The organism is Streptomyces morookaense (genome assembly GCF_013030945.1).
Lineage (GTDB): Bacteria > Actinomycetota > Actinomycetes > Streptomycetales > Streptomycetaceae > Streptomyces > Streptomyces morookaensis.
The window spans coordinates 1-56,356 of record NZ_JABBXF010000049.1 but is presented as its reverse complement, the minus strand read 5'-3'; the positions used below and the strand labels follow the sequence as shown (position 1 = coordinate 56,356).

General features: G+C 71.1%; 52 protein-coding genes and 3 pseudogenes (1 of these 55 cut by a window edge). 25 read left to right on the top strand and 30 right to left on the bottom strand.

Features of this window, described 5'->3' with window-relative positions; all coding sequences use genetic code 11:
• The 4 genes from HG542_RS21685 to HG542_RS21670 form a co-directional block, all read left to right on the top strand.
• Positions 1-410: the 3' portion of an SDR family NAD(P)-dependent oxidoreductase gene (locus tag HG542_RS21685; RefSeq protein ID WP_171083975.1), read on the top strand. 376 nt of this gene lie to the left of the window's left edge; only the last 410 of its 786 coding nucleotides appear in the window; its start codon lies beyond the left edge, outside the window; it ends in the stop codon at positions 408-410.
• 198 nt (positions 411-608) lie between these two features.
• Entirely contained in the window at positions 609-1,757 is a 1,149-nt protein-coding gene (locus HG542_RS21680) for an alpha/beta hydrolase family protein (RefSeq protein WP_171083973.1), read from the top strand.
• 184 nt (positions 1,758-1,941) lie between these two features.
• Positions 1,942-2,349 carry a YciI family protein gene (locus HG542_RS21675; RefSeq protein ID WP_171083971.1) on the top strand — a complete coding sequence of 136 codons (408 nt, stop codon included), beginning with the start codon at positions 1,942-1,944 and terminating at the stop codon, positions 2,347-2,349.
• Positions 2,350-2,357: 8 nt separating this feature from the next.
• Entirely contained in the window at positions 2,358-3,494 is a 1,137-nt protein-coding gene (locus HG542_RS21670) for an RNA polymerase sigma factor (RefSeq protein ID WP_171083969.1), read from the top strand.
• Positions 3,495-3,625: 131 nt separating this feature from the next.
• Here the strand turns inward: HG542_RS21670 and HG542_RS21665 are convergent, their stop codons facing one another.
• On the bottom strand, positions 3,626-4,096 hold the full coding sequence (locus HG542_RS21665) for a spore-associated protein A (RefSeq protein ID WP_176606814.1): 471 nt from the start codon (positions 4,094-4,096) through the stop codon (positions 3,626-3,628).
• 263 nt (positions 4,097-4,359) lie between these two features.
• On the opposite strand from HG542_RS21665, the gene HG542_RS21660 reads away from it, so the two are divergent.
• Positions 4,360-4,815 (top strand): hypothetical protein, encoded by a 456-nt coding sequence (locus HG542_RS21660; protein ID WP_171083967.1) that lies wholly within the window; start codon positions 4,360-4,362, stop codon positions 4,813-4,815.
• Between the two features lie 100 nt (positions 4,816-4,915).
• On the opposite strand, the gene HG542_RS35975 is transcribed toward HG542_RS21660, so the two are convergent.
• Genes HG542_RS35975 through hppD form a run of 5 tightly spaced genes read right to left on the bottom strand, consistent with a single transcriptional unit; the run spans position 4,916 to position 10,357 of the window.
• A complete protein-coding gene (locus HG542_RS35975) occupies positions 4,916-5,824 on the bottom strand; it encodes a DMT family transporter (RefSeq protein WP_171083965.1) in 909 nt (302 codons plus the stop codon).
• Positions 5,821-7,140 (bottom strand): aminotransferase-like domain-containing protein, encoded by a 1,320-nt coding sequence (locus tag HG542_RS21650; RefSeq protein ID WP_373313185.1) that lies wholly within the window; start codon positions 7,138-7,140, stop codon positions 5,821-5,823. The genes HG542_RS35975 and HG542_RS21650 overlap by 4 nt, the downstream gene beginning before the upstream one ends.
• Positions 7,137-8,072: a phytanoyl-CoA dioxygenase family protein gene (locus tag HG542_RS21645; protein ID WP_171083963.1), complete on the bottom strand. Its 936-nt coding sequence runs from the start codon at positions 8,070-8,072 to the stop codon at positions 7,137-7,139. The genes HG542_RS21650 and HG542_RS21645 overlap by 4 nt, the downstream gene beginning before the upstream one ends.
• 12 nt (positions 8,073-8,084) lie before the next feature.
• A complete protein-coding gene (locus tag HG542_RS21640; RefSeq protein ID WP_171083961.1) occupies positions 8,085-9,215 on the bottom strand; it encodes an alpha-hydroxy acid oxidase in 1,131 nt (376 codons plus the stop codon).
• On the bottom strand, positions 9,212-10,357 hold the full coding sequence (hppD, locus tag HG542_RS21635) for a 4-hydroxyphenylpyruvate dioxygenase (RefSeq protein ID WP_171083960.1): 1,146 nt from the start codon (positions 10,355-10,357) through the stop codon (positions 9,212-9,214). The genes HG542_RS21640 and hppD overlap by 4 nt, the downstream gene beginning before the upstream one ends.
• A gap of 767 nt (positions 10,358-11,124) precedes the next feature.
• On the opposite strand from hppD, the gene HG542_RS21630 reads away from it, so the two are divergent.
• Positions 11,125-12,042: an SMI1/KNR4 family protein gene (locus HG542_RS21630; RefSeq protein ID WP_229922788.1), complete on the top strand. Its 918-nt coding sequence runs from the start codon at positions 11,125-11,127 to the stop codon at positions 12,040-12,042.
• A 73-nt stretch (positions 12,043-12,115) separates the two neighbouring features.
• Here the strand turns inward: HG542_RS21630 and HG542_RS21625 are convergent, their stop codons facing one another.
• The 4 genes from HG542_RS21625 to HG542_RS21610 form a co-directional block, all read right to left on the bottom strand.
• Complete coding sequence (locus HG542_RS21625) at positions 12,116-13,918, bottom strand: hypothetical protein (RefSeq protein ID WP_171083957.1); 1,803 nt, start codon at positions 13,916-13,918, stop codon at positions 12,116-12,118.
• Between the two features lie 497 nt (positions 13,919-14,415).
• Entirely contained in the window at positions 14,416-16,116 is a 1,701-nt protein-coding gene (locus HG542_RS21620; protein WP_171083955.1) for an ABC-F family ATP-binding cassette domain-containing protein, read from the bottom strand.
• Positions 16,117-16,301: 185 nt separating this feature from the next.
• A complete protein-coding gene (locus HG542_RS21615) occupies positions 16,302-16,709 on the bottom strand; it encodes a hypothetical protein (RefSeq protein WP_171083953.1) in 408 nt (135 codons plus the stop codon).
• Positions 16,678-16,890: a helix-turn-helix transcriptional regulator gene (locus HG542_RS21610; RefSeq protein WP_171083951.1), complete on the bottom strand. Its 213-nt coding sequence runs from the start codon at positions 16,888-16,890 to the stop codon at positions 16,678-16,680. Before HG542_RS21610 ends, HG542_RS21615 begins: the two co-directional genes overlap by 32 nt.
• 995 nt (positions 16,891-17,885) lie before the next feature.
• On the opposite strand from HG542_RS21610, the pseudogene HG542_RS36075 reads away from it, so the two are divergent.
• Positions 17,886-18,053: pseudogene (locus tag HG542_RS36075) on the top strand (helix-turn-helix domain-containing protein); the annotation flags it as partial.
• 337 nt (positions 18,054-18,390) lie between these two features.
• On the opposite strand, the gene HG542_RS21600 reads toward HG542_RS36075, so the two are convergent.
• A complete protein-coding gene (locus HG542_RS21600; RefSeq protein WP_229922789.1) occupies positions 18,391-19,149 on the bottom strand; it encodes a DUF4190 domain-containing protein in 759 nt (252 codons plus the stop codon).
• Between the two features lie 451 nt (positions 19,150-19,600).
• Here HG542_RS21600 and HG542_RS21595 point away from each other — a divergent pair, with 451 nt between their 5' ends.
• Entirely contained in the window at positions 19,601-20,557 is a 957-nt protein-coding gene (locus tag HG542_RS21595) for a GlxA family transcriptional regulator (protein ID WP_171083948.1), read from the top strand.
• Between the two features lie 116 nt (positions 20,558-20,673).
• Positions 20,674-21,672, top strand: coding sequence for a type I glyceraldehyde-3-phosphate dehydrogenase (gene gap / locus HG542_RS21590; RefSeq protein ID WP_171083946.1), 999 nt, complete (start codon positions 20,674-20,676; stop codon positions 21,670-21,672).
• A 63-nt stretch (positions 21,673-21,735) separates the two neighbouring features.
• On the opposite strand, the gene HG542_RS21585 is transcribed toward gap, so the two are convergent.
• The gene (locus HG542_RS21585; protein ID WP_171083944.1) at positions 21,736-22,380 is read right to left on the bottom strand and encodes an MBL fold metallo-hydrolase; all 645 of its coding nucleotides are present in this window, start codon (positions 22,378-22,380) and stop codon (positions 21,736-21,738) included.
• Between the two features lie 111 nt (positions 22,381-22,491).
• Here HG542_RS21585 and HG542_RS21580 point away from each other — a divergent pair, with 111 nt between their 5' ends.
• Entirely contained in the window at positions 22,492-22,917 is a 426-nt protein-coding gene (locus HG542_RS21580; RefSeq protein ID WP_171083942.1) for a MarR family winged helix-turn-helix transcriptional regulator, read from the top strand.
• Between the two features lie 77 nt (positions 22,918-22,994).
• Here HG542_RS21580 and HG542_RS21575 read toward each other — a convergent pair whose 3' ends face one another.
• The 3 genes from HG542_RS21575 to HG542_RS21565 all read right to left on the bottom strand — a co-directional run bounded on the left by HG542_RS21575 (position 22,995) and on the right by HG542_RS21565 (position 24,287).
• Entirely contained in the window at positions 22,995-23,138 is a 144-nt protein-coding gene (locus HG542_RS21575; protein WP_171083939.1) for a hypothetical protein, read from the bottom strand.
• A gap of 65 nt (positions 23,139-23,203) precedes the next feature.
• On the bottom strand, positions 23,204-23,737 hold the full coding sequence (locus tag HG542_RS21570) for a hypothetical protein (RefSeq protein WP_171083937.1): 534 nt from the start codon (positions 23,735-23,737) through the stop codon (positions 23,204-23,206).
• 193 nt (positions 23,738-23,930) lie between these two features.
• The gene (locus HG542_RS21565; protein WP_171083936.1) at positions 23,931-24,287 is read right to left on the bottom strand and encodes a DUF6355 family natural product biosynthesis protein; all 357 of its coding nucleotides are present in this window, start codon (positions 24,285-24,287) and stop codon (positions 23,931-23,933) included.
• Positions 24,288-24,499: 212 nt separating this feature from the next.
• Between HG542_RS21565 and HG542_RS21560 the strand changes: the two genes are divergently transcribed.
• Positions 24,500-24,925 carry a pentapeptide repeat-containing protein gene (locus HG542_RS21560; RefSeq protein WP_171083934.1) on the top strand — a complete coding sequence of 142 codons (426 nt, stop codon included), beginning with the start codon at positions 24,500-24,502 and terminating at the stop codon, positions 24,923-24,925.
• Between the two features lie 417 nt (positions 24,926-25,342).
• On the opposite strand, the gene HG542_RS21555 is transcribed toward HG542_RS21560, so the two are convergent.
• Together HG542_RS21555 and HG542_RS21550 are read right to left on the bottom strand one after the other, a co-directional pair.
• Positions 25,343-26,848 carry an MFS transporter gene (locus tag HG542_RS21555; protein WP_171083932.1) on the bottom strand — a complete coding sequence of 502 codons (1,506 nt, stop codon included), beginning with the start codon at positions 26,846-26,848 and terminating at the stop codon, positions 25,343-25,345.
• On the bottom strand, positions 26,845-27,405 hold the full coding sequence (locus HG542_RS21550) for a gamma carbonic anhydrase family protein (RefSeq protein WP_171083930.1): 561 nt from the start codon (positions 27,403-27,405) through the stop codon (positions 26,845-26,847). Before HG542_RS21550 ends, HG542_RS21555 begins: the two co-directional genes overlap by 4 nt.
• Before the next feature lie 235 nt (positions 27,406-27,640).
• On the opposite strand from HG542_RS21550, the gene HG542_RS21545 reads away from it, so the two are divergent.
• Positions 27,641-35,149, top strand: coding sequence for a type I polyketide synthase (locus HG542_RS21545; protein ID WP_171083928.1), 7,509 nt, complete (start codon positions 27,641-27,643; stop codon positions 35,147-35,149).
• 18 nt (positions 35,150-35,167) lie between these two features.
• On the opposite strand, the gene HG542_RS21540 is transcribed toward HG542_RS21545, so the two are convergent.
• The 4 genes from HG542_RS21540 to HG542_RS21525 all read right to left on the bottom strand — a co-directional run bounded on the left by HG542_RS21540 (position 35,168) and on the right by HG542_RS21525 (position 39,641).
• Positions 35,168-36,388: a cytochrome P450 gene (locus HG542_RS21540; protein ID WP_171083926.1), complete on the bottom strand. Its 1,221-nt coding sequence runs from the start codon at positions 36,386-36,388 to the stop codon at positions 35,168-35,170.
• Between the two features lie 110 nt (positions 36,389-36,498).
• Positions 36,499-38,052 carry an RICIN domain-containing protein gene (locus HG542_RS21535; protein ID WP_171083924.1) on the bottom strand — a complete coding sequence of 518 codons (1,554 nt, stop codon included), beginning with the start codon at positions 38,050-38,052 and terminating at the stop codon, positions 36,499-36,501.
• Positions 38,053-38,156: 104 nt separating this feature from the next.
• Positions 38,157-38,693 carry a hypothetical protein gene (locus HG542_RS21530; protein ID WP_171083922.1) on the bottom strand — a complete coding sequence of 179 codons (537 nt, stop codon included), beginning with the start codon at positions 38,691-38,693 and terminating at the stop codon, positions 38,157-38,159.
• A gap of 168 nt (positions 38,694-38,861) precedes the next feature.
• Positions 38,862-39,641: a TioE family transcriptional regulator gene (locus tag HG542_RS21525; RefSeq protein WP_171083920.1), complete on the bottom strand. Its 780-nt coding sequence runs from the start codon at positions 39,639-39,641 to the stop codon at positions 38,862-38,864.
• Between the two features lie 58 nt (positions 39,642-39,699).
• Between HG542_RS21525 and HG542_RS21520 the strand changes: the two genes are divergently transcribed.
• Together HG542_RS21520 and HG542_RS21515 are read left to right on the top strand one after the other, a co-directional pair.
• Positions 39,700-40,935, top strand: coding sequence for an erythromycin esterase family protein (locus tag HG542_RS21520; protein ID WP_229922790.1), 1,236 nt, complete (start codon positions 39,700-39,702; stop codon positions 40,933-40,935).
• Positions 40,936-41,019: 84 nt separating this feature from the next.
• Positions 41,020-41,577 carry an RICIN domain-containing protein gene (locus HG542_RS21515; protein WP_171083916.1) on the top strand — a complete coding sequence of 186 codons (558 nt, stop codon included), beginning with the start codon at positions 41,020-41,022 and terminating at the stop codon, positions 41,575-41,577.
• Between the two features lie 152 nt (positions 41,578-41,729).
• On the opposite strand, the gene HG542_RS21510 is transcribed toward HG542_RS21515, so the two are convergent.
• Both HG542_RS21510 and HG542_RS21505 read right to left on the bottom strand, forming a co-directional pair.
• Positions 41,730-42,326, bottom strand: a complete 597-nt coding sequence (locus tag HG542_RS21510; protein WP_218039067.1) for an alpha/beta hydrolase family protein — start codon at positions 42,324-42,326, stop codon at positions 41,730-41,732.
• A gap of 267 nt (positions 42,327-42,593) precedes the next feature.
• Complete coding sequence (locus HG542_RS21505) at positions 42,594-42,866, bottom strand: hypothetical protein (RefSeq protein WP_229922791.1); 273 nt, start codon at positions 42,864-42,866, stop codon at positions 42,594-42,596.
• Positions 42,867-43,154: 288 nt separating this feature from the next.
• Between HG542_RS21505 and HG542_RS21500 the strand changes: the two genes are divergently transcribed.
• From HG542_RS21500 to HG542_RS21475, 6 genes are all read left to right on the top strand, one after another.
• On the top strand, positions 43,155-43,496 hold the full coding sequence (locus HG542_RS21500; protein ID WP_171084044.1) for an ArsR/SmtB family transcription factor: 342 nt from the start codon (positions 43,155-43,157) through the stop codon (positions 43,494-43,496).
• On the top strand, positions 43,493-45,310 hold the full coding sequence (locus HG542_RS21495) for a SulP family inorganic anion transporter (RefSeq protein WP_171083914.1): 1,818 nt from the start codon (positions 43,493-43,495) through the stop codon (positions 45,308-45,310). Before HG542_RS21500 ends, HG542_RS21495 begins: the two co-directional genes overlap by 4 nt.
• A complete protein-coding gene (locus HG542_RS21490; protein WP_171083912.1) occupies positions 45,310-45,765 on the top strand; it encodes a pyridoxamine 5'-phosphate oxidase family protein in 456 nt (151 codons plus the stop codon). The genes HG542_RS21495 and HG542_RS21490 overlap by 1 nt, the downstream gene beginning before the upstream one ends.
• Before the next feature lie 73 nt (positions 45,766-45,838).
• A complete protein-coding gene (locus tag HG542_RS21485) occupies positions 45,839-46,240 on the top strand; it encodes an STAS domain-containing protein (RefSeq protein WP_171083910.1) in 402 nt (133 codons plus the stop codon).
• A 68-nt stretch (positions 46,241-46,308) separates the two neighbouring features.
• Positions 46,309-46,662 (top strand): zinc ribbon domain-containing protein YjdM, encoded by a 354-nt coding sequence (locus tag HG542_RS21480; protein WP_171083909.1) that lies wholly within the window; start codon positions 46,309-46,311, stop codon positions 46,660-46,662.
• 200 nt (positions 46,663-46,862) lie between these two features.
• Positions 46,863-47,126, top strand: coding sequence for an SHOCT domain-containing protein (locus HG542_RS21475; protein WP_218039066.1), 264 nt, complete (start codon positions 46,863-46,865; stop codon positions 47,124-47,126).
• 110 nt (positions 47,127-47,236) lie between these two features.
• Here HG542_RS21475 and HG542_RS21470 read toward each other — a convergent pair whose 3' ends face one another.
• The gene (locus HG542_RS21470) at positions 47,237-48,172 is read right to left on the bottom strand and encodes a LysR family transcriptional regulator (protein ID WP_171083907.1); all 936 of its coding nucleotides are present in this window, start codon (positions 48,170-48,172) and stop codon (positions 47,237-47,239) included.
• Positions 48,173-48,292: 120 nt separating this feature from the next.
• On the opposite strand from HG542_RS21470, the gene HG542_RS21465 reads away from it, so the two are divergent.
• Together HG542_RS21465 and HG542_RS21460 are read left to right on the top strand one after the other, a co-directional pair.
• Positions 48,293-49,537: an MFS transporter gene (locus tag HG542_RS21465; RefSeq protein ID WP_171083905.1), complete on the top strand. Its 1,245-nt coding sequence runs from the start codon at positions 48,293-48,295 to the stop codon at positions 49,535-49,537.
• 15 nt (positions 49,538-49,552) lie between these two features.
• Positions 49,553-50,161 carry a cysteine hydrolase family protein gene (locus tag HG542_RS21460; protein ID WP_171083903.1) on the top strand — a complete coding sequence of 203 codons (609 nt, stop codon included), beginning with the start codon at positions 49,553-49,555 and terminating at the stop codon, positions 50,159-50,161.
• Positions 50,162-50,213: 52 nt separating this feature from the next.
• On the opposite strand, the gene HG542_RS21455 is transcribed toward HG542_RS21460, so the two are convergent.
• Both HG542_RS21455 and HG542_RS21450 read right to left on the bottom strand, forming a co-directional pair.
• Positions 50,214-50,765, bottom strand: coding sequence for a DoxX family protein (locus HG542_RS21455; protein WP_171083902.1), 552 nt, complete (start codon positions 50,763-50,765; stop codon positions 50,214-50,216).
• A 177-nt stretch (positions 50,766-50,942) separates the two neighbouring features.
• Entirely contained in the window at positions 50,943-51,386 is a 444-nt protein-coding gene (locus tag HG542_RS21450) for a DUF2231 domain-containing protein (protein ID WP_171083900.1), read from the bottom strand.
• 204 nt (positions 51,387-51,590) lie between these two features.
• Between HG542_RS21450 and HG542_RS21445 the strand changes: the two genes are divergently transcribed.
• Positions 51,591-52,325 carry a helix-turn-helix transcriptional regulator gene (locus HG542_RS21445; RefSeq protein ID WP_229922792.1) on the top strand — a complete coding sequence of 245 codons (735 nt, stop codon included), beginning with the start codon at positions 51,591-51,593 and terminating at the stop codon, positions 52,323-52,325.
• Positions 52,326-52,369: 44 nt separating this feature from the next.
• On the opposite strand, the gene HG542_RS36295 is transcribed toward HG542_RS21445, so the two are convergent.
• Positions 52,370-52,771, bottom strand: coding sequence for an ATP-binding cassette domain-containing protein (locus tag HG542_RS36295; protein ID WP_171083896.1), 402 nt, complete (start codon positions 52,769-52,771; stop codon positions 52,370-52,372).
• Here HG542_RS36295 and HG542_RS21435 point away from each other — a divergent pair.
• Together HG542_RS21435 and HG542_RS21430 are read left to right on the top strand one after the other, a co-directional pair.
• The gene (locus HG542_RS21435) at positions 52,770-54,311 is read left to right on the top strand and encodes a M28 family metallopeptidase (RefSeq protein WP_171083894.1); all 1,542 of its coding nucleotides are present in this window, start codon (positions 52,770-52,772) and stop codon (positions 54,309-54,311) included. The two genes, HG542_RS36295 and HG542_RS21435, sit on opposite strands and share 2 nt — an antisense overlap.
• A gap of 104 nt (positions 54,312-54,415) precedes the next feature.
• Positions 54,416-54,970 carry a hypothetical protein gene (locus HG542_RS21430; protein WP_171083891.1) on the top strand — a complete coding sequence of 185 codons (555 nt, stop codon included), beginning with the start codon at positions 54,416-54,418 and terminating at the stop codon, positions 54,968-54,970.
• A 49-nt stretch (positions 54,971-55,019) separates the two neighbouring features.
• Here HG542_RS21430 and HG542_RS21425 read toward each other — a convergent pair whose 3' ends face one another.
• The 3 genes and pseudogenes from HG542_RS21425 to HG542_RS35295 all read right to left on the bottom strand — a co-directional run.
• Positions 55,020-55,739, bottom strand: a complete 720-nt coding sequence (locus HG542_RS21425; protein WP_308111479.1) for a helix-turn-helix transcriptional regulator — start codon at positions 55,737-55,739, stop codon at positions 55,020-55,022.
• A 229-nt stretch (positions 55,740-55,968) separates the two neighbouring features.
• Positions 55,969-56,133 (bottom strand): annotated as a pseudogene (locus HG542_RS21420) (GDP-mannose 4,6-dehydratase); the annotation flags it as partial.
• Positions 56,134-56,250: 117 nt separating this feature from the next.
• Positions 56,251-56,356, bottom strand: a pseudogene (locus HG542_RS35295) (transcriptional regulator); the annotation flags it as partial.

Below are 56,356 nucleotides of genomic sequence, written 5' to 3'. Positions count from 1 at the left end.
TCAATGTCCGTGCCGCGTTCTTCCTCACGCGGACCGTGGCCACGGACATGCGGGCGCGCGGCTGGGGCCGCGTGGTGAACATGGCCTCGCTCGCGGGGCAGATCGCCCGGCCCACCGGCGCCGCCTACGGCGCGTCCAAGGCCGCACTGACCGCTCTGACCCGGGCATTCGCTGCCGAACTCGCGCCGTACGGGGTGACGGTGAACACCGTCGCGCCCGCCATGTTCGACACCCCGATGGTTCGCGGGATCGGCCGGGAGGCCCTCGCGGGTCTCATCGCGCAGGTGCCGGTGGGCCGTATCGCGAGGCCGGAGGAGATTGCCCTTCTGGTGCGTCATCTGGTCGGCCCGGACTCAGGGTTCATCACCGGCGCAACATACGACATCAATGGCGGGGCGCTGATGCGTTGATGCCCTGATGCGCCGATGCGCTGGTGAGGGGGCGGCCTGTTGTTGTGCCGCCCCCGTACCGGCTGTTCCCCGTACACCCGCAGCTCGACAGCAGCCCAACCACCCTGCACGGCGGGCCACTTCTCCTCCCGAGGGCTGACATGCGAGTAGCCCCGGCGGCTGACGCGACCCCCGGGATCACGGCCTAGCGTTCCGTGCATGACAAGATTCCGTCGCACGGCCATGGCCACCGCCGTACTCGCGCTCGTCCTGCCGCTGCCCATCGCCGGGGTGGCATCCGCCGCGCCCCGGCCCGCCCCCGTCGCGGCCACCGCCACGCACCTGGCGCTCCCCCGGCCCACCGGAACGCACGCCGTCGGCCGTGAGGTGCTGCACCTCGTGGACAACAGCCGCCGGGACCCCTGGGTCCCGTCGGCCGGGCCCCGGCAGCTCATGGTGTCGATGTACTACCCCGCCGCACCGCGCACCGGCACACCGGCCCCCTACATGACCACCGAAGAGGCCCGGGGCCTGCTGGAGAAAGTGCCGCAAGTCAAGATCTCACCCGAGGTGTTGAGCGACACCCGCACCTGGGCGCGGAGCGGCGCCCGCCCGGAGCACGGGCGGTTCCCGCTGGTCGTGCTCTCCCCCGGCTTCGGCATGCAGCGCGCCACCCTCACCGGCCTCGCCACGGAACTCACCAGCCACGGGTACGTCGTCGCGCTCGTCGACCACACCTACGAGAACGCCGGCGAGACCTTCCCCGACGGGAAGACCCTGCCCTGCACCCTCTGCGGCCATATGCCGAAGGATCCGGGGGACATCGCCCGCAGCCGGGCGGAGGACGCCTCCTTCGTCCTCGACGAACTGACCCGCCATCACCCGGCCTGGCGGTACGCCCGCCTCGTCGACAAGCAGCGGATCGGCATGGCCGGCCACTCCATAGGCGGCGCGGCCAGTGCCTCCACGATGGCGGCCGACAAGCGGGTGCGCGCCGGGGTCGACCTGGACGGCACCTTCGTCGACCCCGTCCCCGGATCCGGACTCGGCGGGCGGCCGTTCCTCATGGTGGGCCACCCCCTGCCGGGCGGCCACGAGGACGACTCCTGGACGAAGGGATGGTCCCGGCTCGACGGCTGGAAGCGCTGGATCACCGTCGCCGGCACGAACCACATGAGCTTCACCGACCTCGGCGTCCTCGCCGAGCAGGTGGGCATCCCCGGGCCCGGCACCTCCGGCCTGCGCGGCGAGCAGATCACCCGCGCCTATGTGACGGCCTTCTTCGACCAGCATCTGAAGGGCGAGCGGCAACAGCTGCTCGACGGTCCGTCCCCGGCCTACCCGGAGGTGACGTTCCACCGTCCCTGAGCCATGGCAGGCCGGGCCACGGCCGGAAACGGCGTGGCCCGGGCCTCCGCGTCCAGCCTCACCCGCTGGCCCCGCGAGCGCCCCGGAAAAAAATTTGGACGGCGATGTCGAGAACCCGCGTCCGGCTCCGTCCCCGGAGTGCACGCGGCCACAATGGGTCGCACGAGCACCGAGGAGAAACACGATGGCCAAGTACTTGCTGCTGAAGCACTACCGCGGCGCCCCGGCCCCGGTCAACAACGTGCCGATGGACCGGTGGACCCCCGAGGAGATCTCGGCGCATGTGCAGTACATGAACGACTTCGCGGCCCGGCTGGAGAAGACCGGCGAGTTCGTCGACGGTCAGGCCCTCGCGCCGGAGGGGATGTGGGTGCGGTACGACGGTGAGGGGCGCCCGCCGGTCACCGACGGACCGTTCGCCGAGACCAAGGACCTCATCGCCGGCTGGATGATCATCGACGTCGACAGCCACGAACGCGCCGTCCAGCTGGCCGGGGAGCTGTCGGCCGCGCCGGGGGCGGGCGGCAAGCCGATCCACGAGTGGCTGGAGGTGCGCCCGTTCCTGGCCTGCCCGCCCACCATCACGGAATGACGTAACCGGTGGACGAGGTCCTGCTCAGGAGCCTCACGCCGGGCGTGCTCACCGTCCTGGTCCGCCGCGGAGCCGACTTCGCGGCGGCCGAGGACGCCGTGCAGGACGCGCTGGTCGAGGCACTGCGCGTCTGGCCGGCCGACCCTCCGCGGGATGCCAAGGGCTGGCTCGTCACCGTGGCCTGGCGCAAGTTCCTCGACGCGACCCGGGCCGACGCCGCCCGCCGCCGGCGTGAGGACCGCGTCGAGGAGGAGCCGGCGCCCGGGCCGGCGCCCGCGGTGGACGACACGCTCCAGCTCTACTTCCTGTGCGCCCACCCGTCGCTGACCCCGGCATCGGCGGTCGCGCTCACCCTGCGCGCCGTCGGCGGGCTCACCACCCGCCAGATCGCCCAGGCCTACCTGGTACCCGAGGCGACCATGGCGCAACGCATCAGCCGGGCCAAGCGCACCGTCTCCGGCGTGCGCCTCGACCGGCCCGGCGACGTCGCCACCGTGCTGCGCGTCCTCTACCTCGTCTTCAACGAGGGCTACTCCGGCGACGTCGACCTCGCCGCCGAGGCCATCCGGCTCACCCGGCAGCTCGCGGCCGCCGTCGACCATCCCGAGGCGGCGGGCCTGCTCGCCCTCATGCTGCTCCACCACGCCCGGCGCGCCGCCCGGACCGCGCCCGACGGCAGCCTGGTGCCGCTCGCCGAGCAGGACCGCGGACGGTGGGACACGCGCCTGATCGCCGAGGGCGTCGCGATCCTCCAGGCTGCCCTCGCCCGCGACCGGCTGGGCGAGTTCCAGGCCCAGGCCGCCATCGCGGCACTCCACGCCGACGCGCCCACCGCCGAGGAGACCGACTGGGTGCAGATCGTCGAGTGGTACGACGAGCTCACGCGTCTGACCGACAGCCCCGTCGTCCGGCTCAACCGTGCGGTCGCCGTCGGCGAGGCCGACGGACCGCGGGCCGGTCTGGCCGCGCTCGCGGCACTGGACGACTCGCTGCCCCGCCACACCGCGGTGGCGGCCTACCTCCACGAGCGCGACGGCGACCTGGCAACGGCGGCACGGCTGTACGCCGAGGCGGCCCACAAGGCGCCCAACCTCGCCGAACGCGACCATCTGATGCGTCAGGCCGCCCGACTCAACGCACGCTGATGTCGCTGACGGGGCGCGCTCGATCTTCCTGCGGCATCGGGCGCGTAGCCGGGCGGCGGTGAGCGGAGCGACAGGCAGGGCCGTACATCGCGCCGCCCACCGCTCGCTCGCCCCTTCAGTTCACTCCCGGGTCAGCGGGCCCGACCCTCGGTGGCCGCGAAGGCAGCGCAGTTTGTCTTGTAGCGGGCCACGACATAGCCGTCGATCTCGCCGCCCCAGTCGACGCACTTGCCCTTGGCCTCCAGGTAGACCGGTCCGGCGTACGTCGTGAAGAAGCCGTACTGCTCCTGCTTCGACTTCACGTCGTTGTCGCGCTGGATCCAGGAGCCCACCCACAGCCGCTGACCGGCCGGGCTGTTCCGCTTGGTGACCACACAGTTCTTGCCGGTGGCGGCGTTGTAGGCCAGGAACACCGTCCCGCGGCCCGGGATCGGGAGCTCGTTGACCTGCCGGTATCCGCTGCCGCACTCCTTGTTGTACGCGGCAGCGGCCTGGGCCGGGGCGGCGACGGCCGTCCCGCTGCCCGCCACCAGCGTGGTGACGGTCGTGGCGGCGGCGAGCAGCGCAGCTCCCGCAATGCGGGTACGTACAGCACGGTTCACTGTGTCCTCCGTGGAAGTCGCAAGTCGCATGGTGCCGGTTGTCGGATGTGCTCGGGACGGCCGTCTCCGTGCCCGTCCAGACACTCCACACCCCTGAGGGGTTGCACGCCCCCTCAACCCCACCATGCAGAACCGGCCACCACTCGGCGCGGCGGACTCGGTGCGTCCTTTTGGCCTGGAATCGGGCAACGGTCCGGGTGCGTGAATGGTCTGGTCGGGAAGAACCACTCCAGTCCTGCCCGACGTTTGAAGGGACACCGCTCATGTCCTCCAGCCGTCACCTGCCCAGTGTTCTGGTGTCCGCTGCCGCTCTCCTCGCCGCCGCGGCGGCACCCGCCTCCGCTTCCGACGTCTCCCCCTCGCGCACCGCCGAAGAACTTGCCCACCGCAAGGCCCCAGTCCTCGTCGACTGCTTGCGCCACGATCAGATCGCACCGCGCGAGTACATGCTGGCCTGCGCAGACGGCAACAACGGTCTGCGCGGGCTGCGTTGGAAGGAGTGGACCGCCCGCGCCGCCCACGGCACGGGCGAGCAGGTCGCCAACGACTGCGTACCGGACTGCGCCGGCGGCCGCTTCCACACGTTCCGGGTGAAGGTGGAGGTGTACCGGCCGGTGCACCGGGCCGGAAAGGCGCCGTACTTCTCCCGGCTGAAGGTCGTCTACCTCGACGAACGCCCGGCGGGCTCCGGGCCGTCGCAGACCTACTCGCTGAGCTAGCGCGAGGCTCGCCCCGCGCCGGGCCGGCCGCACACGCCGATGCGGCCGGGTCGTCCTGGACGACACACCGACCCGGTGGCCACCACCTCGCAGCGGACGCTCACGTCACGGCAGGTGACCGTTCCGCGCGCCGGCGCAGCAGGGCCGGGCCCGCCAGGGCGACGGCGTTGCCGAGGAGGATGCAGGCGACGCCCAGGACGTCCTGCGTGGTCCAGGTGAAGTCCTCGAAGGCGGTCGACAGCAGCAGTGAGACGACGGGGAAGAGGACGGTGGCGTAGGCCGCCCGTTCGCCGCCGATGCGGCCCAGCAGGGTGAGGTAGGTGCCGAAGCCGACGACGGAGCCGATGACGGCGAGATAGGCCAGGCAGCCGGTGTACTTCCATGTCGGTTCGTACAGGGTGCCGTGGCCGAAGATCGCGGCGAACGGGGCGATGAGCACGGCTCCGTACAGCATCGCCCAGCCGGTGCTCTGGACGACCGGTACGCCGGCTGCCTGGACCTTGCCGGACACGACGTTGCCCAGGCAGAACACGAGGGTTCCGGCGCAGGCCAGCAGGATGCCGAGGCCGTCGCCGGAGGAGGGGTCGAAGGCGGTCAGGGCGGGCCAGAAGACGGTGACGATGCCGGCGAGGCCGAGAGCGCCGCCGACGAGGACCACGGCGGGGACTCTGCGCCGGAAGAAGATCCGGGCGAAGCAGATGTTCACCAGGAGGGACATGGCGAACACCACGGAGACCAGTCCGGTGGCCAGGTGTTGTTCGGCGAAGTAGAAGAGGACGAAGTTCGACGAGAACATCAGGGCGCCCATGAGGGCGAACCGGGCGTGCATGCGCGCGGGGTAGGCGAGCGGCAGTCCGCGTGCCCGGGCGTACACCAGCATGATCGCGGCGGCGAGGGCGAAGCGGTAGAAGACCGAGAGGGTGGGGTGGACGTCGCCCAACTGGCCTTTGATGGCCAGCCAGGTGGAGCCCCAGATGGCCACCGTCACCGCGTAGAGGACGGCGTTCACGGTGCGGTCCGCCTCTCCACCAGTGCCGCCAGTCTGCGGACGCCCTCACGGATGTCGTCGGGTGAGAGGTAACTGCACGACAGGCGCAGCCGGTTGTCGCCGGCGTGGTCGGTGTGGAAGTAGCGCATGGGTGTCCAGATCACGCCGTGCTCGCTCGCGGAGAGGCGCAGCAGTGCGTCGTCCGCGGGGAAGGGCAGGGTGAGGGTGAGGAAGAAGCCGCCGTCGGGGGTGTTCCAGTGGATGCCGGTGCGGTCGCGGACGGCCGGGGGGAAGTGCTCGTCCAGGGAGGCGAGGAGGACGTCGAGGTTGGTGCGGTAGAAGTCGACGGCCTGTTTGTTGGCCTCGCGCAGGCGGCAGTCGTGGGTGAGGAGCATGCCGCCGATGAGGGCCTGGCTGAGGGTCGGGGTGTTGACCGTCACCATGCTCTTGATTTTGGACAGTTCGTCGGCGAGGAGGGTGCGGCGTCCGTCGGGGCCGGTGACGGTCTGGTCGGCGATGACATAGCCGACGCGGGCGCCGGGGAAGCAGGTCTTGGCGAACGAGCCGAGGTGGATGACGCGGCCGCGGGTGTCGAGTGCCTTGAGGGTGGGGCGGATGGTGCCGGTGCGGGTGAAGAACCCGTAGGGGTTGTCCTCGAGGACGAGCAGGTCCTCGTCCTCGGCGATGCGGAGGAGTTCGTGGCGGCGTTCCAATGGGAGGCTGGCGCCCGAGGGGTTGGAGAAGTCGGGGATGGTGTACAGCGCGCGGGGACGTTTGCCGGCTGCCCGTACGGCGCGTACGGCGGCGAGCAGTGCGTCGGGGCTGATGCCGTTCCCGTCCTCGGCGACGGGTACGGTCTCGATGCCCAGCAGCCGGGCGGCGCCCGCGATGCCGACGTAGACGGGGTCGGTGACCAGCAGGACGTCGGAGGGGCCGGCGAAGAGGGCGCGCAGGGTGATGAGCATGGCCTCCTGGCAGCCGACGGTGACGACCACGGCGGCCGGGTCGGTCTCGATGTTCTCGTCGTTGCGCAGGGTGCGGGCGATCAGTTCGTGGATCTGGCCGTTGGTGCGGCCGTACTGGAAGAGGCTGGTGCGCACCTGGTCGGGGGTGCGGCCCAGGTCCTCGGTGAGGTGGCGGGTCCAGGCGTCGAGGTAGGCGGCGATGCTGCCGGTTTCGAAGAAGCCCTCGTAGGGGCGTCCGGGGCCGAAGGAGATGGCGTCGGGGTGGCGCAGGGTGATCTCGTTGAGGAAGTTCATGACCTCCATCAGCGGATCGGCGAGCGAGCCGTGGAGTTCGTCGAGGGGCAGATCGAGGGGCAGGGCGGGAGGTGTCACAGCCGGCCTTCCCACAGGACCGGGCAGAACTGCGGGTCGGTGTAGTCGGGGTGGCCGTCGGCGTCCGGGCGGACGAGCACGTCGTTGTTGTAGACGACGTTGCTGCCGTCGGCCAGCGGGAAGGGGCGCCAGGCGTTGTCCCGGTCCTGGAGGTGGAGGCTGATGGCGCGGCGCGGGCGGCCGCTGGTGTTGAGTCCGCTGCCGTGGTAGGTGCGGCAGTGGTGGAAGCTGATGTGTCCCTTGGGGATGACGACGGGGACCTTGCGCACCTCGGTGCCGTTGAAGGCGGCGTTCTCCTGCAGCATGTCCTCGAGTTCGAGGCGGTCGCGGTCGGCGAAGTGCCGGGTGGTGGAGTCCTTGGCGCCGGTCTCCTTCCAGGTGTGGCTGCCGTCGACCATGCTGATGGTGCCCATCTCCTCGTCACAGTCGTGGAAGGGGATGAAGGCGGTGAGCATGTTGTCGGAGGTGCAGGTCTGCCAGTAGTGGCGGTCGAAGTGCCAGGGCACGATGTTGCGTTCGTCGGCGGTGCCGGACGGCTTGTAGATCAGCGTGCTGTTCCACAGGCGGATCTGGTCGGTGCGGGCGATCAGTGCGGCCGTCGCCGCGATGACCGGCTTGGACAGGATGCGCCGGATCGTGGCGTCCTCGTAGAAGATGTAGTCGTTGTGCCGGTGCACGTCGCCCTTCTCCGGCGTCCAGTAGGCGAGCCGCGGCGGGCGGGTGGGCAGGGTGCGGTCGCGGTGGCCGGCGTAGAACCGCTCGCTGGCCTCGACGAGTTCGTCGACCTCGGCGTCGGTGAGGAGTTTCCGGGTGAGGAACCAGCCGTGCTCCTGGTAGAAGTCCACGTCCTCGGCGGTGGGCAGGAGTTCACGGTCGGCCGGGCTCAGGGAGAAGGCGTCCACGACGGTCTCCAGCTGCTGGTCTGCGGGCATGGGCAGGTCTCCTCAGAAGTGGTGGGGGGTTGCGGGGGTGGTGTGCTGCGGTGCGCGGAGCAGATCCGCGTCGACGGATGCCAGGTCGGGGCGGCCGCACAGGGCCAGGGCGTTCTCCAGTTCGGCGCCGAGGACGGACAGCACCTCGCGGGCGCCGTCGGCACCGTCGACGGCCATGCCCCACAGCACGGGCCGGCCCACCAGGACCGCCCGGGCGCCGAGGGCGAGCGCGACGAGGACGTCCGTGCCGCGCCGGATGCCGCCGTCGACAAGGACCTCGCAGCGCCCGGCCGTGGCGGCCACCACCTCGGGCAGCGCCTCCAGGGCGGTGACGGCGCCGTCGAGCTGGCGGCCGCCGTGGTTGGACACCACGATCGCCTCCACGCCCAGGGCGGCCGCGCGGTCCGCGTCCTCGGCGGTCAGCACACCCTTGAGGACGATGGGCAGCGAGGTCAGCGAGCGCAGCCAGGCCAGGTCGTCCCAGGTGAAGGCCGCGTCGTGGTGGCGTTCGGCGTGGGTGCCCAGCGCCGAGGCGCCGGCCGTGCCGGCGTGCAGGCCTGCCGAGATCTCGCTGCCGAAGTTCGCGGGGGTCACGCCGGGCGGCAGGCGGAAGCCGTTGCGCAGGTCGCGCGGGCGGCGGGCCATGCGCGGGGTGTCCACGGTGACCACCAGCGCGCGGTAGCCGGCCGCTTCGGCCCGTCGGACGAGCGTCTCGGTGGTGGGGCGGTGCCGGAAGACGTACAGCTGCATCCACAGCGGGCCGCCGGCGGCCCGGGCGAGGTCCTCCAGCGGGGTGCCGGAGAAGGTGCTGACGACCATCAGCGCGCCGGCCTCCCCGGCGGCGCGGACGCAGGCGAGTTCGGCCTCGGGGGTGACCAGTCCGTGGAAGGCCATCGGCGCGATGCCGACGGGCAGTTGGACGGTGCTGCCCAGCAGGGTGGTGCGGGTGTCGCAGCGGGAGACGTCCACCAGGACGCGGGGGCGCAGCCGGTGGCGGCGGTATGCCGCCTCGGACTCGTGCAGGGTGGTCTCGTCGCCGCTGCCGCCGTCGATGTAGTCCCAGGCGGAGGGTTCGACGAGGCCGCGTGCGGCGGTGCGGTAGTCGTCCAGGGTGACCAGCGGCTGCGGGGCGGGTGCGCTCATGCCTGTGCCGTGCCCGCGAGGGCGGGGGTCGCGGTGTCGGTCCCGGTCTCGTCCACGCCGGTGCGAGTGCGTTCGCGTTCGACGGCCTCGTAGAGGGCCTTGATGTTGCCGCTGCCGAAGGTGCGGGCCTCGACGCGCTGGATGAGCTCGAAGAAGAGGGTGCGCCGGGCGTAGGGGGACCGGGTGAAGATCTGTATCAGGTGGCCCCAGTCGTCGCGGTCGACCAGGAGGCTCAGTTCGCGCAGGGTCTCCGTCTCCATGCCGACGTCGATACCGCGTTCGGCCAGCGCCGTGTAGTAGGCGGAGGGGGTGGAGAGGAAGTCCACACCGCGGACGGCCAGTGCACGTACGGCGTCGGCGATGGCGTCGGTGCCGAAGGCGATGTGCTGGACGCCGGGGCCGCCGAAGTTGTCGAGGAAGTCGTGGAGTTGGCCCCGGGGGCCGTCGGTGCGGGGTTCGACCATGGTGAAGGTGATGCGGCGGCTGTCGTTCTGCACGACCTTGGAATTCATGGTCTGGCCGCCGACGACGATGGTCTCGTCGTAGGTGTGGCGCAGGCCGAGGGCGCGCTCGTAGAAGGAGACCGAGCGGTCCAGGGTGTCCGGGCGCAGGCAGAGTGCCAAGTGGTCGACGGTGTGGAGGTGGTGGGCGGTGGCGTCGCCGGCCGGGCCGGCGCTGCCGCCCTGGTGCGGGACGGGCCGGTGGACGCCGGGCAGGAAGGAGCCGTCCGGGTTGTCGCGCTGGACGAGCGAGTGGACCAGGTCGGAGTCGGTTCCGATGACGGCGACGGTGACCCGTCCGGACTCGTCCTCGTGAACCACCGGTTCCTGAACGGCCTCGGCTCCGGCCGCGACGGCGCGCTCGAAGTCGCCGACCGCGTCGGTGGACGAGAAGGCCACATCCCGTACGCCGTCGCCGTGGCGGCGGACGAAGTCGGCCGTGGGGCCGTTGCCGTTCAGGGAGGAGGTCACCATGAGCCGGACGTCCCCGTGCCGGAGGACGAACGAACGGGTGCCGTCCGGCCCGGCTCCGGGGCCGGTCTCCGCTTCGATGTGGAATCCGTAGGCCGAGCGGAAGTAGTGGGCCGCCTGAACGGCGTCCCCCACGCTCAGGCCGACGTGGTCGACAGCCAGCAAAGTCACGTCTTTTCACCTCTGTTGTGCACATCGGGCCGACCCGCACGGCGGCACAGCACGCCGTCGGCTCGCCCGGCCGTGTAGCGAGTCGGTATGTCACTGCCGGGAATTGAAGGGCACGCCGCTGTGACCTTCATCAGGCGATGCACCGCCGGGAGGGAGGACACGAGGGCCTTCTCCGGTCCACATCAACGGTGTTGGGGGTGGGGGGTGTTGAGGGTGTCGATGAGTGTTGAGGACCGTTGGAGGTGATCGTCGGGAACGGATGATCATCATCCTGTCCATGCCACTCAGTGACGGGCAAGGGCGATTTTCGGCCGTACGGGCCGGGGCGGCGAACCGGACTCGAGTGGGCGGGAATTGAACCGTTCGCGACATGGGCCGGGCTCGGAGCTGCCTGTTTGCGGGGCGCTGGGGGTGGCGGCGTGGGCTCGGGATTCCCTGAAATTCCCTAGAGTTTCTGGAACTTCATGGTGGCTTGTTCCGGCGGCCGGGGCGCCTCGGCAGGGTGTCGGTCACCACGGCCCTCGCCGACCCCGCCCCCGTGCTCCGCTCTGTCCTCCCGCAGGACCCCGGCGGCCACCTCGAGATCCGCCTCTCCCGCTGAACTGCACCCGCCGCTGCAGCGCCCACAGGCCTGCGAGCGGGCCCGAAAGCGATCTCGGCTCGGGCGCGGGGCCGTGTACTGCCTGCCTGGAGCGGCGCCATGGCCTCGATTACGATCCGAGTTCCACGTCAGCGACCACGCGACGACCGCAGGGAGACATCGCGCCATGGCCACGACCGTTGACATACCCCCGCACATACAGGAGCGCTGCAACGAGCTGGGCGGCGGAGTCAGTTACGCGGTGAAGGTTCTGCGTGCGCAGCTCGGAGACGATCCCCTCATGGGAACTCCGCAGGGCGAGCCGTCTCTGTACACCGTGGAGATCGATGGCGACACCTTCGAGGACTGCCCGGCGCTGCGGGTGCACTACGCCTACGGCCCCCCGCTGCTGGGAGAGGGCCGGGTGGAGATCCGGGGCATCACTGTGACACAGCCGCCCGCCACCGGCGACGACGACCAAGACCAGGCGCCGGATCGCGGTCTGGACGAGGTTGCGGTGCGGCAGGTGACCGCAGCGTGGCGGCGGATCGAGGCATGGCTGCGTGAGCATGCCCCGGCGTCGTACGGGTCCCTCAAAGCTGGTGCGTCCGTGGAGGAGATCGCCGCGCTGGAAGCGGCGCTCGGCCTGCGGATCCCCGCGGATCTGAAGGCGCTGTGGTCCCTGCATGCCGGTGTCCGCGACGTGCGCGGCGCGGGGTTCCTGCTGGACAACCGTGCGTTGATGGACCTGGACGCGGTGGTCGCCTTCTACCGGATGCAGATGATGTTCCAGCAGCGCAGCCGTAGTGATGAGGACCCGACGTGGCGGCCGTCGTGGATTCCGTTCTGCTCGTACGGGGTCGACGACCGCAGCTCCGGCCTCTATCTGGACAGCACCACCGGCGAGTTGGGCTACTTCAGCCGATACGCGGAGCACTGGGCGGAATACGCGTCACTGACCGTCTACCTGGAGGAGTTCGCCGACGCCTTGGAGGCGCCGGTCCTTGTCACGGGCGCCAGGCCCGGTCTTGCGGGCGGCGCCCTGGTATGGGGGCCGCCGAACTATCCTGATCCGGACCACCCGTGGGTGGAGTACACCGGCTGAACGGTCCGGTCGCAGACGCGGGTTGGGGGCCGGCGCAGGGCCGACCCCCACAGGGCATGTTCAGGCGGTGCTGTTACGCCTTGCGCCAGATGCAGGTGGTGCTGGTGTCCGCGCAGTGCTCGAAGCCGGGATTTCTGACGAAGAACCCGTCATTGTCGAGCATCCGCCACGACGGGGCCGGGAACTCGTGGAACGCGCCGGAGTTCTGGACGTCGGGGATCGACGCCCTCCCGCAGCGTTCCTTGCCGCTCGGGCCGTTTTCAGTCTTCCTCGTGTCGGCGAGCAGACCGAAGTTGCTGCCGTCGCCCATCTTGTCGGTGAACAGCTGAGCGCACTCATCGCCGGAGGACACCTTGTGGACGCCTCCGGGGAAACCGCCGCTCTCGTGGGTGGTGGCCATGGCGTACTCGTCGCAGGAGAGGGTTCCCAGCGACGCGTCGGCCGGGTGCTTGGACCAGCCGCTCGGGCACACCAGTCCGCGACTGTCGTTCGCCGACCACGGCTGGCCGCTGCTGTTCTTCACCGTGGTGTCCAGGCCGAGGTAGTGCAGAAGGGAGTCCCACTTCACCGAACCGGCGTGGTCGGGCATCTTCTCCTGCATCAGCCAGTAGTACGCGCCGGCCGCCGGGTACAGGTTGGTGTCGACGGTGTAGGTCGGCTTGAAGAACGGTAGAACACAGCCGGGCGAGGGGCCCTTGAGGATGTCGTCGCAGCGTGGGGCCAGCTCCCGTACGGAGTCCACGCCGCTGGTGCCGAAGTTGGCCGTGGCGGGGTTCCCGCCGGCGTCCACGGTGGCGGTGACCGACCATCCGAGGTCGATGGTCTCCTTGCCTGTTCCGGACCAGGTGGTCTGGATGGTTCCCCAGCGCCCGCTGTACGGGTCGGCTGTCGCGGCGTCCCAGTACGCGTCGCCCGCAGTGTTGTTCTGGTTGTCCGCCCAGCGGATGTTCGATGTCACGCAGGACTTGCACGACGACCCGACGTTCCACTTCATGCGGACGCCCTTGAGCTCGGGGTCGATGTGCTGGGGCACCAGCACGATCTGCTGGTCGAACTCGGCGAAGTCCGAGCCGCTGTCGCCCTTCTTCGGGTAGGTCTTGATGCGCTGCTCGATGTTGAAGGTGGCCGTCCCCAGCGCGGGCTTCTTCGGGTCGGTGCTGGTGAAGATCAGCGTGCCGGTGCCGATGCTCTTCAGGCAGGCTTCGGTCCGGTTCATGTAGTCCAGGCCGGACGGCTTGTCGAAGCACCAGTCGACCAGATCGACGGCCGGCCCCACGGGCGCCGCCGACCGCAGAGCCTTCTTGGACGGCGGGTTCAGCTCGAAGCACAGCTCGTGACCCTGCGCGTCGGGCTTGCCGCACGTGCGCTTCTTCGTGGGGGCCTTGAGGGCCGTGCCGTCCTTGCGCAGGGTCGGCAGCGCCGGGCCCGGGTCGGAGCGCGTGAACTCGATGATCTTCTGGGCGACCGGGTCGATCGACGACGACGCCTGCGGCGCGGGGAACGTCACATAGGGCTCGATGCGGAAGTTCGCCCACGGCGACCAGTCCGTCTCGTACAGGCTTCCGTCGTAGGCAGAGGTGTGGAAGGTGTAGGTCACGCCCGGCTTGAGCCTGCCGTACGGGACGGTGACCTGCGCGGTCCTCCCCGACGCGACGAAAGGCGACACCAGGACACCGTACGGGTTGGCGTCGGTCAGTTTGACTTGCGTCTTCGGCTTGCCGTCAGCGTCTGTCGTCCACACCTCGAACGTGAGGTTGGCCGTGTGGCCGTCGGCGTCGGTGACCGTGTTCCGCAACACCGTCTCCGGGGTGATGACGCGCCAGGTGCTGCCGGACTTGGTGTACTGCGGGCCGGCCGCCGGGTTCTTGCCGGACACTGGCCGCGCCCCGGCAGCAGCCGCGTTCTCCGGACCGGCTGCCGGGCGCGACGCCGGAGCTGCCGACGGGCTGGGTCCCGGCGGTAACCCAGTGGCCGATGCTGTTCCCCCACCCACGAGAACAGCCAGGACAGCGCCGACGGCGAGGCGCCGCAGCGCTGGCAAAGTGCGTATGCGTCTCAACGATCCTCCCCTTGAGGGTACGCATGTTCGACACAAGCCCATCATGCGCACCCACCGAGTCATAGACATAAGATCGCCATTTGCCCCCCACGTGGCTCTCGCGCGGAACACAGCACAAGGAACTCCAACTCCCCTATGTGTCATGCTGGTTGTCCGTGCTAATGGTCAACTGTGCGGATCAATATTCGCGTTGAGACTGCGCGGATGCGCGGTGACCTCAGCCTCACTCGGGCAATTGGCTCTCCTGGGCAGCCGCGTTGACCGCCCAGCCACCCTGCCGAGGCACGGCGGTCCTTCCGGTATCGGTCCTGCTTTCACCCGCCTGACAAACGGGCCGCGCCGGACCGAACGGCCGGTGTCGGCGTTCCGCCCACCTCCAGGCGTGGCCAGTGTGCGCAGTCCCGCAGCAGTTGCCGGTCGTGCGTGGCGATGACGACGGCGGCGCTCGTGTCGCGTATGGCGTCGGTGAGCTCGTCGACCAGTGCCGACGACAGGTGGTTGGTCGGCTCGTCGAGCAGGATCAGCCCGGGCCGCCCGGCCAGCGCCAACGCCAGGTCGAGGCGCCGTCGTTGCCCCTGTGACAGCCGCCCGGCCGGCGTGCGCAGCGCATCGGGGTCCAGCAGACCAAGTGCCCCGAGCGGGACGGCGTCGGCGTCGCGGAGCACCCCGCGGGCCACCAGCCGGCCCACGTGGCGGGCGTATACCTCGCGGGCCGTGAGCGAGGGGTCCTGTACTGCGCTCTCTTGGACGACTCGGACGACCCGTGCCCCCTTCGCCGTTCGGACGTGCCCGTCCGTGGGGTCGAGCGCTCCGGCCAGCACCGCGAGGAGCGTGGACTTCCCGGCACCGTTGGGTCCGGTGACCAGGAGCCGGTCGCCGCCGTCGAGGGCGAGGTCGAGGGGGCCGGCCAGCCGTCCGTCGACGGCGATGCCGTGCGCCCGCAGCTGTGGCGCCCCGGGCCGGATACCCGGGTCCGGCCACTGCAACGCCCGCGGCGGTTCCGGCACGTCGATCCGGTGTGCCTGAAGGGCGTCCTGCTGCCGGTGCAGGGCCTGGACGACGCCCGGTGCGCGGGTTTGGCGCTGGTGCTTGCCGGTCCCCTTGTCCGGCCGCCAGCCGGTGGAGAGCCGGTCGCGGGCCTTCGAGACCGCCTCCTGCAGCCGCCGGTGCTCGCTCTGCTGCTCCTCGTGGTCCTGTTCCCAGCGCTCGCGCTCGCGGCGCCGGGCGTCCTGCCAGGCGTCGTAGCCGCCTGCGTACAGGCGCGGCTTCCCGTCGCGGGTCGGGTCGAGGTCGAGGAAGTGGTCCGCGACATCGCGCAGCAGCGCCCGGTCGTGGCTGACGACGGCGAGGCTGCCGTCGTGCTCGCGCAGCCTGCGGGTCAGGAAGTCCAGCCCGCCGGCGTCGAGGTGGTTGGTCGGCTCGTCGAGCAGCAGCACGTCGTGCCGCGCACCGAGCAGACAGGCCAGCCGGACCCGGTAGCGCTGCCCGACCGACAGCGTCGAGAGCGGACGGTCGCGCTCGGTGCAGGCGCCGAGGGCCGACAGGGCGACGTCGACGCGGCGTTCGGCGTCCCAGGCGTCGAGCCGGGTGGCGGCCTCGAGCGCGGCGGCGTACCGGTCGCCGGCACAGGGGTCGCCCTCGGCCATGGCGAGGGTCGCCTCGTCGAGCGCGGCGAGGGCGGTGAGCGAGGCGGCCAGCGCCTCGGACGTCAGGGTGCCGACGGTCTCGCCGTCCCGTGCGGACAACTCCTGGCGGGCCAGGCCGATCGTGCCGGTCCGGTGCACGGTGCCCTCGTCGGGCGTGATCAGCCCGGCGAGGACGTGCAGCAGCGTCGTCTTGCCGCGGCCGTTCTCGCCGACGACGGCGAGACGCGACCGGGCGGAGACGGTGACCGAGACGTCGTCCAGAACATGCCGGGACCCGCGGGTGACGGTGACGCCCTCGACGCGGACGTGTGCGCTGCCGCCCGCCTCGACGGGCAGGGACATGGCTTCGGGGGTGGGGTTGAGGTTCAACGGATGCTCCGCAGCTCGCAGTGGAGCCGGGCAACACGAAACGGCCGCCCGGCGGGAACCGGAACGGCGAGCGCAGATTCAGCTTCGACAGAAAACAGAAAGAAGAGAAGAAGGCGCCGCCGTCAGCGGGCCGAACGAACCTTCTGCGACCAGATACCTCGTGCCATGACCAGGAAAACAGCCTTTCAGGTATGCCGAGACAACAAGGCGACGAACACGATGTAGGTGATGGCGGCGATGGCGACGAACCAGAAATACGGATCGCCGCTTCGTCCGGATGCCAGCTCGCCGATGAAGGCGCCGAGGTTCCCCACGGTGAGCACGATGCCCGTGCCGGCCCAGGCCAGCCCTCCGATCCGGGCGAAGCGCTCGTCGGGTTCCTTCTCGGTGAGGCCCTGATAGGTCTCGCTCCGGCGTCCCAGCAGCACTAAGGCAAGGCTGGAGGCCGCCAGGATCCCGAACGTCACCAAACCGAGGGCGAGGTGGCCGCCGACGGTCGCGGCCGTGAGGCAGGCGACTCCGACGGCGAGGAAGAAGCCGGGAACGGCCCGCCTGGCTGTGTTATTGGTCATCTGCTGGGCTCTCGCTGACATGAAACATCTCCTCAACGCTGACCTCGAAGAACTTGGCCATGGACAAGGCGAGCGGCAGGGAAGGCGTGTACCGCTCGGTCTCGATGGCGTTGATCGTCTGCCGTGAGACCCCGAGGGCTGTGCCCAGCTGACCCTGGGAGAGCCCTCGCGACGACCGCAGTTTCCTGACGCTGTTTCGCACATGTAAAGCTTACTTGTCACCCCTCGATGGGTGTCAAGCTTGCTTTACAGGGAGGCAGGAAGGGTGGGGTGAGGGGTGTGGGCCGGGATCGGGCTGCTGCAGCGCGGATTCCGCGCGATCTGCGCAGGAACCCGCATGGACCGCCCCTCCCCCGAGCGGGCGGTCCGCAGCGGGGCCTGTATGCCCGACAGGGCAACAAGTCGAAGCTAGCTTGGCTTCGCAGGAAGGGGATTGGAAAAATGTAGGGTCTGCGCTAGGGAGCGACTCCATGGACGACCGGACCCCCGTGACCGTCATACAGGAAGCCCACTCGGCCGAACTGGCCTTCCGTGCCGCGCATCCCCTGCTGGCCGGCCATGTTCTGGGGTACACGGGGCAGCACTTCTCACTCCCCCAGGCGCAGGTGCGACGAGTGACAGCACTCGCGGCGGTGATGCTCCTCATCGACTTCGAAACCCCTGTACGACATCTCGTGACCGACACCCCGGGGCTGCAACAGAGTCTCCCGCTCTCCCCGGTGTCCGGACTGAGCGATGGCCCCCTCGTCATCCGGCAGTCCGGACGGGAGTACGGCTTGGTGGCGCTCCTCACGCCCTTGGGGGCCCGCGCACTTTTCGGTTTCCCCCTGCGGGAACTCGCCTGCAGGAGCGTGCAGTTCGCCGACCTCTTGGGGCCGAGCGGCCGGCGGATCACCGAACAGCTGGCCGAGGCGCCGGACTGGCTCACCCGGTTCCGGATCCTCGACGACTTCCTGCTGGCTCGCATCGGCGCGGGACCGGAACTACCGCCTCAAGTGCGCCGGGCCTGGAACAGGCTGACCGGCGCAGCAGCCGCGCCGATCGGCGCACTGGCAGACGAAGTGGGATGGTCCCGCCAGCACTTGAACGTCCGCTTCCGTCAGGAGGTCGGGCTGTCCCCCAAGACCGTGGCCCGCATCGCCCGGCTGCAGCGCGTCATGTCCCTCATGCGCAGCGCTCACCCCGCCCTCCTGGGCCGAAGCCGCGGCAACGTGCGGCTACACCGACCAATCCCACCTCAACCGCGACTTCCGCCTGCTGACCGGCTGCACCCCGGCCACCTTCCGCACTCTCACCGACGACTGGTTCAGCGTCTATATCGCCGATCCACGCGTGTACCAGGTCGGCAGCCGGTTCGGGCTGTAGCGGGCTTTGCGGAACGGGCGCCGCCACTGAGCCAGGCGAGGGCTCGCTCGACCGGTATCCGCCGCCGGCGTGTGCCTGGTTGGCGGCTTTCTCAGTTCGTGGCCTCGCCGCCCCGCGGCCCATGCCTTTCCTCGCGTGGTGAACACGGCCTCGAACGCAGTCTGCCGCGCTGCGGGCTTCACCTTCCTCGGCCAAGCGGTGCACGAGTACCCTCCTGGCCACCACCACCCGAGCAACAACTGGCGCCACACGTTCCCCCACGTCTTGGCCAGAGGGTCATCGTCCGCGCCGTAGCCGGCGCCAGTTCTGCCCGGACTTGGGCCGATACGGTCTCCGGTCAGTTGGGGCCGGACCAGTAGGCGTCCGGCCACCGCTTGGCATCCGGGCTGAACTCGACCTCGACCTTGTCGGCCGCATCGGGCGGCAGCGAGAAGGCGTACTTGCCGACGGTTTCCTTGCCGGGCAGGACGTAGCCGGTGATGACCTTCTGGCGTCCGCTTCCGTCGATCACCAGCTCCGCGGAAGCCCCCTTGGCGTCATTGACGTTGGGCAGTCCCGTCTCGACCGAGAGCCGCTCCGTGCCGGTGTTGACGACGGTGACCGTCACCTCGACAGCCTTGTTCCCCTTCGCGTGGCCAAGCACGAAGTCGTCCGGGGTGAACGGCTGCGGCTTGGCCACCGTGACCTTCAGGCCGTTCTCGAAGGTGTACGACTGGCCGAACGACAAGTGCCTGGCCTTCTCCTGCGCCTTCTTCTTCTCTTCCTCCGCGGCCGCCGACGCCTTCACCCTGTCGGCCTTCGCACGAACGTCGTCGGCCGCCTCCTTCACCACCACCACGGCGAACAGGCCGCAGGCAGCCGAGATCAGCAGACCTGCCCCGCCGAGGATCACGCCGACCAGTGCCATCGTCCTGTTGGTCGCCAGTCCCCTGCGCGCGTGACTCAGTCCGATGCAGCCGAAGACCACGGCCAGCAGGGCCGGCACCCAGGACATCCAGAACAGGACGACGAACAGCCCGAGGACCGCGCCGACTATGCCGAGCACCAGGGCCGTGACGCCCATTCCATTACGGGGCTGCGGCGTCGGCATCGGCATCGGGTACACCGGCCAAGGTGAAGCGGTCGGTCCCGGCGGTTGCCGGCCCCATGCTTCCCGGGCGGCAGGCTCCCGGTCCACGGGATTCTGATCGCCGGGCGGAGCGGGCATGGTCATACGAAGTCCTTCAAGACAGGTTGAATCGATTGATCGACGACATTACCAGTCGCCTTTACCATTTCCTTACCCATGGCGGAACCGCGGCCTTCGTGCACCGCAGGGTGCCGCCGGGGCACTCGCGGCCTGGCGGCGCCGTGCCGTCTCGCACGACGACTCCTTTCTGCCACCAGTCCTGTGAGGGCTCGCAGAGCTCCGGAACAGTCCGCCGGAGTGGGCGGGTTGGCCGGATGAGCCGTGCTCGGTGATCCGGTCCGCTTTTCGCAGCGCCGTGCCCCCTCCGAGGCCCACGGCAGTGGGCGTATCGGAGTCACGTCCCACGTAACCTCTTCCTGTGTCAGCCTCCCGCCTGCATCGCGTCGCCGTCCTTGTGCTCGAGGGCGCGAAGCCGCTCGATGTCGGAATTCCCGCGCAGGTCTTCACGACCCGCGCGAGCATGCCGTACGAGGTGCGGGTGTGCGGGGCGACACCCGGTCTCGTGGCCGGCGGCGACGGCCTCGCGTACTACGTCGACCATGGTCTCGACGCGCTTGCGTGGGCCGACATCGTCTTCGTCCCCGGCTACCGGTTCCCGGACCGCGACGACCCGCCACAGGCCGTCATCGACGCACTGATCGCCGCCCACGACCGGGGCGCGCGGCTCGCCGCCATCTCGACGGGTGCCTTCGCGCTCGCCGCCACGGGCCTGCTCGACGGCAGGCGGGCCACGACGCACTGGCACTACACGCGGGCACTCGTGGCCAGGCACCCGCTCATCCATGTCGACGAGAACGTGCTGTTCGTCGACGAGGGCAGCGTGCTCACCTCGGCCGGCGCCGCCTCCGGCATCGACCTGTGCCTGCACATTCTGCGCGGCGACCTCGGAGTGGCCGCGTCCAACCACGCGGCCCGGCGGCTGGTTGCGGCCCCCTACCGCAGCGGCGGCCAGGCCCAGTACGTGCCGCGCAGTGTCCCCGAGGCACACGGCGAGCGGTTCGCGACCACCCGCGAGTGGGCGCTGCACCGGCTCGGCGAGCCGCTCACCCTCGACATACTGGCGCGGCAGGCGGGGGTCTCGCCGCGCACGTTCTCCCGGCGCTTCGTGGAGGAGACCGGCTACACGCCCATGCAGTGGGTGATGCGCGCCCGTATCGACCTGGCCCGCGAACTGCTCGAGCGCTCGCAGCGCAACGTCGAACAGATCGCCGCCGACGTCGGGCTCGGCACCGGCGCGAATCTCCGGCTGCACTTCCAGCGCATCCTCGGCACCACCCCGAGCGAGTACCGGCGCACCTTCACCCGGGGCGAGTGACCCTGCCCGGCAGCACCGCCCGGTATGGCGGGATCCTTTTGAACCGTGGCGTTCCCGCCACTGTCGGCGGCGCGAGCCGGGGAGGAGTCTGGTGGCGAAGGGAAGGGACATCACTCATGACTCGCATCGCCATCAACGGATTCGGCCGCATCGGACGCAATGTGCTGCGCGCACTGCTCGAGCGCGACAGCGCCCTCGAGGTCGTCGCCGTCAACGACCTGACGGAGCCCGCCGCTCTGGCCCGGCTGCTCGCGTACGACAGCACGGCCGGCCGGCTGGGGCGCCCGGTGACCGTCGACGGGGACGCCCTCGTCGTCGACGGCCGTCGGATCACGGTCCTGGCCGAGCGCGAGCCGGCGCAGCTGCCGTGGGCCGAACTCGGCGTCGACATCGTCCTGGAGGCCACCGGTCGCTTCACCTCGGCGAAGGCAGCCCGCGCCCACCTCGACGCAGGCGCGAAGAAGGTACTCGTCAGCGCGCCGTCGGACGGCGCCGACGTCACGCTCGCGTTCGGGGTCAACACCGACGCCTACGACCCGGCCGTGCACACGATCGTCTCGAACGCCTCCTGCACCACCAACGCGCTCGCGCCGCTGGCCGCGGTTCTCGACGAACTCGCCGGTATCGAGCACGGGTTCATGACGACGGTGCACGCCTACACGCAGGAGCAGAACCTGCAGGACGGTCCGCACCGCGACGCCCGCCGTGCCCGGGCCGCCGGCGTCAACATCGTGCCGACCACGACCGGCGCCGCCAAGGCGATCGGTCTGGTGCTGCCGAATCTCGACGGCAAGCTGTCGGGCGACTCGATCCGCGTACCGGTACCGGTGGGCTCGATCGTCGAACTCAACACGACCGTCGCGCGCGACGTGACGCGCGAGGATGTGCTGGCGGCCTACCGCGCGGCAGCGGAGGGGCCGCTCGCCGGCATCCTCGAGTACTCGGACGACCCGCTCGTGTCGTCCGACATCACGGGAAATCCCGCCTCTTCCATCTTCGACTCGGCTCTCACCCGCGTCGACGGCCGCCACGTCAAGGTGGTTGCCTGGTACGACAACGAGTGGGGTTTCTCGAACCGCGTGATCGACACGCTCGAGTTTCTCGCCGCCCGCTGACGGGGCGCCGGGCAGCATGTCCGGCGGACGCCTCCCGGCGGGAGTGCCGGGGGCGGCGCGGCGCTACAGCCGGACGGTGGTGCCGGGCTCGACGCGGGTGATCGGGACACCGGTCAGGCCGTTTTCGCCCAGGAGGTTGGCGGTGGCGGTCTGGCCGAGGTCGCTGAGCATGAGTTCGTGGATCTGGATGACGCGCTCGGGCTTGACCGCGCGGACGTAGTCGGCGGCTTCGCCGAGCTTCGTCCACGGCCCGCTGGTCGGCAGCAGCAGGGTGCGTACGGGAGCGTCGGGCGCGAAGTAGGCGTCGCCGGGGTGGTAGAGGGCTCCGTCGTCGAGGAGGTAGCCGACGTTGTCGGGACACGGGATGTCGGCGTGGATCGGCGCGTGGCGGTGGCCGTGCACGGTGACGGTGACGGAGCCGACGGTGAAGGTGTCGCCCGCGGCGACAGCATGTACGCGGCCGCCGTGGCTGCCCAGGGCTGCCGCGACGGCGGCCGTGCCGTAGACCCGCAGCTCGGGCTGGGCCTCGAGGGAGGCGGCGATGAGCTTCTCGTCGAAGTGGTCGAAGTGTTCGTGAGTGATCAGGACGGCATGAGCCCGGCTGACCGCCTCCGCCGCGTCCGTGGTGAAGGTGCCGGGGTCGATGACCAGGCGGGTGTCGTCCTTCTCGATCGTGACGCAGGCATGGGCATGCTTGGTGAGCTCCACGATGGTTCCTTTCCGGACCGATGATCGAACGATTCTCTACACCCAAACTGTACACCTGTGTTACACAGTCCAGCTGTACAGATTGGATGTGAGAGTGAGTAGGCTGAGGACATGGACGACAACCAGCTGGCCGAAGAACTCCGCCTGACCGTCGGCCGGCTGGTGCGCACGGTGCGCGCCGCCGACACGATGCCCTCCGGCGAGGCCGCCGTTCTGGGCTACCTGGACCGCGGTGGCCCGCTGACCACCGCCGACGTCGCACACCGGTGGGGAGTCAGCCACCAGTCGGCCGCCAGAGCGGTCAAAGACCTTCTGGGTCAGGGCCTTCTGCATGCCGAGGCCCACCCCAGCGACGGGCGCAAGCTGCTGCTCCACCTCACGCCGGCGGGAAGCGACCGGCTGGCGGAGGAGCGCCGGAGGCGTGCGGACTGGCTCGGCACCGCGATCAGCGAGGCCCTCGCGCCCGACGAGCGGGAAGCACTCGCGAAGGTGCTGCCCCTGCTGTCGCGCCTGGACGCACATCTGAAGGGCAAGTAGCGACCCGTCCATGGCGGCGGCCGCGTCTGCGCTGCCCACACGACGGAGGACAACGGCATCATCACGCCCGTCTCCGCTCAACGCTGAAGCAGGCGGCAGCGCTCCTTGGACTTGAGCGTGTCGGGGTGATGCTCGCCCAGCACCCTTGTGCGGCGCTCCAGAGTGTTCTCGGCCAGGTTTCCGACGACGACCAGGGCCCGGGGGCGCTGGGCGTCGTCCATGATTCCGCAGTCTGAATTGGGCACCGAGGGAAGGGACTGCGGTCGGAAGAGAGGGCGGGCGCGGGTTACGCCTCGAAGGGCTTTCCGTTGTCGTCGATGACGACGGTTCCCTCGTACTCGGCGCAGGACCAGTCGAGTTCCAGCTGCCAGTAGACCTCGTCGGCGTTCCCGACGACCTTGAACCGGAACTGCTCGACATCGGTGGCACTGATGGTGAACGGGAAGTCCGGTCCCTCGGTGTACAGCCGCGGCGGCTCGGAGTCGAGTTCGGTCCGGAAATGCCGCGGCGTGATCGCCTTGTAGAACCGGGGCCGGCGGGACAGCACGACGGGCCGAGCGGCGTGCAGAATCACCGCGCGTGTCGTACGGGCCTGCAAGGTGACGATGTAAAGCGTGCCGCTGGGTGCCATCATCCGCCGGACGGAGACGATGACCGGGTTCTCGAGATCGCTCGGCGCATCGCGGAAGCCCTGATGAATGTGCAAGCCGTCACGGACGATGCCGGCTTGGACGACATTGCCGAAATGGCCGTGCGCCATCTCGTTGCGGACGTGATTGGTCCGGTCTTCGTCGTTCACGGTATCCCCCAACTCCCACACACCGTTGACCGTTGTACCCGCCACGCGTAGCGGGCATCACGGGAGCAGCGTAGGCACCAACTACCCTGTCGTGCTTGTGAAACGAGCCAACCGGGTGGGCGGTGGGCCGGCCCGAAGCGGTGCAGCACTGCGCCGCCCGTCCCCTTTCACGGGGCCGGGCGGCGCGCAGCCGGACGCGGCGGTCGCGGCCCGGTCAGGGGCCGGTGTCCCCCGGGTGGGAGCAGAGCCCGCCCTGGTAGGTGCTGTCGTACCAGGCGCCGGTGGCATCGAGGTCCAGGTTGGTGCGCCCCGGGCCGACGCAGCGGTGGTAGTCGGGCCGGGGGAACCTCTTGACCTGGATCCACACATTGGTGTTCGTGGCGCAGTGTTCGTAGTAGGCCCGTTCACCGTTCCTGCTCTCGTTCCAGCCGCAGCCCTGCATCCGCTCGGGGGCGGCCGTCGCCGGGGTGACCGTCGAGCAGGCGAGGGCGCCGGCCAGGGCTACGGCCGCCAGGCCGAGCCGGGTTCCGCGCCGGACAGCCGTGGTGGCATGTGATCCACGGAGCTTCATCTGTCGTCTCCTTCGCCGGACGATGGTGCCGGGACCGGCCCGGCACCGCTTCTGATGTCGCCAGAGTGGACTGGTGAGTACCGTTTCACCAGGCGTTTCGACGGTGATCGAAGGGGGTGGAACGGTCTTGCCGGGATCGAATCCTCGTCCCTTTTCCTGCTGCAGCGGGGTCCCGTCCGGGCGACCCGTGGCCGCGGTGTTGAATGATCGGCATGACGATCCGACCGGCCCGCGCGAACATCGACCCCGTGTCCGCCGGGCCCCCGATACCCGACCCCGAGCGTGTGATCCGGGATGAGGACTGGTACGGGCAGGACCTGTCGGGTCGGGTGTACAGGCAGTACTCCTTTCTCGACACCGACTGGACCGAGGTCGTGGACGCGGGCGCCGTCTTCGACACCTGCACCTTTGCCGGGGTGCGTTTCAACGCCTCCCGGCACACGGGTGCGGCGTTCACCAACTGCACTTTCCGTCGCTGCACTTTCTTCGACACGTCCTTCACCGACTGCAAATTCGTCGGAAGTCTTTTCCAGCAGTCGACCTTCACCCTTTTCCAAGTGACCGGAGGCGACTGGTCGTTCGTCGGGCCACCATCAGCCTGGAACAGGCCGCGGTCATCGCCACGGCCCTCGGGCTGAATGTCGTGTAGGCCCCGCCTGCCGCGCGGCCTCTTCCGCCTCGTCCGGTGCCGCGTCAGCGGATGCCGACGGACCGGGGCGTGAGTCCGGTCCATCGGCATCCTGGGGGTCAGTTGACCCAGACGCTGCCGACCGTCCCCTTGTAGCTTTGCCCGCCGCTGAGTGTCGTGACGTACTTTCCGCAGTTCGAGTCCGAGTACACGCCGATCAGGACGCTTGACTGATTGGTCACGCCACTTGCCGGACTGGGCTGTGGGACCAGGCAATCCTGATCAGGCGGGCCGCTCCAGGTCTGCTGGTACCCGTTCTCAGGTGTGCCGGAAGGGCTGGGCTGGTGGTGGCGCCATGACAGCCCATACCGTCAACCTCAAGACAGGGGTCGTCCAAATAATTCATCCGATCCGGCGTATGGGTGTGTTAATCGCCCTTGCGCACCCGCAACAGAACCACCGCCACCAGCAAGGTGCACGCCATGGCCAACGCCCCGCAGCGCAAGGCCAGATGGAGGCCGTCGATGAAAGAATCCTGCACCCAGCCAGCCGCCGGATGGCGGCCGTCGAAGCCACGGCCCGGGCCGCCGTCGACAGCCGCGTCCGCCAAGTGCCGTGCCTCGGCCTGCGGCAACCCGGCATCCGTCGCCCGGTCGCGCAGGGCGGTGCGCATCCGGGTGGTCAGGACGGCACCGAGTGCGGCGACGCCGACGGCGCCTCCGACCTCGCGGAGAGTGTCGACGACCGCGGAGGCCGAGCCCGCACGGGCAGCCGGGGCGCGTTCGACCATCGTGATGACGGTGGGCACGAACAACAGGCCGGCCCCCGCCCCGAGGACCGGCAACAGCCACCCGTAGTCGGCGTAGGCCGCACGCCGGCCGTAGCGGCTGAGCCCCAGCAGGGCCAGCGTGTTGAGCGCCAGGCCCGCGCTCAGCGGCACGCGCACCCCGTACCGGCCGGTGAGCAGCGCCGCAACCGGAGACGTCAGGGCGATGAAGGCCGAGGCCGACAGGAACACCGCGCCTGCTCCGGCGGCCGACCAGCCCAGGATGCCCTGCAGGTAGAAGGTGAGGAAGAAGATCGAGCCGAACAGGCCGGCGCTGGAAGTGAAGACGGCTGCGGCCGCCGCCCCGGACGGTCTGTCGCGGAACAACGCCAGGTCCAGCATGGGCTGTTGCCCGCGCGCCTCCACGACGACGAACGCGGGCAGCGCCATGGCGGCCATGGCCAGGGCGGCCAGGACGGGCGGCGTGTGCCAGCTGTCGACGGGTCCTTGGACCAACGCGTAGACGAGGCTGCCCAGTCCGCAGACGGCAAGCACTTGTCCGGCGGGGTCCCAGCGCAGCGGTACGGCCGCCGGTCGTGGCAGCACGCGGACGGCGGCCGCAAGAGTCGCCGCTCCGACCGGCAGGTTGATCCACATGACGCTGCGCCAGCCGAGCGTGCTGGTGAGGGGGCCGCCGATCGCCGGTCCGAGGGCGACGCCCAGGCCACCTGCCGCGCCGCGCATCCCCAGGGCCCTGGTGCGTGCGGCGCCGTCGGTGAAGACGTGGCGCAGCAGGGCGGTGCCGGCGGGCAGGACCACGGCCGCGCCCAGTCCCTGGACGACGCGTCCGGCCACGAGCAGGCCCCAGTCGCCGGCCGCGGAGGCGAGCGCCGAGCCGGTCATGAAACCGAGCAGGCCCGCGACGAACGCCCGGTGCTGTCCGAGTCGGCCGCCGACGACGCTGGCGGAGAGCAGGGTCGCGGCGAAGACGAGGGTGTACGCGGCGACCACCCACTGCAGCTTGCTGACGCCGGCGTCGAGCTCCGCCGCGATGCTGGGGAGGGCGTTGTTGACGGCGAGGTTGTCGAGCATGGCCATGAAGACGGCGGCGCACACCACGGCCAGGGCGGCGCGGGGGTGGCGCGAGGTGTGTGCGCCGGTCGTCATCGCGGTCGTCCCCGGGGCTGGTGGAGGCGGGCCAGCCCCAGGTAGGAGCGGGCGGCGGCGGTGATGAGGTCGAGGTCGGCGGGGGTCGCGGTGCGGATCACGGTGGCGGTGGGGCCGGCCACGACGGACCGGGCGGGGATGTGCCGGCCCTGCGGTACGACGGTGCCGGCCGCCAGCAGGCAACCGGGGCCGATGCGGCTGCCGTCGAGGACGATCGCACCCATGCCGACGAGGACGTCGTCGGCCACGGTGCAGCCGTGCAGGACGGCGTTGTGGCCGATGGTGACGCGAGCACCGATGCGCACGGGGTAGCCGGGGTCGGCGTGGAGGACGGCGCCGTCCTGGACGTTGGCCTCCTCGCCGACGTCGACGGCATCGAAGTCGGCCCGCAGCACGGCGTGGTACCAGATGCCGGCCCGCTCCCCCACCGTGACGTTTCCGGCCAGGACCGCGGTGGGTGCGACGAAGGCGGTGGACGGGATCCCGGGCGCGCGTCCGGCGACCTCGCGGACGAGCGGTGCACCGCTTCCCGTACGGACTTCTTCCCTGCGTTCCATACGGCCCCCGGTCCTGCCGTCCCTGCCCCTCGCTCCCGCTCGTGGAGGGGCTGCCCACCGGCGGGACGAATAATGCGCAATCCACACGAACAGGGGAGTAACCGAACTCTTTTATGTCTCTCGTGGGTTGAGGATTGCTCCCTATGCTGGCAGGAGCTCCTGGGTTGCTGCCCGGCCCTGCGGTCCCGCCACTTCGCACCGTCGCAGCAGTACCGACCGAGGGGGCTCCGTCACCATGTCTTCCGAAATTCCACCTGCCGGAGCCGGGCCGAGTGCTGCCGTCGCCGTCGTCGGAGCGGCCTGTCGGCTGCCCGGCGGGGCCGACACCCTCGACGCCTACTGGTCCCTCCTGGCGGCGGGCCGGGATGTCACCGGTCCCGTGCCGCCCGACCGTTTCGATGCCGCCCGCTGGGCCGATCCCGACCCGCGGCGCCCCGGCAAGGCGTACGCCCTGCGCGGCGGATTCCTGAGTGGCCTTCAGCAGTTCGACGCGGGGTACTTCGGCCTCTCGCCCCGTGAGGCCGCGCGTATCGACCCGCTGCACCGCATGGTCCTGGAGATGGCCGTGGAGGCCGTCGACGCCGCCGCGCCCGGGCCCGGGGCCCTGGCCGGTTCGGACACCGGCGTGTACGTCGGCGTGTCCAGCCAGGCGTTCTCCTTCCTCCAGGCACAGGACCCGGACTCCTTCGACGCCTACACCATGACCGGCGGCGCCACCGCCAACACCGCCAACCGCGTCTCCCACGCGCTCGACCTGCACGGCCCCAGCCTGGCGGTCGACACCGCGTGCTCCTCGGCGCTGGTGGCGGTGCACCACGCCTGCGAGGCCCTGCGCACCGGGCGCTGCGGCACGGCGCTGGCCGCCGGGGCCCATGTGCTGCTGAGTCCCATGGAGTTCGTGGGGTTCGCCAAGGCGTCGATGCTCTCCCCCACCGGCCGCTGCCGCCCCTTCTCCGCCGGAGCCGACGGCTATGTCCGTGCGGAGGGCGGCGGCCTGGTCGTCCTCAAACCGCTGGCCCGCGCGCTGGAGGACGGCGACCGGGTGCTGGCCGTGATCCTCGGCAGCGGCGTCAACACGGACGGGCACACGCCGGGTCTGGCCCAGCCCAGCGCCGATGCCCAACAGGCCCTGCTGCGCGAGGTGTACGAGAGCGCGGGCATCCGGCCGGAGGAACTCTCCTATGTGGAGATGCACGGCACCGGCACCCCGGTGGGCGACCCGGTGGAGTGCCGGGCGGTGGGCCGGGCGCTGGGTGCTCGGCGCGCCGCGGACCGTCCGCTGCCGGTCGGCTCCGTCAAGGGCCAGCTCGGACACCTCGAACCGGCGTCCGGCATGGCCGGGTTGCTCAAGGCGCTGCTGATCCTTCGGCACGGGCAGGTGCCGGCGAGCCTGTATGCGAGCCCGCTCAACCCGGACATCGACTTCGCGGGCCTGCGCCTTGCCCCGGCGGTGGAGGCCGGCCCGTTGCAACTCCCGCCCTGCGGGCGGGCGGTGGTCGGCGTGAGCTCCTTCGGTTTCGGCGGCGCCAACGCCCACGTGATCCTCGCCGAGCCGCCGCAGGAGGCCGCCCCGGCCTCCCGGCCGGACCGCGGCACGCGGCTGCCGGTGCTGGTGTCCGCCCGTACCCCCGCCGCGGTCGCCGCGGCCGCCGGCCGCATGGCCGAGCGCCTGCGCCACTGCCCGCCGGAGGAGTTCTACGACCTGGCGTACACCGCCTGCGTCCGCCGCCCCCGGCACGAGTACCGCGCCGTTGCTCTGGCCACCGCACCGGACGAGGCCGCCGCGCAGTTCGAAGCCCTGGACGCCGGGGACGACGCCCGGGACGATGCAGCCCCTGCGGTGACGGAGGCGGCCGACGGGGCACAGGTCGCCCTGGCCTTCTGCGGGAACGGGGCCCAGTGGGACGGCATGGGCCGGGACCTGCTGGAGGCCGAGCCCTCCTTCCGCACCGGCGTGGCCGAGGCCGACGAGGCCCTGCGCCCGCTGCTCGGCTGGTCCGTACTGCGGGAGCTGACCGCGGACGCCGACGAGCGGCGGCCGGGGACCACCGACGTGGCCCAGCCCCTGCTCTTCGCCGTGCAGGTGGGGCTGGTGTCCGTTCTGCGCGCGCACGGCATCCGGCCGGCGGGCGTCGTCGGTCACAGCGTCGGCGAGATGGCCGCGGCCTGGACGGCCGGGGCGCTCGATCTCGACTCCGCGGCCCGGGTCGTGGTCGCGCGCTCCCGGGCCCAGGCGACGACGGAGGGCGACTGGGCCATGGCCGCCCTCGGCGCGGGGCCCGAACAGGCCGGGCAGTGGCTGGCGGCGTACGGGGGCGCGGTGGAGATCGCCGCGGTCAACAGCGCCGGGGACGTGACCGTCAGCGGGGACCGGGCCGCCGTGGCGGACCTGGGCCGCAGAGTGACGGCCGAGGGCGTCTTCTTCAGGGAACTGGGGATGCGTTACGCCTTCCACAGCCGCGTCATGGATCCGCTGCGCGCGGGCCTGCTGGACGACCTGGCCGGACTGAAGCCCCGTCAGGCACAGCTGCGGTACGCCTCCGCCACGACCGGCACACTGCTGGCCGGTGGTGAACTGGACGCCGCCTACTGGTGGCGCAACCTGCGGCAGCCGGTGCTGTTCGCCACCGCCGCGGCGCGGCTGCGCGAGGCGGGCTGCCGCATCTTCGTCGAGGCCGGCCCGCACCCGGTGCTCTCCGGCTACCTGCGCCACCCGCCCGGCCCCGGGCAGAAGCCGCCCGCGAGCAGCGTCGTACCGATGATGCGCCGGAACGCGCAGGGCCCGGCGGGTGTCCGCGCGTGTCTCGCCCGGCTGCTGGCCGCCGGGGTCCACGCCGACACCGGCGTCCTCTTCCCCCGCCGCGGCCGCGTGGTCGCGCTGCCCGGCTATCCCTGGGAGCGCTCCCGACACTGGAACGGCGCGCCGGAGTTGTGGACGCGGGGCTGCGGCGACGGCACACTGGATCACCCGCTGCTGGGCGAACGCGCGGCGCTCGCCGAACCCGCCTGGCACGGTCCCTTCGAACCGGGCCCGGTCCCGTGGCTGGCCGACCACAAAGTCGGCGACGCCGTGGTCATGCCGGCCGGCGGACTGGCCGGCATGATCCTCGAGGCGGGGCGCCGGATGCACGAAAAGCCCGTGGAAATCCTCCACTTGACGATTCCGCAGGCCCTCGTCCTGCCCTTCGACGCCGCGGACACACGCCGGCTGGAGATCCAGACGCTGCTCTCCCGCCGGGACGGCACCGTGCGCATCGCCTCCCGCACCGGCCGCGACGGCGCCTGGCAGGACCATGCGCGCGCCCGCGTCAGGCGGCTGTACGCGCCGACCCCGCCGCTCCTCGACGTCGACGCGCTCACCGCCGCGCTCCCCCGGCAGCACGACCCCGCGAAGCAGTACGCGATCGCCGCCCGCCGGGGCCTGCACTACGGCCCGGCCTTCCGCGTCATGGACGCCCTGCGCTCCGACGGCTCCCGCGTGCTGATGACGTACACGGCCCGTACCGACACCACCGGATACGAAGCGCATCCCACCCTCCTGGACGGCGCCCTCCAGGCGGCCTCCCCCGTCCTCGAGGCCCGCACGCCCGCCGGTTCCCGGTTCCTGCCGGTGTCCTTCGACCGTATCCGCGCCTGGCGGCGGGTGCCCTCCGCCGGCCATGTGCTGGTGCATGTACGGGCCGTCTCCGACCGCGAAGTGCTGCTCGACGCCACCGTGCTCGCCGCCGGCGGCCTGGTCTGCCTCACTGCGGAGGGGTGCCGGCTCCGCCGGTTCGACGAGGACGCCCGGCTGCCGGGACTGGTCCGCACCACGGTGCTGCGGGCCGCGCCCCGGCCCGGCCCTGCCCGGGAGCCCTGGGACATGCCCACGCCCGGGACCCTCGCACGGCACTGCGAGGACCGGCTGCGGCAAGCCGCCACGACGTGGCACCGCGACGGAGGACCGGCCGTCTTCACGGTGGCCCGGGAACTGACGGCGCACTTCACCGCCCGCTCGGTACGGGACCTGCTGCACGGCACGGGCGGCGCGGAGCGCCCGTTCACGGTGCAGGACCTGGTGCGCGCCGGGGCGATGGCGCAGTACATCCCTCTGGTGGGCGTGCTGCTCGACAATGCGCATGCCCATGGCCTCGTCGCGCCCGTGGCCGCGGTGGGCGGCGCATGGCGACTGTCGGCGACGGGACGGCCCGAGGAGCGCTTCGCGGCTCTGCTCTCCGATCATCCCGGACTCGCTGTGGAACTGACCCTGTTGGGCCGGTGCGGCCGGCAGCTGACGGCCCTGCTGCGCGGTGAACGCGACCCGGCGGAGCATCTCTTCTCCGAAGCCAACCGGCACTTGCTCGAAGCGCTGTACACCGACGGCGGGACGGCGGCGCACACCAACCGTGCAGCCCGCGCCGCCGTGCGCGCGCTGGTGGACCAGTGGCCCGTGGACCGGCCACTGCGCATCCTGGAAGTCGGTGCGGGTACGGGCGGCACGGCGGCATACCTGCTGCCCGAACTGCCGCCCGAGCGCACCCGGTACGCCTACACCGACGTGTCGTCCGCCTTCTTCCCCCGGGCCCGGAACCGCTTCGAGGCCCACGACTTCGTCACGTACGCCACGCTCGACCTCGATCGCGACCCGGTGCAGCAGGGCTTCGCCGAGGGCGGCTACGACCTGGTGGTGGCGAACGACGCCCTGCACACCGTCCGCCGGCTGCGCCCCGCGCTCGGCCACGTCGCCCGCCTGCTGGACGACGACGGCCTGCTGCTGGCCGTGGAGGCACACGACGTGGCGGGCCTGGCCCTGATCTTCGGGTTGTTGCCCGACTTCTGGCACCAGGAGGACAGGGAGCTGCGGCCGTGCGGCCCGTTGCTGCCGGCCGGCGGCTGGCGGCAACTGCTCAAGGAGACGGGCTTCCGGCAGGCGGTCCCGCTCGCAGAACCGGACGGCGACGGTAACGGCGTCCCGTTCTCCGTCCTCCTGGCCCGGCGGCCCGCCCGCACCGCCCGGGCATCCGCTCCGGAACCTGTTGCCGGGGACGGCAGTTGGGTCGTGGCCGCCGAGCCGGCACGGGATGCGCTGGCCGCGGCCGTGGCGGCCCGTCTGTCCGGGCCGGGCGGGGCACGCGTACGGCGCGTCACGCTGAACCGCGAACAGGACTGGGCCGGGACGCTGTCCGCAGCATCGCCTGCCACCGGCGTGGTGCTGCTGCTGGGCGAGGACGCACCGGCAGGCAGTCCGGACGACGGCCTGCCGGACACCGAGCGGGCCCTGCGGCACACCGCGTTCCTGCGCGCCGTGGCGGAAGCCGCCCGGCGCCGGGCCGAGGAGACGGAAGCGGCAACTCGGCTGCACCTGTGGCTCGTCACGCCGCCCACCGGCGCCCTGCCCGCCCCGGAACACCCGCTCGCCCCCACCGCCGCCTGTGCCTGGGGCGTGGCCCGCACCCTCGGCAACGAATACCCCGACCTGGCGGTGCACCGCGTCTCCCTCGCCCCCACCGACACGGACACCGATGCCGGCCGGCTCCTCGCCGAACTCACCGTCCCCGGTGAGGAGGACGAGATCGTGCTGACGCGCCGGGGGCGCTTCGTGCCCCGCGTGCGGCAGGAAGCGGACGTGGCGCAGCGGGTGCGGCCGACCGCCGCGTCCTCGTACGCGCTGCGCCTGCGGGAGCCGGGCCGCTCGTACCGGCTCGACTGGTCGCCTGTGCCCGTACCGGCCGCGGGACCGGGCGAGTTGACGGTCGCCGTGCACGCGGCTGCCCTCAACTACAGGGACGTGCTCCAGGCCCTCGGCGCCGTCCCGCTCGACGAACAGCAATACGACGCCGACGGCCGGGCCTTCACGCTGGGCATGGAGTGCGCCGGCACGGTCGTCGCCGTCGGCCCGCACGTCGCCGGGTTCTCTCCGGGCGACCGGGTGCTGGCATTCGGGCAGGGGGCGCTGCGCTCCCATGTCACGGTCCCCGCGGCCCTGGCCGGCCGCATCCCCGACGGCATGGGCTTCTGTCCGGCGGCCACCGTGCCGGTGGTCTTCCTCACCGTGCACCACTGCCTGCACGATCTGGCCCGACTGGCGCCCGGGGAGACCGTGTTGGTGCACGGTGCCGCGGGCGGCGTGGGGCTGGCGGCCCTGCAGTACGCGCAACGGGCCGGCGCCCGCGTGGTGGCGACGGCGGGCAGCGCCACCAAGCGCGACCTGGTCCGGCTGCTGGGTGTGCGGCACGTGCTGGATTCGCGGGCCCCGGATTTCGCCGAGCGCGTCCTGGCCGTCACCGGCGGCCACGGCGTGGACGTCGTCCTCAACTCGCTGTCGGGCGAAGCGATGTCACGCGGTCTGGAGGTGCTGCGGCCGGGCGGGCGCTTCGTCGAGATCGGCAAACGGGACCTGTACGACGACGGGGCGCTGCCGCTGCGCCCGTTCCTGAACAACGTCGGCTTCAGCGCCGCCGACCTCGCCGGGCTCGTCCGGGCGCGGCCCGAGGCGGCAGCGGCGTGCTTCGGGACGGTGGCCGAGCGCGTGCGGGACGGCGACTACCGGCCCCTGCCGCACCACGTGTACCCCGCCGAGCGGATCGCCGAGGCCTTCGAGGTGCTCCAGCACTCCCGGCACGTGGGCAAAGTGGTGGTCTCCCTGGAGGAACCTCCGCCGCTGCGCGTGACGCCTCCGCCCTACGTGCCGGATCCGCACGGTACGTACCTGATCACCGGTGGGCTGAGCGGGTTCGGGGCCGCCACCGCGCGGTGGCTGGCCGATCGGGGCGCCCGGAGCCTGGCACTGGTCGGCCGGCGCGGGGCCGCCACGCCCGAAGCACCGGAGCTGCTGGCGTCCTTGCGGGAACGCGGCGTTGACGTCACCGTGCACGCCGCGGACGCTGCCGATGCGGCATCAATGGCCGCTGTGCTCGAGGCCGTTGATGCCGCCGGCCGCCCGCTGCGCGGTGTGGTGCACGCCGCCATGGTGCTCGACGACGCCCCGCTCGCGGAACTGACCACCGACCGGGTGCGCAGGGTGATCGGCCCGAAGGCCGGGGGTGCGGCCGTCCTCGACCGTCTGACCCGCGGCCGTGACCTGGATCTGTTCCTGCTGTACTCGTCGGCCGCGGCCCTGGTGGGGACGCAGCACCAGGCCGCGTACAACGGTGCCAACCTCGCTCTGGAGGCCCTGGTCCGGGCCCGCCACGCCGCGGGCCGCCCCGGTCTGGCCGTCGCCTGGGGTGCTGTGGCCGACGTCGGTTACGTCGCCCGGCACGGCCTGGACGGCTTCATGCGCCGGATCGGCTTCGGCCCGATGGACCCCGGCGAGGCGCTGAACACCCTGGCCGCCGTGCTGGGGCGCGGCGACGACGGTGCCGCAGTGGCCCGCATCGACTGGGGCACGGCCCGGCATGTCCTGCGCACGCTGGACGCACCGCGCTTCGCCGCCGTACGGCCCGAGGGGGACGCACCCGGCGGCCGGGACCGCGCAGGGCTGTTGCGCGACCTGGCGACGGCCTCGCCGGAGGAGGTCCACGCACGCGTGGTGGACCTCCTCACCGACAGCCTCTGCCGCATCCTGCAGACCACCCCCGACCGGGTACCCGCGGATCAGCGCCTGGACCGGCTGGGCCTCGACTCGCTCATGGGCGCGGAGCTGATGACCGCCATCCACCAGCGCCTGGGCTGCGCCCTGCCCGCCGTGGAGATCCTCGACAGCGCGACCGTCACCGACCTGGCCCGACGCTGCGTCAGGAGACTGAAGTCGGAAGGGAGTTGACGGTCGACCACTGCCCGCTCAGCCGTCCGCCTCGGGACGCTCGGTCAGCACCACGGGGAGCCGTTCCACACCGCGCAGCATGACCGTGTCGCGGTACCGGACGGGTTCGCCGGTGAGGGCGGGGCGGCACCGGGCGAGGTCGGTGAGCAGCGCCTGCGCCTGGGCCCGTACCAGTCCCGCGCCCAGGCAGAAGTGCTCGCCCCGGCCCAGTGCGAGGTGTTGCGGGGCTCGGGTGACGTCGAGCCGGTGGGGGTCGGGGAACACCTCCGGGTCGCGGTTGGCGGCGCCGGGCAGAATGCCCACCACGGTGCCCGCCGGGACGTGGCGGCCGACCGCATCCGTGTCGCGCAGGGCGATCCGGGTCATGATCTGGACGGTGGGGTCGTACCGCAGGACCTCCTCCACCACGTCGGGCGCGCACGAGGGGTCGGCCTGCAGCCGGGCGAACTGGGCCGGGTGGCGCAGCAGGGCGTGCAGCCCGTTCGCCATCAGGTGGACGGTGGGTTCGAAGCCGGCGATCACCAACTGACCCAGAGCGGTGACGATTTCCGGGCCGGTCAGGGCCGTGCCGTCGGGGCCGGGGGCCACGAGGGCGCTCACCAGGTCGTCACGGGGGACCCGGCGGCGTTCCTCGACGAGCTCGCCGAGGTAGTGGGCGAAGTCCAGCCGCGCGGTGGCGAGGCGGGCGGTGTTCTCCTCGTCGCGCAGTGCGGGCGGGTCGAAGCCCCCGGTCAGGCCGACCAGCGGCCCGTACCAGCGGGGCCGGTCGTCCATGGGCACCCCGACCAGGGCGCAGATGAGCTCGAGGGCGAGGGGGAGGGCGAGTTCGCTCACGGCTTCGGCCTCGCCCCGGGCGGCCGCTGCGCACACCAGCTCCCCCGTCCGGTGCCGGATCGCCGGCCGCAGCCGCTCGACGGCCCGGGCGCTGAACGGCCCGCCGACCCGGGCGCGCCGCCTGCGATGCTCGGGCGGGTCGACGAGCAGGAACGACTGCGATTCCAGCGCGCCGGCCCCGAGCCCGAAGCTCGGGTCGCCGAGGATCGCGGTGGCCGCGTGATATCCGGTGACGACCAGCACGCCGTCGGCCAGGGACGCCACGGGCCCTTCTGCGCGCAGGAGTTCGTAGAACGGGTACGGGTCGGCGCGGAATGCCTCGCCCCGGACGTCGAAGGGGAGGTGACGCCAGAAGTCCTCCGGTACCGCGATGCCGGGGGGTTGCGGTTGTGGTTCACGGGTCATCACCGGGAGCATTCCCCGGGGGCGGGTGGTGAATCCGGCGCGAAGAACACAGCGTCCCCCGCCCGGTCACGGGCAGTGGGACGCTGTGTTCGGCAGTGCAGTGGGTCAGGTCATCTGGTGCATTCGGCGAGGCCGATGATGAGGCCGCCGAAGACTCCGCCCAGGACGGCTTCGGGCTGTCCGAGGGCAGCACCGAGGAGGCCGACGGTGGCTCCCTCGCCCATCTTGTCCCCGATGCAGTTCATGCGGCCCCTCTTGTCGGAGGCCGCGGCGGCCGCGGCGGGCCGCAGCATGGCGGCCGTCTTCATCAGGGTCTTCTTCGCGGCGGCCGGCGTGGCGGCTGCTGCTCTCACCGAGAAGACCGGGGGGCTCATGGTGCCGGTGACCGTGTCGCCGGTGACGCCTTCGACGGTCTGGGTCACCGTGTTGCCGGAGACGGTCAGGCCGACCTTGTGGGTCGTGCCATTGGTGTCCTTCAGCGTGGTGGGGAGGATGGTGGCGACAGTGCCGTCGGAGTCCGTCGCGGTGACGGTTCCGTCGGACGACGTCACCCGGCTTCCCGCAGGAAGGCTGAAGGTCTTCGTCGTGGTCGTGGCGAAGGTCTGCGGCTTCACATCAGGACTGGTCGTACTGCCGCTGCTGCCGGACGGGTCGGTGCTGGTGCGGGCGACGTACATGGTGGATCCGGCCGTCGAGTTGACGACGGGGACGGTGACGGTCGCGTCCATGGTCCACGGCTGGTTGTCGGTGTTGAACGTCCATGTGCCGGTGACCTTCTTGCCGACGGCCGCGAAGTCGACCCAGGCGTAGTTCTTCGCCGGGACGTCCACGGCGATGCCGTTGATCGTCGTCTCGTCGGAGGTGTACACCGTCGTGGCGGTCAGCTGGCTGGAGATCATCGCCTGGACCTGGGCGGAGACACCGACGGAGGTCGACAGGCCCGCGGAGAACGCCTGCGACCATCCGGAGTGGTAGATGGTGGTGAAGACCTGCTTCATCGGGGCGCCGGTGTCGTTGTACCAGACCGACGATGCGGGCTGGCGGGGCAGGACTTCGGGCTGGCCTTCGGACTTCTGCGTCCACGAGCAGGTGGAGGTCTTCTTGGAGCACAGGTCGGCGTAGTAGTCGAGGGCGAGCTTCCGCGCCTCGTCCGCCTTCGCCGCGGGCACCGTCCATTCCTGGCTCGCGCTGCCGTTGCAGACGTTGGGCTGGGCGAGGATTCCCCACAGGTGCAGGCCGCCCCGGTTGTCCATGCACCACTCGGTGCCGCTGCGGTCGTCGCGGCGGACGATGCCGAACGTGTTGGGCTTGCCGTCGACGGGGCGGAAGTGCCACTGCTCGCCGTCCTTGCCGCAGGACTGCTGTACGGCGGGCTGGGTGGCGTAGATGCACTTCCCGGAGGAGGTGCTGGCGATGTTGAACGTGCCGGGGTCGCCGAGCTTGATCAGGCGCCAGTTCGTGTAGTTGGTGCCGTCGGGGGTGACGGAGATCTGGTTTCCGTCACCGTTGCCGGTCGCGTTGAGGGTGCCGTTGGGGTTGGTGAAGGTGTAGGCGTCACTCGTCGCGGCACTTGCCGGGGTGGCGGCGAGGACGGGCGCGCAGAGGGTCAGGGCGACGGCCGGGGCCGTGAAGAGTTTCACGGCTCTCTTTATGGATCTGTTCATGATCGCCTTCTGTGGTGGCTCCGTGTGGCTCCCGAACCATCGTGGAAGGCGTTGAAATACCGATGAAATCGCGATGAAGCGCGGCCCGGGGAATGCGGTACCCCTCAGTCCTCGCCCGCCTCGGACAGGGCGTCGGCGATCATGCGCGTGGCGAAGTCGGGGTCGCGGGTGAGGTGGTTGATGTGTTCCGCGAGCAGGAATGCGGTGACCTCCAGGGGAGTCATCTCCTCCCCGGTCCAGTACCCGTACTGCCTGCGCCACAGGTTGGGGCTCAGGCCGGTGCCCGCGGCGATGAGCAGGCCGGCCATGGTGGGGATGACTTCGGGGCGGACGCTCCTCGGCATCATGCGCATCGTGGCCACGAGGTCGGGCACCACGTACCCGATGACGTCCTTGTCCTGGTCCTCGTAGGCCATCCGCAGCCACTGCATGAACATGTAGATGAGCGTGCACGCACCGTCCAGTACGTCATTGGCTCCCCGCGGGCTCAGGGACGCGGTGAACTGGTCGATCAGCGCCTCGTGTTCGGGGTCGGTCTCGGTCTTGCCGTCGTAGACGGCCTTGAGCCGGGAGTCGATCATCATGAGCGCAGCGCCCACGTCGCCGGCGGGAGCATGGCAGGGGTCGCAGGGCGATGACACGGGATTCCTCCTTGTGCGACTGCGGCGGGCAGCGCGGCGTGTCCGTACAGTAGACCGCCGGCGAGGCGGGGGCCCGGCGAACGAGATGAAGGGCCCTCCTGGGACGGCAACGCGGATGGCTGCTACCGCTCATGAGGGTTCCGTTCGTCCCCACGTTCCGGTCGCCGCTCAAGTCGGCTGAACCGCAGCCTGGTTGACGCCGCCTGCGGCGCGCAGGTACGCCTCCAGCTCTGCAGCCCCGGTCAGCATCCTCCGCCCGCGGGCGGACAGCCGGCCGTGCCAGTCGCGCAGTGCGGCCTCCAGCGGCTCCAGCCCGCCGGCCGCCCGCACCTGGACGATCAGCGGGGCGATCTGCTCCAGCAAGTAGCCGCCCCGCCTGAGCTGGTGGGCCAGCCGGGCATCCCGTACGTCGGCCTCGTCGTAGACGCGGTACCCGGTCCGCGGGTCGCGGCGCGGGCGCACCAGCCCGGCGCGCTCCCATTTGCGCAGCGTCGCAGGCCGGATTCCGAGCTGTCCTGCCAGCGGCCCGATGAACGTGCCGCCGGCCCCGGGCACCACGGCCAGCTCGGGCCCCGCGCCGTGCCCGGGCGCCATGGTGGGTTCGAGGTCGCGGAGGGCGCTCTCCACGGCCCGCAGGGTCCGCCGGTCGTCGAGAAGCTGGGCGTGGCTCTCGTCGATGAGCCGGAACGCCTCGTCGACCGCGCCCCGGTTCACGGCTCGCATGATCGACGCCGCCGTGCGGTGACCGTGGCCGGGCACCAGGGCGAGAAACGCGCGCAGGGCACTCGCATGCAGCGAGGTATAGGTGCGGTAGCCGTGGGGTGTGCGGCCGGCGGCCGGAAGGATGCCGGCCGCCTCGTAGTTCCTGACCGCCTGCGTGGACAAACCGTGCCCGCGCGCCAGGTCAACCGGCCTGAGTCGATCGCCGTTTTGAAGGTTTCGCCCCATGAAATCGACGATATCGCGCACAAGTTTCAACCGAAGGTTCAACGATAGCGTTGAAGGCATGGCTACTGACGCTACTGACATCAAGGACGCCGTCCATGCCGTCGACGCTGCCGCCCTCATGAGGCTGCTCCCGGCCCGGCCCCGGCTGCTCGCCCTGGGCGAGCCCACCCACGGCGAGGACGCTCTGCTCGACGTGCGCAACGAGCTCTTCCGGCAGCTCGTCGAGCAGGAGGGCTACCGGACGATCGCGATCGAGAGCGACTGCATGAGGGGCCTGGTCGTGAACGACTACGTCACCTCGGGCACAGGCACCCTCGACGAGGTCATGGAGCACGGATTCAGCCACGGCTGGGGCACGTCGGCGGCCAACCGCGCCCTCGTGCGGTGGATGCGCGCCTACAACGCCCGCGCCGACCACGACGGCCGGCCCCCGTCCGAGCGGCTCCGCTTCGCCGGTTTCGACGGCCCGCTGGAGATCACCCACGCCGCGAGCCCCCGGCAGGCCCTCACCGCGCTCCACGGCTTCCTCGCGGCCCGGTTGGACGCGGACCTGCTCCCCTGCACCGCGAAGAGGCTCGACCACCTGCTCGGCGACGACGACCGGTGGACCGAGCCCGCCGCGATGACGGACCCGGCCCGCTCCGTGGGGCAGTCGGCCGAGGCCGGGCAGCTGCGGCTGCTCGCCGACGATCTGGTGGCGCTGCTGGACGCGCAGACACCGCACTTGACCGCGACGAGCTCGCGAAACGACTGGGACCGGGCGCGCCTGTACGAGCGCACCGCCACCGGCCTGCTGCGCTACCACCACTGGATGGCCGACACGTCACCGGCCCGTATGACGCGGCTGTGCGCGCTGCGGGACCTGATGATGTCCCAGACTCTCCTCGCCGTCGCCGAGCGGGGCCCGGCGTTCGTCCACGCCCACAACTCCCATCTCCAGCGGGAGAAGAGCACGATGCAGATGTGGGGCGGGCCGGTGCAGTGGTGGAGCGCCGGTGCGCTGGTGAGCGCCCGACTCGGCGAGGAATACGCCTTCGTGGCCACGGCTCTCGGCACGATCCGGCACCAGGGAGTGGGCGCCCCGCCCCCGGACACCCTCGAAGGACTTCTGTACGCGCTCCCGGAGAACCGCTGCGTCGTCGACACCGCGCGGCTGGCCACCGTCCTCGGCAGCACGCCGCCCGCCCTCCGCGTATCACCCTGGTTCGGCTACGCCCCGCTCGACCCGGCCCGCCTGGCGGGCAGCGACGGGATCGTGTTCGTCAAGGACATCCCACGCACCCCGACCCCTTGAGGCATGTCCCTGCCAAGAGTAAGTTCGCGGCCCGACCGGATGCGCCAATCGGCGTGGGCCCCGGCCTTCACAGAGGAGGGCACCATGGTCAACAAGCTCGGAACGCGCCTCGCAAGAGCAGCCGCCGCGCTGGCGGTCGCCTGCGGCGTCGGCGTGACCGGCGCCACCGCCGCCCACGCCGACGGCGGTACCGCCTACGGCTGGCAGATCGGACACGACTACATCATCGGCTCGCACTGGTCGGGCGGATGCCTCGACGACTCGAACGACTTCGGTCTGCGCACCTACGAGTGCAACCAGAACAGCGTCGACGGTGGCTGGCAGCGCTGGCGCGTCACCAACTGGTCCTCCGGCTACGGCCAGCTCAAGAACGTCAACACCGGCCGCTGCCTCGACTGGTCCGCCGACTTCGGCCTGCGCACCTACGACTGCAACACCCCCAGCTTCACCAACGGCTACCAGAAGTGGGCGCTGGAGTTTTTCACCACCAGTTACGGCTCCACCATCCAGGTGGTGCGCAACGGCATCAACGCCCCGTGGAACTGCCTCGACGAGTCCGAGTACGGCGTGCGCGGATATCCCTGCAACGACCCGTCGAAGAACTCCGGTTACCAGTCCTGGTGGGTCGACAACGCCTACTGAGGCGGGTTCCGAGTCGCTGTCCGGCCGCGTACCGCTTCTTGTCGTAGAGGTCGACGTGGTCGGCGCCCTCGATCCAGTGGAGTTGCAAGGTGCGGTACGCGATCCGCGGTTGCGGCGCCCGGCCGGCAAGCCGGACGCCGCTGACGCGCGCCTCAGGCCGACGCGTTGGCCGCTCCGCCGAGGTGCCGGGCGAAGAAGCGGACCGCGCTGTCGGCCTCGAAGCGGGGCAGTTCCTTGTGCTTGCCCGAGTTCACATGCAGGGACTTCTCCGCCGAGGCGAAGGCGTCGAACAGCGCGAGGCCCTCCTCGCGGGAGATGTGTTCGTCATCCCACTGCAGGTCGAACTCGATGGGGACGGTGATCTGCTCCGCGTAACCGGCCAGCACATGGGGCCAGTGCTGGCCGAAGACCGCGGCCGTGATCCGCGGCTCGGCGGCCACGAACGGAACGCCGATCGCGGTGCCCATGTTGATGCCCCAGAAACCGACCGGCCCATCGGCTCCGATCTCCGGCAGCTGCTGGAGGGCGTCCAGCAGCGCGTGGTACTCGGGCACGGCCAGCCTGGCCAGGTGGTCGTTGTAGCGGACCACGATCGGGCCTTCCGGCTCGCCGGCCGCCCGGGCCGCGAACAGCGCGGCGACCTCCCGTTCGTCGTGCTCGGTGCGCGGCCGGTCGCCGTGACCGGGCGCGTCGAGGACGGCCACGTGGTAGCCGCAGCCGCGCACCAGGCGCCCGGCCCGGCCCGACATGGCGGGGTGCTTCTTGTGGTTGCCGCGATGCTGTCGGCGGTGGACTCGGCGGTGAAGAAGAAAGCGTTCACGGCAGTTGCCCTTCGAGAGTGCCTTGTGAAGGGGCGCTCCCGGCGAGATCTACGTCAACCGCCGACCGTGACAGAAAGGGGGAGCACCCACGTGGGTACAGCGTTCATGGGTCTCACCTCCTCGGGTGGTGCCTCGGTCGATCGAGAAGCTATCAGCTTGATCATCACGCCCTCAGCCCTTTTCCCCGCCACGTGATCACGACTCCGGGCCGGTCTCGGACGACAGCGCAGGTGGCATACCGACCGAGCCGCGAGCACGCAGCAGAAGGGCCAAAGTGGTGCGCGCTTCGCGCCGCCTCGTCGGGCGCCGCGCGAAGGTGGCGGTCAACGCAAGAACAGTGACTGTTGCCGGATAGAGGGCAACACCGATCGCAGACAGAAGCCCGAAGTTCACCGGGCCACGCACCTTTCTCCCCCTGCTCAGGTACGCCCGGCCCTCCGGCCGGGGTGCGTTCTGCGTTTCCACCATACGACAAATATCAACACCCGCCCAGCAAGGGGGCGTTGGCATCATCAAGTGATATGCGCCCCCTCCGCTTCGCACCGGGTTCTCACTGGGCCGGTCGACCTGCATCGGCTCGACCTTGCCGCGGTCGGCGCAGGACGGACGCGACCGGTCGACAGGCTTAAGAATTGCAAAGTTCTTCAATTTGCTACATGATGTATCGGTCGTGTCCGCAGGTAGCCGCGGGCACGGCCACCGGTGTGCCCTCTGCCTGGACGGCGAGGTCGTGTGACGACGGAGATCGAGGTAGCGGTGTCGGTTCCGCTGTATCAGGCGAAGGCCCAGTTCTTCCGGATGCTGGGACACCCCGTGCGCATCCGCGTGCTGGAGCTGCTCCAGGACGGGCCGACGCCGGTGCGGGAGTTGCTGGCCGCGATGGAGATCGAGCCGTCCGCGCTCTCCCAGCAGCTGGCCGTGCTGCGCCGCTCCGGCATCGTCACCTCCACGCGCACCGGCTCCACGGTCGTCTACCAGATGGCGGGCGGGGACGTGGCCGAGCTGATGCGCGCCGCGCGGCGGATCCTGACGCAGATGATCGCCGGGCAGCACGAGCTGCTGGAGGAGCTGCGAGAAGCCGGGGTCGGCGGCGAGTGAGCACCGTGGCTGTCCGGGCGTGGTCCCGGGTTCGTTCCCTGCTGCCCGCCCGTGCCGATCTCACGGCGGCGTGCCGGGATCCGAAGCGTGATCTGCTGGCCGGGCTGACGGTCGCGATCGTGGCGCTGCCGCTGGCGCTGGGGTTCGGGGTGTCCTCGGGCCTCGGTGCCGAGGCGGGGCTGGCCACCGCCGTGGTCGCCGGCGCGCTCGCGGCGGTCTTCGGCGGCTCGAACCTCCAGGTCTCCGGGCCGACCGGGGCGATGACCGTCGTACTGGTACCGATCGTCGCCCGGCACGGCACCGGCGGCGTTCTGGCCGTCGGGCTGCTCGCCGGCCTGATGCTCCTCGCGCTCGCGCTCGCCCGCGCCGGCCGGTACATGCGGTATATGCCGGCCCCGGTCGTGGAGGGCTTCACGCTCGGTATCGCCGGCGTGATCGGGCTGCAGCAGATCCCCAACGCGCTCGGGGTGCCCAAGCCCGCGGGCGACAAGGTCCTGGTGGTGACCTGGCGGGCCGTCGAGGCGTTCGCACGGACGCCGAACTGGACGGCCGTGGCCCTGGCGGCGGGAGTGGCCCTGGTCATGCTGGCGGGTGCGCGGTGGCGGCCGACGGTTCCGTTCTCGATCATCGCGGTGATCGCTGCGACCGTCGTCGCCCAGGCCTTCGGTCCGCACGCGGCCAAGCCGATCGGGGACCTGCCGTCCGGACTGCCTGCCCCTTCCCTGTCCTTCCTCGATGCCGGCGCGCTCGGCTCGCTCCTTGCCCCGGCCGTGGCGGTTGCTGCGCTGGCCGCGTTGGAGTCGCTGCTGTCCGCGTCGGCCGCGGACGCGATGACGGTGGATCAGAAGCACGATCCCGACCGGGAGTTGTTCGGTCAGGGGCTGGCCAACATCGCCGCCCCGCTCTTCGGCGGCGTCCCCGCCACCGGCGCGATAGCCCGCACCGCCGTCAACGTCCGTACGGGAGCGGGCTCCCGGCTGGCGTCCCTCACCCACGCCGCCGTGCTCGCCGTGATCGTCTTCGCCGCGGCGCCCCTGGTCTCGCGCATCCCGCTCGCCGCAGTGGCCGGCGTCCTGATCGCCACGGCCGTCCGCATGGTCGAGGTCGGCTCGCTGCGGGCGATGGCCCGCGCCACCCGCTCCGACGGGCTCGTCCTGATCCTCACCGCTGCCGCGACCCTCGCCCTGGACCTGGTGTACGCGGTCCTGATCGGCCTGGGCGTCGCGGGCGTCCTGGCGCTGCGGGCGGTGGCCGGGCAGGCCCGCCTGGACCAGGTCCCCATAGAGGCCGACCTGATGAGGGCCGGCCTGACGAAGGCCGACTTGATGAAGGCCGATCCGATGGAAACCGGCCTGGTAAAGGCCGACCCGGTAGAGGCCGACCTGCCCGGCGACCACAGCGCCGAGGAACACGCGCTGCTGGCCGAGCACATCGTGGCGTACCGGATCGACGGGCCGCTGTTCTTCGCCGCCGCCCACCGCTTCCTGCTGGAGCTCTCCGAGGTCGCCGACGTGCGGGTGGTCATCCTGCGCATGTCCCGCGTGTCCACCATCGACGCCACGGGCGCCCTGGTCCTCAAGGACGCGGTGACGAAACTCCGGCGTCGCGGTATCACCGTGCTGGCCTCCGGCATACGGCCCGGCCAGCGGCAGGTCCTCCAGTCCGTCGGCGCGCTGGATCTTCTCCGGCACGAGGGGCGGGAGTTCGCCGACACCCCCGACGCCATCGCCGCCGCCCGTATCCACCTCCAGGGCGCCGGGGTACTGACCGTCCCCGCGCAGAAGTCCGCCGCCGTCACCGAGGAGACTGCCTGATGCGCTCAACTCCCGCACTGCGCCGCATGTTCGAGGTCTCCGGCGAGGAAGCCTGGTACCTCCTCGGCGACGTCTCCCAGGGGCGCGTCGTCTACGAGCAGCGCGACGCCCTCGCGGTACGGCCCGCCTCCCACATCCTGGAATACGGGCGCCTGATCGTCCGCACGCCGGTCCCCCACGCCGTGCTGTCCGGACGGGTCGGGGTCACCTACCACTGCGACGCCCTCCACCCCGGCACCGGCACCGGCTGGGCCGTGACCTCCACCGGTCTCGCGGAGCTCATCACCCACCCCGATGAAGCGGCCCACTACCGGCGCACTCTGCCCGGCTGGTCCCACGGCCCCCACGACGCACTCCTGCGCATCCACCCGCAGACCGTCACCGGCTTCCGCTTCGCCCAGGGATCCGACACGCCCGATCCCGCCCGTGCAGCGCGCAGGACCACGACACCGTGACGACGCCGTGACGACGCCGCTGCCCGGCCGGCTGACGGAACAGATGAGCACTCGCGAGGAGAGACCCGGACCCATGACGATCGAATGGCGCTACACCACCCACGAGGACGTGGGCGTCCTGTCCGTCTCCGGCTACCTCGGCGCCCAGGCGGTGAACCGCTTCCGCGGAGCCGTCGGCTGGGCGGAAGCACGCGGTACCGGCGCGGTGATCGTCGATCTGACGGCACTCCACGGCTGGTCCGCCGAAGGCCAGCGGGCCATCACCGAGGCCGCCGCCCGCCTCGCAGCCCTCGGACGCCCGCTGGAACTCGCCGCCATCCCCGCGGACGGCTCCCTCGTCCCCGACGCCGGGCAGCCGCACGTCCCCGTCCACCCCGACCTGCTCTCCGGCCTGGCCGCCCACCACGTCCGCCCGGGCGCGCCGGACCGGCAATGGCGCTCCGGCGCCTGGCCCGCGGGCACCGACGCCGACTGACGCCCCGGCGCCCCCATCCCCCCATCCCCCCATCCCTCCATTCCTCCATCGAAACCTAGGCTGTCACTGTGAACGAGAACCTTCCGCCGTGCCCCGAATGTGCCGGCGTGTACACCTACGAGATGGGCACGCTCCTGGTGTGCCCCGAATGCGGCCACGAGTGGACGCCTGCAGCCGCCGGAGCCGCGGACGAGCCCGGGGAGAAGGTGATCCGGGATGCGGTGGGCAATGTCCTTGCCGATGGCGACACCGTGACGGTGGTCAAGAGCCTGAAGGTCAAGGGCCACCCGACGGGCATCAAGGCGGGCACCAAGGTGCGCAACATCCGCCTCGTGGACGGCCCGGACGGCCATGACATCGACTGCAAGGTCGACGGATTCGGCCAGATGCACCTCAAGTCCAGCGTGGTCAAGAAGGCCTGAGGCACCGGACGCGCGTCGGCCCTCCTCTCCCCCGGCCCGGTGCGCGTCGCAGGCGTCCGCCTCCCGGCAGCGGGAAGCGCGCGACGTCAGTCCGACCTGTGCGGGGCCGAGTGGTACCGCATACGGGCCGGACGGCCCTCGCCGTCCGGCCCCCCGCCGACCGGACACTGGAGGGGAGACCTCACGAGGAGGTGAGGACGGTGATGTACTGGAACGGCGGCGGCTGGGCCTGGATGGCCTTCATGCCCCTGCTGTGGATCATCCTGATCGCCCTCGTCGTGTGGGTGGTCATCCGCGTCACGCACCACGCCACCGACCGCACCGGCACCCCCGTTTCCACGGAGCCGCCACGGGAGACGCCGGAGGAGATCCTCGACCGCCGCTTCGCTTCCGGCGAGATCGACGCGGACACCTACACGCAGGCGCGTGAACGGTTGGCCGCCCACCGCAAGGGGCCACGGTGACCGGACGGTGAGGGTGGACAACGCCGGCATTGTGCGCGGCGGTGAGCTCCCGGGCGCATCGTCCGACCTTGCCGCCGGCGGCAAGGTCGATACCGCAGGCCCAGCGGCGTTCAGCGCCGAATCACCCACCCCGGCGCCCAGGTCCCCGCGGCGTCATGGCCGGGCGCTGTGGCCGCGAGGTGGGCGCGGAGGGTGGCCAGCGCCGGGTGGGGGTTGTCGCGGTGCCAGAGGAGCGAGTGGGGGTAGACGGGCGTCGGGTCGGTCACCGGGATGCGGCGCAGGCCGTGGCTCGCGGGCCAGACGAGGCGGGTGTGCTCGCTCATGAAGGTGGCCAGGGCCGGGGTGTCGGCGACGGTGTCGAGGAGGGCGTCGGAGCCGAAGTTGGGGCCGGTCGCCTCGATGGTGAGGCCGAACTCGGCGACGAGGTCGTCGTAGTAGGCGGCCCACTCGCTGCCGGGGACGATACCGGGCATCCAGATCCGGTGTCCGGCGAGCTGGGCGAGCGTCACCGACCGGGCACCCGCCAGCGCGTGGGCGGGGCCGGTGAGGAGCTGGAGCGGTTCGTCGAGCACCCGGACGGACTCGATGTCCTCGGGGAGGGGCCGGCCGGGCGCGGCGACGGCGCGGAAGGACGCGTCGATCGCACCGGACCGGATGGAGGCGACGGCCGTCTCGATGTGGAGCAGCATCAGCACGTCGAGCTCGATCTCGGGGTGGGCGTGGTGGAAGCCGCGCATCAGGCCCGACGCCGCGCCGCGCGAGGCGATCACGTCGACGCGCAGCGGACGGCTGCCGGCGCGCACGGATGCGACCGCGCGCTCGGCGGCGCGCAGCAGATCGCGCGCGTGGGGCAGGAACGCCTGCCCGTCGATGGTGAGCTCGGCGCCGCGCGGCGTGCGGGTGAACAGCCGCACGCCGAGGTCGCGCTCCAGTGCGGCGATGCGCTTGGAGACGGCCTGCTGGGTGACCGACAGGTCGGCGGCGGCCTTCTGGAACTGGCCTGCTTCCGCGATGGCGGCGAAGGTGCGTACGGCTTCGAGGTCCATGCCGAGTCACCTTAGGGAACAACGGATGGTTGTGAAGAATCGGCAAGGTGGTTGTTTGACCAGCGGTTGTGCCGCTCGCTTAGCTCTCACCGGTCAACATCGGTTTGTTCGAGTGGGAGCATGATGGCCAGGAGAGCGTTGGGCCGGCAGTTCGGCTGGCTGTGGGCGGCGTACGCGGTGAGCGCGTACGGGTCCGGGCTGGGGTTCGGGGCATTACCGCTGATCGCCGTACTGGTGCTGCACGCCGGCCCCGCCGAGGTGTCCGCTCTGTCCGCGGTGGGGCCGGCCGTGGGCGCGCTGATCGCGGTGCCGCTCGCGCCGTGGGTGGAGTTCCGGCGCAAGCGCCCGGTCATGATCGCGATGGACCTGACCCGGTTCGGGGCCATGGCGACGATCCCGGTCGCCTACGCCTTCGGCCGGCTGGGTTTCGTCCAGCTGCTCACGGTCTCTGCCGTGGTCGCCGCGGCAAAGATCGCATTCAACGCGGCCGGCGGCGCCTACCTCAAGACCCTGGTCCGGCCGGAGAACCTGCTCGTGGCCAACGCGCGCTTCGAGTCCACGAATTGGAGCTCCATCGCGGTCGGGCCGCCGCTGGGCGGGGCGGCGATCGGCCTGTTCGGGCCGGTCACCACCGTGGTGGCCGACGCGCTCAGCTATCTGCTCTCCGCGCTGGGCATCACCGCGATCCGCGGCAGGGAGGAAGCCCCGCAGGCAAGCGAGAAGAGCCCGGTCCGGGCGGGCGCGCTGCTCGACGGCTGGCGGCACATCATGGGCGATCCCGGCCTGCGGGCGCTCTACCTCAACAACATGCTCGTCTCCGGTCTGATCATGGCCACCGAGCCGCTGCTCGCCGTGCTCCTCCTCCGCCAACTCGGCTTCCCGCCCTGGCAGTACGCCCTCGCCTTCGCCGCCCCCTGTTTCGGCGGACTCATCGGCTCCCGGCTGGCCCACCGTGTCGTGACCCGCCACGGCCGGCACCGGGTCTTCCGGATCGTCGGCACCCTGCGTGCCGTCTGGCTGATCGGCCTGGTCTTCGTCCGTCCCGGCGTCGTCGGCCTCGTCACCGTGATGGCCGTCGAGCTGGCGATCATCATCAACATGAGCCTGTACACCCCGGTGCTCGCCACCTACCGGCTCGAACGCACGCCCAAGCACCTCGTCGCTCGCACCCTGACTGCCTGGTCGATCGGCCAGCAGGCGTCCATCGCCGTCTGCACCGCGCTCGGCGGGCTGCTCGCCGACGTCACCGGCCCACGCACCGCTCTCACGGCCGCGGGACTGCTCATCCTGGCCACCCCGCTCCTGCTGCCCCGGCGCGAGCAGACGCTGCAGCACGAGCCGCAACCGTCCCTCAGCCCTTCCTGAAAGGAAGACATCCGCATGAGCACCGCCCCCGCCTCCCCCGTACTCGACCCCGCGCACACCGCTCTTCTCGTCCTGGACTGCCAGCCCGCGGTCCTGGCCGCTCTCCCCGAAGACGGGGAACGCGATGCCCTGCTCGACCGCATCGCAGGGGCCGTCGCCGACGTCCGGGCGCTGGGCGGCACCGTCGCCTGCGTACGTGTCGGCTTCACCGAGGCCGACTGGGACGCGATCCCGGCCGTCAACAAGTCCTTCGGCCCGCTGGCCCAGCACCGTGTCCTGCACCACGAGGATCCCGCCACCGCCATCCATGAGCGCCTGGCTCCCCAGGCCGGCGACATCATCGTGCGCAAGACCCGCTACGGCGGCATGTCGACCACCGACCTCGACCAGCAGTTGCGCGAACGCGGCATCACCACGCTGGTCGTCTCGGGCCTCAGCACGAGCGGTGCCGTCCTGTCCACCGTCATCGACGCGGCCGACCGCGACTACCAGCTCCACGTCCTGTCCGATTGCGTCGCCGACCCGAACCCCGAAGCCCACCGCGCCCTGCTCCACCACGTCCTGCCCTCACGGGCCCACATCATCGACACCGCCGAACTGCCCGTGCTGCTCCGGGCCGGCTGACCATCACGGATGGTGGTGGGCCGGACAGTCAGTACAGGCCGCCCGCAGCGAGTCAGAGGCTCAGCGTGATGGCGGCACCGATGCCACCCAGGCCCAGGGCCACGGCGGCTGCGGGCCATCCGCCTGCTCCCCAGCGGAAGAGCCGGTCGACGGCGAGCCGTCCGGGGCCGATGGCGGCGACGGCGAGAGCGACGACGGCGATGCACAGGCCGTATTCGACCCCGCCATCGGTGTCCCAGAGACCGTGGGCGGCGGTGACCGTCGCCATGGCATTGATCATCACGCCGATGAGGGCGGCGGCCGCGAGCGGGGTGAGCAGCCCCAGTGCCAGGCCGAGGCCGCCCAGGAATTCGGAGAGGCCGCCGATGACGGCGAAGACCTTTCCGGGGTGATAGCCGAGGAATTCGAATCCCTTGGCGGTGCCGGTCAGTCCCTTGCCGCCGAAGAGCCCGAAGAGTTTCTGCGAGCCGTGGGCGGCCATCAGCAGTCCGAAGGTCAGCCGGATGAGCAGAAGTCCCCAGTCGCGCGCGGACGACCACGCGCTGCCGGCGTATTCCGCCGATGCACCGGCTGGGGGTGACAAAGAGTTTCTGTAGCGCTTCATTGCGGATTCTCCTGAGAACCGATTCGCTCAACTGCCCCCGATACCGAGAGCGGTGAGCAGTACGAGGAGCACGGTGGCGACGGCCGGCAGTCCGTGCAGGATGACCACGGGGACGGGGAACAGTGCCGCGGCTGCGATACCCATGGCCAACTCCCTTGCGTTCCGGTGGTGTCCGGCCTAGGCGTCGCCGTCCGGGCGGTGCCGCCCGGCCCCGGGCACATAGCCCTCGGCCTGGGTGTCCTCGTCGGCAACGCGCACGCCGGAGCGGTAGGAGAGCTTGCCGCCGAGGTAACCGGAGATGCCGAGGAGCGCCAGGGCCACGGCGGACAGGGCGAGCATCCCGGCCGGGACCGCCTCGTGCGCCGGCTGTGCGGCACGGCGCCACAGGAAGTCACCGGCGTAGGCGAGGGTCACGACCAGATTCAGGCTCATGTGGGCGAGGCCCACCCGGAAGGCGCGCGTGCCGGTCGGGACGGCGCGCAGGTCGAGGAAGCCGACCAGGGCCGCCGCCAGCGCCCCGATGGGCACCGTGACCGGGATCGGATGCAGTGGATGGCCGTACGGACCGGCGAGCACCGCGCTGACGGGCTGCTTCGCCTGCCGCTGCGCCGAAGTGAGCATGGCAGCCTCCCGACCGTCCTCACCATCGAGCCTAGTCGAGCCCGTCGAGCCGATCGAATCCCGTCGGGCTCATCGGGCCCATCGGGACCGTCGGGCTATTTCACCAATCATTGTTGGCTTTATCCTTTCCGGCGGTCAAGAAGTCAGGCATACAGCCACCCCGAAAGGTTTCTGCCCAAACTCATGCGCGATAAGGTCGGTGACGTGGGATTGGACAACGCCTCGCTCACCTCGCTGGCCGTCCTCGGCGACGGTCTTCGCCGTCGCATGTTCGCGTTCATACGCAGCGAGCGGCGTCCGGTGACGCGTGAGGAAGTGGCGGACGGCGTGGGGGTTTCCCGGAAGCTGGCCGCCTTCCATCTGGACAAGCTGGTCACGGCCGGGCTGCTGCAGGCCCGCTACGAGTCCGCGGGCCTGCGCAAGGTCGGGCGCCGGCCCAAGGTGTACGAGCCGGCCGCCGAGCCGATCGCCGTGAGCATTCCGGAGCGCCGCCACGAGATGCTGGCGGACCTTCTCGCCGAGGCCGTGCTGACCGAAGGCCGGGGCGAGACGGCCCGCGATGCCGCGCTCCGTGTGGCCCGTAGGCGCGGGGAAGCGCTCGGCAGCGCGGAACGCGAACGGGCGCGCCCCGGGCGGCTGGGTGCCGAGCGGGGCCTGAGCCTGGCCGCCGGGCCCCTGGACGAGCTCGGCTTCGAGCCGGAGCGCGCCGCTCCCGCCCTGCTGCGCCTGCGCAACTGCCCCTTCCACCCACTGGCCGCCAAGGCCCCGGACCTCGTCTGCGGCGTCAACCAGGCGTTCCTCGCCGGATATCTGCACGGGCTGGGCAGCGACCGGACCACGGCAGTGTTCGCCCCGCGCCCCGGGGCATGCTGCGTCGAGCTGCGCGGGGACGACTCGGCCGGCGAGCCGCCGACGGAACGCACCGGCTGCGAACGGTGAGCGACGGCCGGCCGCTCCTTCGCCCCTTGCCCGGCTCTCGCCCTTCACTCCGACCGGTTGACGGTCCGCCGTCCCGCCGGTGAGCCGGTGAGCCGGTGAGCAGACGTCGAGCATGCCGGTCGTGGATGCCGACGCCGCAGCACGACCCGGTCGGCGGCCCGCGCGGTGAGCGGGTGGTGCGAGATGAGGGTCGTGGTCCGGCCGGCCATGAACAGCCGGAGCGGTCCGGGCAGGCGGCGGGCGGACTCCGCGTCGAGGCTTGTGGTCGGCTCGTCCAGCACGAGGACGGGTGCGTCGCGGATCATGGCCCGCGCGATGGCCAGGCGTTGGCACTGCCCGCCGGAGAGCAGGAAGGTCTCGACCGATTCGACGGGCGTCGCCGCCCGGTCTGCGGGCCGAAACCGAACCTTGCGGGGGTGCTGAGGCGGACGTGACGATAGCGCCATGACGCAGCCGGGCGAGGACGCAGGCAACAGACACAGCGGTCACGACGGGAACAGCAGTCACGACGGGAACAGCGGACGGGGTGCGGCACGGCGCACCGTGCTCGGTGCGGCCACGCTCGGTGCGGCCACGCTCGGTGCGGCCACGCTCGGTGCGGCCGCCCTCGGGCTGCCGTCGGCGGCGGCCGCGTCGTCGGCCGCGGGCGGCCCCGCCCCCTCCGGGCCGGCGCGGCCCGCGGGACCCGCCTGCCGCCGCCCCACCGAACAGCCCCCTCCGCGCGAACTCCGTTCCCTGCTGCGGGAGATCGACCCGCACCGTATCGAGGCGACCGTCCGCAAACTGGTCTCCTTCGGCACCCGGCACACCCTGTCCGCCCAGGACGATCCCGTACGCGGCGTCGGTGCGGCCCGCGACTGGCTCCTCGCCGAGCTGCGCCGCAGCGCACAGGCCTCCGGTGGCCGGATGACCGTGGAGCTCCAGTCGTACGTCCAACAGCCCGCGCCCCGTGTCCCGGTGGCGACCACGATCACCAACGTCGTGGCCACGCTGCGGGGTTCGGTCACGCCCGACCGGATCTATGTGGTCTCGGGGCACTACGACTCGCGGAACAGCGACCCCATGAACGCGACCGGCGACGCGCCCGGCGCCGACGACGACGCCTCAGGGGTGGCCGTCGTCCTGGAGCTGGCCCGGGTCTTCGCGACCCGGCGGCCCGCCGCGACCGTGGTGTTCGCGGCGGTGGCGGGCGAGGAGCAGGGGCTGTACGGGTCCGGGTACATGGCCCGGACGTACCGGGGCCGGCAGGCCGATGTGCAGGGCATGTTCACCAACGACATCGTGGGGAGTCCGACCGCCGAGGACGGTTCGCGCGACCCGCACACGATCCGGCTGTTCGCCGAGGGGGTGCCGACCTCGGAGACACCGGAGCAGGCCGAGGTGCGGCGCTCGGTGGGCGGGGAGAACGACTCGCCCTCGCGCCAGCTGGCCCGGTTCGTCCGGGACACCGCCGAGAACGATGCGACGGGGATGCGGGTGCGTGTGGTGTACCGCCGCGACCGGTATCTGCGCAGCGGCGACCACGTCCCGTTCCTCCAACAGGGCTTTCCCGCGGCGCGGTTCACCGAGCCCGCCGAGAACTACGCGCACCAGCACCAGGACGTACGGGTGGTGGAGGGCAAGCAGTACGGCGACCTGCCCGAGTTCTGCGACTTCGGCTTCATCGCCCGGGTGGCCCGGGTGAACGGGGCCGCCCTGTGGTCGCTCGCCCAGGCCCCCGGCACGCCGCGTGGCGCGGTGATCCGCACCACCGCTCTCGGCAACTCGACCGAACTGGCATGGGAACGCGGCCCGGAGCCGGACATCGCCGGGTACGAGGTGGTGTGGCGGGAGACGACGGAGCCGGAGTGGACCCACGTCGTCCCGGCCGGGAACACGAACCGGCACACCGTCGCCTTGTCCAAGGACAACGTGTTCTTCGGCATCCGCGCGCTCAACCGTTCCGGTCTGCGCAGCCCGGTCGCCTTCTGCGCACCTCAGGCGTGAGGTCCCGTGGGTGGGGGCCTTCCCCTCTCCTTCTCCTTCCCGCCGACCAGGCCCGGCCGGTCTGAGTACGCATACTCAGGCGCCACCCGGCCGAAGACGCGAGGATGCCCGGCATGAAGAGACGGAGCACGCTTGCCTGTTCGGTGACTGTCGCGGTAACAGTGCTGGGGGCCGCTGGGTGCGGCAAGCTGGAGGACAAGATCTTCCAGAACTACAACCCACCGGTCTCCCAGCGTTCCACGGGGACGGAGACGGAGACCTCGCCGCCGGTGAAGCCGAGGAAGACGGACCAGGAGGTTCCCAACTACTGGGACAACAACCGGCACAAGTGGCCGCAGGACATGAGCTCCGAGGACGAGGCCGTGGCGCAGCAGATCGCGAGTGGGGTGAAGGCACGGCTGGAGGCATTGCGAGAGCAGGGCAGGATCAGCCCTGATGAAGTACGTCCGGTCCTTGAACAGGCCGCCGGAGGGCGCCGCGTAGTGGCGGGGAATCTCGTGGTCGGAGCGGCGAACAGGAAGACCGACGGTACGGCTTACGGTATCTGGGTGGGCAAGACGGGCTGCGTGACCGGTGCGGTCAACCGGGAGAAGGTGTGGGCCCATGCGAACGGCCGTTACATCGAGCACGGATGCCTGACGCCACCGGTCGGCCACTGAACAGCCTGCTGCAGGCTCCAGGACGGCCGCCTCCAGGGTGTTCGGCCCGCTACTTCACGAAATCGTCCACGACCTCCGGCGGCCAGACACCCACCTTGAACACGCCCATCGAATAGGCACGAGAGACCAGCGCGGCGCGATTACGCGCCCTCAACTTCTGCATCAGGCACTTCACGTGGTACTCGACGCCGTGCCGGCTCAAGTACAGGCGCGATGCCAGAGGGACGGTGGAGACGCCGCCGGCAACGCCTTCCAGGATGCGGGCGTCCATTTCGGACAGGAGTTTCTTCCGGCTGGTGACGACGCCCGCTCCTTCCCTGCTCCGTGTCGTGGGCATCATGATCACGATCGCCGTCGTGCCGGGCAGGTTGCCGCTCACCGCAACCGCCGTGAGCGGAACGTTGAACGCGGACTCCTCGCCCTCGCGCACGGCGATGACGGTGGTGGCGAAGCGCTGGCGCCTGCCTTCGAGCAGGTGCAGGAACTGGCGTATCAACGGCTGCTGGACGCTGGGGTGCACCAGGTCGCGGATGCTGCGGCCGCACAACTCCTCGGACGAGACGTTGAATTGCCGGCAGAACTCCTGATCCGCCCGCTGGAAGGTCAGGGCCGCATCGAGGCTGGCCATGCATACGCCGGCCCGGTGGGGCGGTTGCCCGTCCTCGTCCCGGGCCTGGGCCAGTGCATTTCCGTGCACCACGGAACCGGCCGGATCAATGAGAGTGGGGGATGCTTTCGTCAAGGGAAAGTCCCTTTCATCGAACTTCACGCACAAAGGCAAAGTGAAATGAATTCGAATACCGGATAACGGCCGACCGCTTCGGAAGGCGACTGCACGAGTCTCGCAGGGGGAGGTCCGCGTCGGGCATCGTGGAAAACCACGACTTCGCGGGGCCGATGCCGCCGGCTGCGTGCGGCCGTGGTCGGCACGAGGGTCCGGAAGACCACGTTTCCCTGCATCGGACCGTGAGGTCAGAGGTGCGTACAGCCAGCCCGGTCAAGTCACCGTGTACGAAGGACAGGTCGGGTATCAGCTTGGCCACCCGGTCCTTCCGCGGGTTGGCCTGCCCCCGGGTCAGGCCCCACACCTGGCAGCCCTCGGCGAGCAGATGGTCGGCGAGGTACGAGCCGTCCTGCCCGGTGACCCCGGTGATCAGCGGCAAAAGCCGTCACCAGCGCTCGGCAGGCTCACGGAACCACGGGGCGGGCCAGGGAATCACGGGGTCTTCGGGCGGAGGCGCTCCGAGTCCGCCTCCCGGGGTGCCCGGACCGGGCCCGCGTCAGGGGGCCGTGACGGCTGCCGGCTCCGCAGCTGCGTCGGTCAGCCCGAGGCGCAGGTGCTCGACGTGGTAGACGGCTTGGTCGAGGAGTTCGGCGACGTGGTTG

Excerpts from the sequence above, each read along its gene's own strand:
- HG542_RS21580 (WP_171083942.1), top strand. The coding sequence starts at position 22,492 with ATGGACGACAACCAGCTGGCCGAAGAACTCCGCCTGACCGTCGGCCGG.
- HG542_RS21430 (WP_171083891.1), top strand. The coding sequence starts at position 54,416 with ATGCCCGGCATGAAGAGACGGAGCACGCTTGCCTGTTCGGTGACTGTC.
- HG542_RS21470 (WP_171083907.1), bottom strand. The coding sequence starts at position 48,172 with ATGGACCTCGAAGCCGTACGCACCTTCGCCGCCATCGCGGAAGCAGGC.
- HG542_RS21485 (WP_171083910.1), top strand. The coding sequence starts at position 45,839 with ATGACGATCGAATGGCGCTACACCACCCACGAGGACGTGGGCGTCCTG.
- HG542_RS21535 (WP_171083924.1), bottom strand. The coding sequence starts at position 38,052 with ATGAACAGATCCATAAAGAGAGCCGTGAAACTCTTCACGGCCCCGGCC.
- HG542_RS21680 (WP_171083973.1), top strand. The coding sequence starts at position 609 with ATGACAAGATTCCGTCGCACGGCCATGGCCACCGCCGTACTCGCGCTC.
- HG542_RS21615 (WP_171083953.1), bottom strand. The coding sequence starts at position 16,709 with ATGTCAGCGAGAGCCCAGCAGATGACCAATAACACAGCCAGGCGGGCC.
- HG542_RS21600 (WP_229922789.1), bottom strand. The coding sequence starts at position 19,149 with ATGCCGATGCCGACGCCGCAGCCCCGTAATGGAATGGGCGTCACGGCC.
- HG542_RS21660 (WP_171083967.1), top strand. The coding sequence starts at position 4,360 with ATGTCCTCCAGCCGTCACCTGCCCAGTGTTCTGGTGTCCGCTGCCGCT.
- HG542_RS21560 (WP_171083934.1), top strand. The coding sequence starts at position 24,500 with ATGACGATCCGACCGGCCCGCGCGAACATCGACCCCGTGTCCGCCGGG.
- HG542_RS21515 (WP_171083916.1), top strand. The coding sequence starts at position 41,020 with ATGGTCAACAAGCTCGGAACGCGCCTCGCAAGAGCAGCCGCCGCGCTG.
- HG542_RS21555 (WP_171083932.1), bottom strand. The coding sequence starts at position 26,848 with ATGACGACCGGCGCACACACCTCGCGCCACCCCCGCGCCGCCCTGGCC.
- HG542_RS21545 (WP_171083928.1), top strand. The coding sequence starts at position 27,641 with ATGTCTTCCGAAATTCCACCTGCCGGAGCCGGGCCGAGTGCTGCCGTC.
- HG542_RS21465 (WP_171083905.1), top strand. The coding sequence starts at position 48,293 with ATGATGGCCAGGAGAGCGTTGGGCCGGCAGTTCGGCTGGCTGTGGGCG.
- HG542_RS21455 (WP_171083902.1), bottom strand. The coding sequence starts at position 50,765 with ATGAAGCGCTACAGAAACTCTTTGTCACCCCCAGCCGGTGCATCGGCG.
- HG542_RS21675 (WP_171083971.1), top strand. The coding sequence starts at position 1,942 with ATGGCCAAGTACTTGCTGCTGAAGCACTACCGCGGCGCCCCGGCCCCG.
- HG542_RS21630 (WP_229922788.1), top strand. The coding sequence starts at position 11,125 with ATGGCCACGACCGTTGACATACCCCCGCACATACAGGAGCGCTGCAAC.
- HG542_RS21645 (WP_171083963.1), bottom strand. The coding sequence starts at position 8,072 with ATGCCCGCAGACCAGCAGCTGGAGACCGTCGTGGACGCCTTCTCCCTG.
- HG542_RS21520 (WP_229922790.1), top strand. The coding sequence starts at position 39,700 with ATGGCTACTGACGCTACTGACATCAAGGACGCCGTCCATGCCGTCGAC.
- HG542_RS21525 (WP_171083920.1), bottom strand. The coding sequence starts at position 39,641 with ATGGGGCGAAACCTTCAAAACGGCGATCGACTCAGGCCGGTTGACCTG.
- HG542_RS21435 (WP_171083894.1), top strand. The coding sequence starts at position 52,770 with ATGACGCAGCCGGGCGAGGACGCAGGCAACAGACACAGCGGTCACGAC.
- HG542_RS21510 (WP_218039067.1), bottom strand. The coding sequence starts at position 42,326 with ATGTCGGGCCGGGCCGGGCGCCTGGTGCGCGGCTGCGGCTACCACGTG.
- HG542_RS21490 (WP_171083912.1), top strand. The coding sequence starts at position 45,310 with ATGCGCTCAACTCCCGCACTGCGCCGCATGTTCGAGGTCTCCGGCGAG.
- gap (WP_171083946.1), top strand. The coding sequence starts at position 20,674 with ATGACTCGCATCGCCATCAACGGATTCGGCCGCATCGGACGCAATGTG.
- HG542_RS21505 (WP_229922791.1), bottom strand. The coding sequence starts at position 42,866 with ATGGTGGAAACGCAGAACGCACCCCGGCCGGAGGGCCGGGCGTACCTG.
- HG542_RS21565 (WP_171083936.1), bottom strand. The coding sequence starts at position 24,287 with ATGAAGCTCCGTGGATCACATGCCACCACGGCTGTCCGGCGCGGAACC.
- HG542_RS21575 (WP_171083939.1), bottom strand. The coding sequence starts at position 23,138 with ATGGACGACGCCCAGCGCCCCCGGGCCCTGGTCGTCGTCGGAAACCTG.
- HG542_RS36295 (WP_171083896.1), bottom strand. The coding sequence starts at position 52,771 with ATGGCGCTATCGTCACGTCCGCCTCAGCACCCCCGCAAGGTTCGGTTT.
- HG542_RS21460 (WP_171083903.1), top strand. The coding sequence starts at position 49,553 with ATGAGCACCGCCCCCGCCTCCCCCGTACTCGACCCCGCGCACACCGCT.
- HG542_RS21550 (WP_171083930.1), bottom strand. The coding sequence starts at position 27,405 with ATGGAACGCAGGGAAGAAGTCCGTACGGGAAGCGGTGCACCGCTCGTC.
- HG542_RS21640 (WP_171083961.1), bottom strand. The coding sequence starts at position 9,215 with ATGAGCGCACCCGCCCCGCAGCCGCTGGTCACCCTGGACGACTACCGC.
- HG542_RS21540 (WP_171083926.1), bottom strand. The coding sequence starts at position 36,388 with ATGACCCGTGAACCACAACCGCAACCCCCCGGCATCGCGGTACCGGAG.
- HG542_RS21450 (WP_171083900.1), bottom strand. The coding sequence starts at position 51,386 with ATGCTCACTTCGGCGCAGCGGCAGGCGAAGCAGCCCGTCAGCGCGGTG.